Genomic DNA, 57,671 nt, shown 5'->3' with positions numbered 1-57,671 from the left:
GAAATCTAAGTTGCATTAGGATGCTTACAAATAGCCCAGTAGGTCATTATTATTCGCATATGGTTCTTAATTTGTTCAAAATCATATTCTTTCTTAAAGAAACCCTGCACCGTAAATTCCATATAAGCTTCGTTGACCAATTTCTGACTTGCGGAGGTAGAATAAAACACAAAAGGAATACTCTTTCTTCGCATTTCAAGATTGCTATCTATTTGCCTTTTAAATTCCATACCACTTTGTAAGGGCAGATTAATATCACATATAATAATAAACGGACTATCTGTGGTAGTATCAAGATATTGACGGGCATCTATACAATTCTTAAACCATATAATTTTATTAGGTAGATTTAATTCAGTCAAGACTTCTTCAAGAATATCCTTGTCATCAGAATCGTCCTCTATTAGTATAATAGGGCGTGCTTTCATTGTTGTGGTAGTTTTTTTAATATAACCATCTGACAAGAAAATGGTTTATAACTATTGTTAATTGTGCGGTCTTTAGGGTGATTCCAATATTTTAGGAATACCCCTATCACACCTTACAGTTTGGCTAAATATTTAATCCACAATAGATTTATCTGCCCCAATACCAAGCATTCTTAGCACGCAAAACCTACTTTCCCCACTGTTGCACAACAATTCCCAACTGCTTATCCATTAAAGCAAATTCTCTGGCACCCCATGGACGAAGCGTAATTTTACTCAGATTGGGGTGCAATAAATGCGGATGCGATGCAGAAACTTTGGCATATACTTCTTCAATATTATCTGTTACGAGTCTTAATTCGGGATTATGCTCTTTTGCTAATGCTTCATCCTGAAAGATATTTATATGTAAATTTCCTTTCGATACTACGCAAAATGGCCTGTATGACTTGATTTCGTCATATTCAATCCTGAATTCAAGACAATCAACAAACGTTTTAAGTGCCTCTTGTATATCAATGTAGAAAATATTGGGTACCAGCCTGATAAAATTCATAACTATTCAGCGTAAGGTTATAGTTTAATTAACTGTACAAACGTAAAAATAAAATCCATATCATTCTTTGTTCCCGTTCGAAATTGATTTTAATCAAGTGTCAGATAATAAGTAATCATTAAAATATTGCGTTTAATCAATTTCAGTCTTAACAATCGTGGTATTCTTCTGATATACTTTAAAAAAAACGCTAACTTGCATACTAAATTCAGCTTTCTTAAAGTTTATAACGAAAACCTATATTCTTTGCCTCATGCTACAACCAATTTTGCTTCAAGTTACAGATTCAACTTCAACTGCAGCAAATGCCCAATCGATTAATTATCTAAGCCTGTTATTGAAAGGTGGCGTTGTTGTTTATCCCTTATTATTTTTACTGTTTTTGTCCATATTTTTCATTGTAGAGCGTTACCTGTTTATCAAGGGTGCTTCTAACATTGATTTTGGCTTTCTGAGAACATTAAAAGACAATATCTTACGTGGCGACTTACGTACGGCCATTACCCTTTGTAAAAGTACCAACCTGCCGATTTCACGTATATTGGAAAAAGGTATCACACGTATTGGCCGACCAGTAAAAGACATTGAAAGTGCGATGGAAATCCAGGCGAATCTGGAAGTTTCTAAAATGGAAAAAAACATGGGTTACCTTGGGCTGATTGCCGGGGTTGCACCTATTCTGGGTTTCATCGGTACCATTTCGGGTATTATCCGTATCTTCTATGATATTGCCACTACCGGAAACTTCACTATCGAAATTATCGCCAATGGTTTGTACGAAAAAATGATTTCATCATTTACAGGTCTTATTGTAGGCGTTATTGCCTATGCCGGTTATCATGGCATCAATATGTTGATTGATAAGTTCGGGATTCATCTGCAAGCTACTGTGATGGACTTCCTGGATACTCTGAACGAACCAGCCAGATAATTTTTCACTCATCTGATTTTTTATAGGAATGAAATTAAAAAGACAGAGAAGATTCGAAGCCGAAATATCAACAGCCTCATTGAACGACATCATGTTTTTCCTGTTGTTATTCTTCCTGATTATATCTACTTTGGGGAACCCCAACGTAATCAAGTTGCTTTTACCTAAATCATCTAAATCAACACACGATGTAAGCAAGCAACCTATTTCGTTGACAATTACCAAAGACAAGGTTTATTATATTAATAGCACGCCCGTGCCATTTCCTCAATTAGAGGAAAGGCTGATAGCAGCTACTGCAAATATGGAAGAACCAACGGTAGTATTAAGAGCAGAAAGCTCGCTTACTGTACAGGATTTAGTAGATGCGATGTCGTTAGGAGCAAAACTCAAGATACGGATGGTATTAGCCACTGAACTTTCTAAATAAAAGCCGTAACGCTTAAATAGATTTTGTATAGCCGATAAAATTATCGGCTATTTTTTTATCTATACGCCCTAAAATCTTGAATCCTTATTAAATTGCAACTTTTCTCAGTAATTATACTGTTAAAAACAAACTTGCTGTTTTTAATGTCTTAAACTCTGATTTAATGATTACACTGAATCTACTTTATAGTAATTATCTATGTTCAGTGAAATTACAGTTCAAGACACAACAACTTATATAATGAATTTTAAAGAAAATATAGCTAACGAACCAATTTTCGACATAATTGCCCGTTCGGCCACTGAACTGGGGTTGGAGGCGTATGTCATTGGCGGATATGTACGTGACCTGATACTGAAAAGACCTAATAAAGATATTGATGTAGTTTGTCTGGGTAGTGGCATTGGTTTAGCAGAAAGAGTGGCCAGTAAATTAGGTGATAAGGTACATGTGAGTTTTTTTAAAAACTTTGGTACAGCCCAGATTAAAATAGATGATTTGGAGGTAGAGTTTGTAGGAGCCAGAAAAGAGTCTTACCGCCTGGAGTCTCGTAAACCTTTGGTAGAAGATGGGACTTTAGAAGACGACCAGCAAAGACGTGATTTCACGATTAATGCCTTGGGTATTTCGCTAAATATCAACGATTTTGGTCAGCTTATTGACCCTTTTGATGGGGTAGCTGATATTCAGAAGAAAATTATCCGAACACCATTGAGTCCGGAAATTACTTTTTCTGACGACCCACTACGTATGATGCGAGCCATCCGTTTTGCTTCGCAATTAGGTTTTGATATTGAAGGAACAACTTTCGATGCCATTGCGGCTATGAAAGACCGTATTAGTATTGTATCGCAGGAACGGATTACCGAAGAACTGAATAAGATTGTGCTATCCAGAACACCATCTTATGGGTTCAAACTCTTGTTTTATACAGGTCTGCTACAAATCATTTTCCCTGAATTCTGCGAGTTACAGGGAGTTGAAACGCAGGATGGCAAAGGGCATAAAGATAATTTTTATCATACCTTGCAGGTATTAGACAATGTGGCAGTCAAATCAAACGACTTATGGCTACGCTGGGCGGCAATTCTGCACGATATTGCCAAACCTGCCACCAAACGTTTTCACCCAAAGGCAGGATGGACTTTTCATGGGCATGAAGAATTAGGGGCAAAAATGACACCGGGTATTTTCAGGAAGTTGAAATTGCCGTTAGACGCCAAGATGAAGATGGTAAAGAATCTGGTAAGACTGCATTTACGCCCGATTGCTCTCGCTAAAGAAGGTGTAACAGATTCAGCGCTCCGCAGAGTATTATTTGAAGCAGGTAATGATATTGAATATCTGATGATTTTGTGCAGGGCAGATATTACCTCCAAAGATATGAACAAAGTAAAGCGCTATTTAAGCAACTTTGATAAAGTGGAAGAAATGCTGATAGAACTGGAGGCTAAAGACAAACTTCGTAATTTTCAGCCTGTTATTACAGGAGAAATTATTATGGAAGTATTTGCTTTGAAACCATCCCGTGAAGTAGGTGATATAAAGGTAGCTATCAGAGAGGCTATTCTTGATGGCATCATCCCGAATGACTTCGATATAGCTTATGATTTTATGCTTGCAGAGGGAGAAAAGCTAAATTTTAAACCAGTAAAGAGTAAAGAACAAATAAAGGAATTTGCACATTCACTTGAACCTAAATCTTAATTTTTTATGAATAATGACGAAAACGCCAAGTTTAAAAGAACTTTAGGAGGAATATTAACAGGAATAGGCTTAATATTATTACTTTTTGCCTGTGCCGCTTTTATGTCGAGCAATAATAGACTTATGGGATTTGATGTAGAAGGAGCCCGAAAAATTGCTCCGGCTATATTGGGTTTTATTCTGATGGTATCAGGCATAAGTCTGATTAACCGTGCTTAGGTTTATTTTGGCCGATAAAATAAATGCCTTGAAGTTTAGCTCTCAAGGCATTTTGTTTTTAATTATTTCTTTAAAATCTCTACACCTATATTACACTGCAAGCATTTTTTCTGGCTACAGAAATTGTTATATAATTCAATACTTGCCTGCGCATCAAAAGCAGATTTTATGGTTAACCCAAGATTTTTCCACATATCAATAATATGATTACTTTCCGGTGGCAAAGACTCTAAAAATGCAATGGCTCTATCCATATAGGATTGATTATCCATTTTCTGAGAATAGCAAGCCAGTAAAGGTATAACTGTATTGATTAAAAGATTATCTACCGAATCTTTCCCTATTCCTTTGCTTTTCCGTTCTGCCTTTTTGTCAAAATGATAATGCTCCTGCCAGTACTCTGATTGTTGAATCTGAAGTGCCCTGCGTAAATCTTCGATAGATTCAGTTTGGGTAAACAAGGAGAAAAAACTTTTTTGTAGGGTAATTAACTTTGCCAGTTGGGCAATTCTGATAGTCGGGAAATTGGCCGGACGTGTACGAAGCAGTTTCCACTCGTGCACATTCAACATCTGGGCTTTCAATGAAAACTTAACTGCAAAGAAATTATATTCCTGTGCTAATTTCTTTGAATATTCGTCTACTTCTTCCAATAATCCCGATTGTCCGAAAAGAATGGCTTCAATCTGCGTAAGATTATCCCGATGCTTTTGCAGGATTTTCAAAGGTAGATTTTTAGCCAGCCGAAGAAAAGCTTCAGAATTAATTTTAAAGCCAAAGTTTTTAGCCAGTAGCTGATAGGTAGTTTCCTCCCAGTCTCCATTATTTTCCCCTAATAATTCCTCTACAATTTTCGATTTCTGTATCAGTCTTTTCGCCAATACTTTATCTAAAGTAGCAATTCTGGCTAAAGCTGAAACAGTCCTGAATTGTGAAGCACAAGGAATTACAGTTTTATTGGCAAGAAGAGTCTGAAATTTGTTCAATAATACTCCATCTGTAATTGGTCTCAACTCCAGCGTCGGAATTTCGCTGCCATCTTCCCGTAAAATAGGCTTATCATGGTGCCATACTACATGCAGAATTACATTATTATAAGCACCATCAAATTGGTGATTATGGTTATTCCAGTCTGACGATTTAATATGAATCTCGATATTGCCTGCCCATTCTATTTCTCCAATCTGTAGCCTTGCTTGCGAAAAATCAGGACCTGCATCGGTATTAAGAATACCGGTTTTCAGAACCTTGATAGGCTCCTGATTTGTTGTTTGTAGCAATGTTTTATTAAATTGTTGAAATTGCCACAGGTAGTGAATAAAAGCTTCTGTCATAGTGCTATAAGCCTATCAACTTAAAATTATACAATTGCTGAAAGGTACTTTTCCATTTCCTGCTGTACTTTTTTTGCTTCTTCTTCAGCTCTTTCAGCAAAATCTTCTCCACTGGAAGCATAAATAATTGCTCTTGATGAGTTTACTAAAAGCCCGCATTTTTTATTCATTCCATAACGTGATACTTCTTCAAGGCTACCCCCTTGCGCGCCCACTCCTGGCACTAATAGAAAATGGTCTGGAACTATTTCACGAATCTCAGCTAATTTATCGGCTTGTGTAGCACCTACTACATACATCAAAGATTCGCTACTTCCCCACTCCTGCGACTTTGTAAGTACCTGTTGATATAATTTTTTTGGCTCGCCTTCAACTTCAATTTTCAAGTGCTGAAAATCATTGCTTCCTACATTAGAGGTAAGTGCCAGCAATATAACCCATTTATTCTCAAAAGCTAAAAAGGGCTGTACAGAATCTCTACCCATATAAGGGGCTACTGTAACAGCGTCAAAATCGAAGCCTGAAGAATTTTTATCAAAAAATGTACGTGCGTATAGTTCTGAGGTATTCCCTATGTCTCCTCTTTTGGCATCAGCAATTGTAAAACATTCTTTTGGGATATATTTCATTGTCTTTTGCAGGCTTTCCCAACCCTTTACTCCCATTGCTTCATAAAACGCAATATTTGGTTTGTAAGCAACGGCATATGGGGCAGTAGCATCAATAATCTGTCGATTAAATTCAAAAACCGGATCTTTGGCTTGCAAAAGGTGTGGTGGTATTTTTTTTATGTCTGTATCAAGTCCTACACATAGGTAAGATTTTTTCAATAAAATTTGTTCAAAAAGCGCTTGTTTGGTCATAAATTAAAAAATTTTAGCAAATTTCTTCAATTCTATTGATTTAATTGAAAAAGTCCCTGGAAATTATTTCAGAAGTGTTACTTTTGCATTAAATAATTGTAGATCGAAACCTGATAGTCAGTATTATCTTTTTGCAATGGAAAAAGCAGATAAATATTTCCTGCTAATCTAAAAATCGAATATAAAGAATAATGGAGTTTAGACAAACATCTATCGAGGGTTTAATAGAAATTTTTCCTCGTATTTTTGGCGATGAAAGAGGATATTTTTTAGAATCTTATCACAAAAAAGCCTTCGCTGATAATGGCATTCCTTTTGATTTTGTACAAGATAATCAGTCTCTATCTTCTTCGGGTGTATTGCGGGGCTTACACTTTCAGACAGACCCACATGCACAAGGAAAACTGGTAAGAGTTATTATGGGAAAAGCGCTAGATGTAGCGGTAGATTTACGCCCGGGTTCTCCTACTTTCGGCAAACATGAAAAGTTTCTTTTAGATGCTACAACTCAGAACATGGTTTATATTCCTGCCGGATTTGCCCACGGTTTCCTTGCTTTAGAACAGTGCTTGTTTACGTATAAATGTACAAACTTTTACGATAAATCTTCGGAAGGAGGAATTATTTGGAATGACCCTGAACTTGCCATTGACTGGGGTATTGAACAGCCAAATATCTCACAAAAAGATTTAGAATTGCCGAGATTCAGAGATATTTTTTAAGATGAACAACGCATCCATGTTGTCATAAATAATACCAATTTTATCATCTTTTAAATATTTTTTTTTAACCTATTGATATTAAGCATTTGCTACCGCTTAGTATATTTCTACAAATAAAGGGGTGCTTTGGCACGGTGTTGGTTTACATTTGTAATCATGGAGAAATCCATTTTGAATGAATCCTGAATTAAGCCACAAAACAACAAAATTCAATGTTTGAAACATTGTTCAAAAAACCTCTATTAGGAAAAAATAGTGCTTTTACCCAACACCCACTAACTGTCGATGTACACGCTCATATTCTACCCCACTTAGATGATGGAGCTTCTAACATTGACCAAAGTATTACCATTATAAGAGCACTTCAAGCCTTAGGATACAAAAAAATTATTGCTACGCCTCATGTAATGAGTGGTTTTTATAACAACTCATATGAAGATATTCTTCAATCCCTACACCTTTTGAGAAGTATTCTGAAAAGAAATAACATTCATGTTGAAATAGATGCTTCGGCAGAATATTATTTGGAAGATAATTTATTCAGATTAATTGAACTTGGTGAAATATTATCATTCGGGAATCAGAAAAAATATCTATTATTTGAAGCCTCTTTTATTAGCAAACCCTCTTATCTCATTGAATCTGCCCATCGTATCCAACAGGCAGGATATATTCCGGTATTGGCGCATCCCGAACGTTATATTTCTTTAAACAATATTGATACACTTACCAGATTATTATTCAATGGTGTTCTCTTTCAGGTAAATATCGGTTCATTGACAGGCTATTATTCTAAACAGGCACAGGAAATAGCTGAAACTTTGGTAAAGAAAAATATGGTAGCTTTTTTTGGTACCAATTGCCATAACGAAAGTCAGTTGAAAAGTATCAAATCTGCCTTTGAGTTACCTTATTTTCAGCATGCAGCTAAAGAAAATGTGCTGAATAACTCATTGATGGAGACCGAAACCCAGTATTGGTCATCAAAAATGTACGCCAAAATTTGATAGTTTAGTGAGTTCTGGCTATAAAGAAGATTATTATTATAGAAAGAAAACACTTTAACTTAAAGCCCTTTACTGTTAATAGCACCAGTATTTTTATTTGCCTATTAAAATCGCATTGCCGACTTAGCATCACCATATCATTTGTGTATGCTATATATCAAATTTTAGTGATTTCAAAACTACATCACTGCCATCAAAAACGGCATAGCTATCATACCATATCCAATCGCCAAGATTGATATATCTGGCGGTTGGTGAAAGTACAATATCTACTTTGGTATGCCTGTGTCCGAATATATAATAGTCGTGGTGTTCTTTAGATTCCACTTCTTTTGAGTAACCAACCAAAAACTCTTTATCATCGCCCAGATATTTTTCTTCCTCTTTCTTTTTCCTCCAGCTGAATTTAGTCCATAGTCCTCCCAGATACATTCCCAAATTCGGGTGCATTACTCTGTTAAATAAAAATCGGGGAAGTTTACCTTCAAAAATTACCTGAAGCAGCTTATAGGCATAATCTCCTTTGCCAAGCCCGTCTCCATGACCTATATAAAATTTCTTATTATTAAAAACATAGCTTTTGGGCCTACGTATGGTCTCAATGTTTAATTCTGTTTCAAAATAATCAGTCATCCACATATCTCTGTTGCCTAAAAAAACTACAATTTCGATACCTGAATCTGATAATTCCCCTAACTTACCCATAAACCTTACAAAGCCTTTCGGCACTACTCTTTTGTACTCAAACCAAAAATCAAACAAGTCGCCAACCAGAAAAATAATTTCGGCATCTTTTTTAATCGTATCCAGCCATGCTACAATTCGTTTTTCTCTATTCAGGCTGTCGGCATGTGTAGGAGCTCCCAAATGAAAATCAGAAGCAAAATATATCTTTTTCCCGGGTAATAAGTTTCTATTCAAGCGTCTACAATTGAAGTTCAGAAGTTGGATATTTATTATATTTCTGCAAAAATACATATTTTATCAGGCTTAAATAAAATTTGATTTTGTTAAAGGGCTTCTTTCCTTATATTTACATCAAAATAGCGTAGACCAAACTTTAACAAAATATATGCCTTCAATGAAACGAGTATTGATAGCCGAAGATAGTTCCGTAATTCAGAACTTAGCAAAGAAAATCCTGGAGTTTCAGAATTTTGAAATAACAGCCGTAAAAAATGGAGAGCAAGTAATGCAACTACTTGAAAAAGAAGACTTTGACATTCTGCTTCTTGATATAAATATGCCAATTATGGACGGCATGGAGTGCATCAAAGCTATTCGTGAGTTGGGTGATAAGAAAAAAGCGAATGTTCCGGCAGTGGCTATCACCGGAAATGCGAAAAACTATTCTGAAGACGACTTCAAAAATGCAGGATTCAACGATGCTTTAATGAAGCCTTTGAATTTTGATAAACTGGTAACAGTTGTAAAGAGCTTAACAGAATAGTTGTAAAGAATATTTAATTATCCGGTAGGAATCTGCAAAGATTACCTACCGCAATCTTCAGCATGCAAGTAACTTTTCTCGGAACAGGTACCTCAGCGGGTGTTCCCGTGCTTACGTGCAGATGCGAAGTCTGTAATTCTTTAGATTTCAGAGACAAGCGTCTGAGAGTATCTGTTTGGATTGAAGTGAATGGCAAAAGTTTTATTATAGATACCGGCCCCGATTTCAGACAGCAGGCTTTGCGTGAAAGAATTTCGCAACTTGATGCCATTATTTACACCCACGAACACAAAGACCATACTGCCGGCCTTGATGATGTTCGCCCGTTCAATTACCTCAACGGTATCAGACACCTCAATATTTATGGCCATCCAAGAGTATTAAACCAATTAAAGCGAGAGTTTGCCTACGCCTTTGAGGATATAAAATATCCGGGTGTACCCCTACTAAACCTGAAAGAAATCTCTTCTGAAGAATCAGGAAGTATCAATATTGAGGGAATAGAATTTATCACTATTGAGGTACTTCACCATCGCTTACCTGTGTTGGGATTTCGTATCGGTGGCTTCACCTATATAACTGATGTCAATTTCATTTCTGAAAAAGAAATGGAGAAAATTTATGGTACACAAGTACTCGTTTTAGGTGCTTTACAACATGAACCGCATATCTCTCATTTTAATTTAAGTCAGGCCATTGAGGTTGCGCAGAAAATAAATGCCCCTCTTACCTATTTTACCCATATCAGCCATAAAATGGGACTACATACAGAAGTGGACAAAATGCTGCCTGACAATATCCAGCTGGCTTATGATGGTTTAAAAATCAGCTTACCGAACCCTTGATAAGCAATTGTTGTTTTTATCAGTATGGCAGATCAAAACGAGCTTCCCCCCAAATATTATCTCGAATACTTCAATTACCTGCTGGATTTTGTTCAGGAGAAATATCGGCATATTCTTAATGAAAACGAGTGGCGTTTCTTACGCAAATATTATTGCCTCAGTGAAGATGCCCAATGCCTCTTTATCCGCTTCAGCAATCGTAAAGGGTTGTTTTTTAAGGTGAATAAACTGGCTTATGCCGAATTGACTGATATTCCGTCTTTGTTGAATGAATTGCTCGACAGAGAGTTTATTGAACCTGTAAATGCCGGAAAACATGAAACATTCAGCAAGGAATTATTAGGCGTATTCGGGAAAGACGAATTAGCCAACCGTTTTACTAAAATAATTGCTGCTACCGAAGAAAAAGTACCCAATGCCGAAAGAATATCTTATAAAAAACTTAAAAAAGATGAACTGGTAGAAACCCTGCTGAAATCCTTTAGTTTTGAGGAAATTGTGGAGGCAATTCAGGATTTAGAACCAGTAGTTAAGGTTTGTTTCGAGTTTGAAGTAACCTTTATGAAGTTTCTTTTCTTTGGTAACCGTTACCTCGACATGACTGAATTTGTTGTTAGAGATTTAGGACTGGTACAATACGAAAGTCATGACGATGATAAACTGGTAGCCCGGTTTACCACACGAAAAGATGCTGAAGACAAATGGTTAATTACCGACCAGAACGACCTTTTTTCTCAACTGAAAGATACAGGTACTCCTCTTGAAATCTATGACTGGTTCATGAATTTTACTGACTCGGTAAATGATTTAAGCGAAGTAGCCAAACCTGCGTACGAAAGGCTTATCCTGAAAGTGGGGACATTCTTAGAGAAGAACAAACTTTATGATGAAGCACTCAATACTTTCCGCCTGACAGAGCAGGTGCCATCACGAGAAAGACAGGTACGTACCTTACAAAAATTAGGATTCATTGACGAAGCCCTTTCGCTTTGCCAATTGATGATTGAATTTCCGAAAAACGCTGATGAAAGGTTTTATGCCACAGATTTTATGAACCAGATAAGCAGCAAAAAACGGGTGCATAAAAAAAGTACTACTTCTTGGTTGCACCAGTCTGATTCCATTACTATTTCGGAAGAATTTCGTCATCAGGTAGAAATGGGGGTAGCTAATTATTATATCAGAGAAGGAAAAATGGCTGTTTTTTCTGAAAATCATACCTGGAGAGCCATTTTTGGGTTGATATTCTGGGATATTGTATTCGACCCAAGTCTTGTAGCTTTTCATCATCCTTTTCAACGTCGCCCTTCCGATTTATATCTGCCTGATTTTTACGAAAAACGACAGGATTTAATCATCAGTCATCTGGCAAGTTTTGATAATATCCAAACACTTCTGGTATATATGGGTGAGCGATATGAATCGAAATTTGGTATTGCCAATCCGTTTGTACCTTGGTTGGAAGAAATGTGGATTATCGTCAGAAAAGCAGTAGAGGTAATTAATTTTGAATCATTAAAAAAGATTCTGCACGAAATGTCGAAGAACCTTGTCGAAAATCTTCGGGGTTTTCCTGACCTTTTTATGTGGGATGAGGGCAACAATGAATACTGCTTTGTAGAAGTAAAATCTCCTACTGATAACCTCTCTAATCAACAATTATTCTGGTTGCAGTTTTTTAAAGAAGTCGGAGTAAATTCAAAGGTATTAAGAGTATTTTGGGAGAAGCCACTTGAGGAAGTGAGTAGTTTTAGTGAATGAGTGATTGTCTGGAACTGTGATTTACCTGATTGAACTGATTTTTTTGATTATAGAAGGTTGGGGTCATAATAATTAATTTCTTCCAACCCATTTTCAGTGAAGTCAAAAAATTAGCGGACGCCGCACGAGTAAATCACAGTTCAAGACGATTAATAGTTACTCCCACTTCCACCACCACCAAAATCACCGCCGCCGAATTTCATTTTCCCGCCTGTTCCCTGATGCGGTAATGCCTGGCTCACCATAAACGCCTCAAAATCACGGTATTTACTGGCCTGCGATTGCTTATAAGTTAAACCCCACTTAGGTGTGCGCAGAAACCATATCCCCCATACCGAAAACCCTACAAGAGCCGCACCACCTAAGGTTAAAGCCCATTCAAGTGGCATGATAGAGAAATAGTAGCGATAAGTAAATATTGAAAAAGCAAAGGCCAGTATGCCTACCATTACCATTTTTCTATCCTTATTTTTCAACCCAAAAAATAAATAGGCAAATGGGATAGTAAGCGTAAACAGGTAAAATAAAGGAGCAAAGGCTATCTGTGTGGAGTCAATAAGGCCATTCAATAGCGCATTCCCTTCTCTTACTACCATATAATTTCCGCCCAGATAAAAAGCTATCAGGCTTCCTGTCTCAATACATATCTGAGCATCAGTAAAATATGCCGAATTGTCTTTCTTTTTCCACCACCTTGTAAAGAAAAAACTGATAGCCGACACCCCCATAATCACAAAAGGCACAATCAACTTCCCGATTGGCCACTCTATGGTAAGAGTAAACCAGAAACAAATCCATACTACAAAAATAGCAATGGCAACAAAAGGGTCACCGTATCGTAGCAAAAAAGGAATAAACACCAGGAGAGATAAAAAATAATAGGCATATAATGACCATCGAAAATCGGTAATGGCAAAAATCGTAGTCAGAAATGACCCTATGGCCACATACATCAGGGCATTGTCGGTACCCGAACGATACAGTTTCCTGCTTTTAATGAAATACTCTAAAACAAATACCAACCCTACACCATTGCCTAAACAAACAGCCGCCAAACCTATACTCGACTCCATGAGCGAGGAAAAAAGCATGACTGATAAAAAGCCAAAAGTGGAAGAAATGGCTACATTAGTAAAAATAAACAAACCAAATTCAATAAATATATTAGGCTGATAGAACTCTACCGGAAACATTTTTTTTGCCTCTGCAAATTGTTCTGCGCTTAATACTTTTTCTTGGTACCATTCCTTAATCATATCCTGATTATCAATATTATCAACCCAGGTTTCATTATATGCCTTTTTCATTTCTTTAGTCCGATAATTTGTTTGATATTAATCAGGAAAAACACTACACCTACTGCCGACCCCATAAAGTAAAGCATATATAAGGTAAAATCAAGCCCATTGGTATATTCCCAATGAAAAATCCAGTAGGTCAGTGCTATGTATCCATAAATAACCCCCATCAACAGATAAAGATATGATTGCGTGCGGCGGGCATACCATATACTGCCATAGCTTAGTATCGCCATTACCAGTAAATACACGAGTTTCATATCAAACTGAAACAATCCGGCGAGGGTTGCTACAAAGGCAATATTAAATCCGAAAATAAAATAAGTAAAAGAGAAATGTTTCTTCCATTGCTTATACTCGCTGATACCTCCCATCACAATTAATACAATCCCCAATAAGATAGAAATATGGGTAATATCAGCAGTAGAAAAGTTTCTTTGCTGCCATAATCTGATAGGGGCAATGTTTACACCTACCCATGAGGCAAAAGCCGTAACGGCCATTGAGAGCACTCCTCTGTGATCGAAACGATAAGCCAAAAAGAAAAACAGTACTGCGGGCAGAAAAGTAGCCAGCCCGTAGCGGGTACCAAAAACATTATATTGGTATTGCAGATACCCCTCCAGGGTCAGAAACATGACGCAGGCACCCAAGAGTGCAAAATCATCTAATTTTTCCGTTTCAATTACTTCCTCCCAAGTAAATGGCTTGCGGTGTTTAAAGGCATAATACAAACAACCCAGAAAAGCCAGTAAAATTAACCCAATCAGCACATTATGTCCTATAGAATCAATGTTTTCGTAAATAACTACCCCTAAACCTGCGCCTAAAAGCGTAATGCCTACATATAAAAGGGTGCGCAATTCCCAATGAACAGAGAAAGGCTTGTTTTGTTCATAGGTTTTAATCTTAGCCGATTGGTCTTCGGGGATGATTGCGTTTTCTACTAAAGTTTTTAAAAGCTGCTGATACTCCATAAATATTGTCGGTTAGTTACTTTCATTAGTCGTATGTATTTAGTCTCGTATGTTTAAAGTGATTGAGATGATTTCACTGATTTACAATACTTTGTTTAGAGTTATTGTATATATTTTGAAGATATTCTCAGTGAAATCATCTCAATCAGTTAAATCATAGTTCAGACATATTTCAATCGTCAATCACTAAATTCTTATATATCCTCTATTCTAAACAAATGGAATGGCAGAATATAGGGGTCAAGTTCTACATAATTATATTCGCCACGCCAGCTAAAAGTAGCACCGGTTATCAGGTCATGCACCCGATACGTTTCCCAGTCATTTTTATGAATCTTCCACAGAGGCATTTTTACTGTTCCACTTTGCTTATTGTACCCATCCAGATTGACTACACATAAAATCCGGTTTCCGTCAGAAGCAGTTTTCAGATAGGCTAAAAGCTGGTCGTTATGAATTTCACAAAAATCAATGTTATTAGTCGAATGAAAAGCAGTATTCTCTTTTCTGATTCTGTTAACCTGCGTAATAATATAGGTCAGTTTATTTCTATGCTCCCAATTCCACCATTTGATTTCATACTTTTCCGAAAACCCATATTCTTCTTTATTAGGAAATGGCTCATGATACAGATACTCATACGTAGGCCCGAAAATGCCATAATTACTCACCAATGTAGCCGCCATAAAATAACGGCTTAAAAATAAGGGTTCATGCTTGCTCTGCAACATATAAGGATTAATATCGTGCGTATTAGGCCAGAAATTCGGCCTGAAATAATACTTCATTTCTCCTTTGGTGAGTTCTTCCATGTACTGAACAATCTCTCCTTTATAAGTGCGCCATACATAATAGGTATAAGACTGCGTATAACCTAATTTAGCCAGTTGCTGCATTACCTTTGGTTTCGTAAACGCTTCTGACAAGAAAATCATATCAGGGTAATCTATTTTGGTCTCGGCAATTACCCATTCCCAAAAACCAAATGCTTTGGTATGCGGATTATCAACCCTGATAATCCTTACCCCCCACTCAGCCCAGGTATAAATCAGATTTTTAAGTTCCTGCCAGAGATTTTTCCAATCTGCTGTTTCAAAATTAACAGGATAAATATCCTGATATTTTTTAGGTGGATTTTCGGCATACTTAATGGTACCATCGGGCAGTATTTTAAACCAATCCGGATGTTTTTTTACCCACGGATGGTCTGGCGAGCATTGAATGGCTAAGTCCATAGCAATTTCCATGTCATAAGCCTTACAGGCTTCTATCAGATGTTTGAAATCATCGAGTGAGCCCAGTTCTGAGTGAATTGCCTCATGCCCTCCTTCGGCCGAACCAATGCCGTAAGGCACTCCCGGCTCACCTTCTTCGCTTGTTACCGAGTTATTCTTACCTTTTCTATGGGTGATACCAATCGGATGAATAGGTGGCAGATACAGCACATCAAATCCCATTTCGGCAATACGTGGCAGCAGATTTTCTACATCTCTGAATGTACCATGCTTTCCATGTTCTCTTGAAGCCGAACGTGGAAACATGGAATACCATGCCGAAAATCCGGCTTTTTTTCTGTCAACATAGATTTTCAATTCTTTATACCTGAAAGCATCCTGCCGCTCAGGGTATTTTGTTGACCAGTCAAGCATCTGTTGGCTCATAGCAATCTGTATGGCTTCCCCGTAGCTTGCTTCACCTGGGCCATAAGACCCTTTCATGGCTTTTGCCGCCTGCTGAATCGCTTTCTTCTCATCTCCTTTGGCTTTTTGGGCCATGTCATTCAAAAACAATTCACCTTGCATCAGCTCTACTTTCAGATGTTGCCCATCACGCACTTTGGCATCTACTTCGTGCATCCAGGTAGCAATGTGGTCGGCCCACGCTTCTATGGTATAGCTATAAAACCCTTGTTTTTCTACCGAAAAATGTCCAATCCAGCGATTATTATCAAACAACTGCATGAGGGTTTCGCTCCATTCCTTGTCGGCTTCATGTTTATAAAGGAGTCGGGCTGATAGTTTATCGTGGCCATCAATCAATATATCTGCCTCTACAGTAATGCTTTCGCCTACTATGGCTTTAATCGCATATCGGCCACCGTCAATTTCAGGAGTTACACGTTCTACTACTGCACGGCATTGTCCATTAGCTGGAAAAGGAAAATGATTTTTCATAAATTATTGATAAACGAAAGCATCAGAAGCATATCTGTTGCTGATAAAGATGGGTTTGACACCCTCAAAGGTTAAAGAATTTGCTCAAATTTCTTCTTTTTTTAATCAAAAAAAAAGTTTAGCACGAAATTTGAAATTTAAAAATGCAGTACTATCAATTACAATAAAATGAAAAAGAGTATCATATCCACAATTACAATGCTTTGTTTGCTCAACTTTGCCTTTGCTAATGATGAATTAAATCCGAATGGCAATGGTGGTAAAAACAAAGGACGTGCTAAAGATAACGGAAGTTCAAAAGAGATGCTTGCGAATTTTGTTTATGTAAAACAAAAGAGCGATTTAGATGGGTTTGGTTTGCAACTGGCTTCATTCTCTAATTTAGATAATGCCAAGGCATTTGCCAGAAATGTAATTAAGCAAGGCGATGCAGAAAAGAAGCAAGTGTTTATTTATGGAATGAACATAGACGGCAAAACATTTTATAAAGTATATTTTGGTATCACCAAAACCGATGACTCAATTCGTGGTAAGCAAAAATATTTTCTTGAAAACGGGCAGTATGCTTTTGTAAGAGAGTTTAAATAATCTTCTCAAATACGACGTATTTATCCGGTTTATACTTAATACCTCATTATCAACGAGTTAGCAGCAGAAAGAAAAAAATATCTTTCTGCTGCTTTGTTTTAAGGCTTTTTATTTATTATTTAAGGCTACAATTGGCACATTATTTGCCAATAATTATTCAAAACCACTGATGGTAACGTGCTAAAATAATCGCCGGAGGTGTCCTACCCATAAACAACCGTTATAATGAAATTACGTGCCCCTTTAACTTTAAAAGGAATTTTATTCCTATGCTTTGCAGCGAGCCAGGTGCTTGCGCAAACCTCTGCTAATTTTACTGATGCCCTTAGTAAATCCGCTAAAAAGGAATCAGGAAGCAATACCACAAAAATAAGAATTACTAATCTGGACACAGATAAGTCTGTAGTTGTTTCTGTTGCTGACCCCACCAAAGGAAAAGGAAGCAATAAAGTGGCTTATTTGTCTGACAAGGTTGACCTGAAAGCGAACAAAGGCAAAGTAAAGATTGAGAAAGTAGAAGATGATGAAGTAGAAGTACTTTGGGCTACGGCCGAAGTAACTGCTCCGGTGCGGACCAATGTTCCTTTAAAGAAACCAAGCCAGGACAAACAGATTAAACTTGAAACTACAAAAATTGAGAATTTCGACGTAAATCATGTGTACGACCTGAATGGCAAAATGCAGGAACCTAATGGCTTTGGCTTACAATTAGGTGCATTTGGTCAGCTACAAGCGGCTAAAGATTTTGCAGGTCAGTTAGTACAAAAAGGAGAGATAGAAAATGATAAGATTTTTATACAAGTAAGTAAAGCAGCAGATAAGCCTATGGTTTATCGGGTTATCTATGGTGTTTATAGTTCAGAAGTAAATGCCAGAAATACACAAAAGCAAATCGAGACTTTAGGTTATCCGGCTTTTGTGAAAGGATTCAATTAAATTTGTCAGGATTTTTTTTAAAATGGTGTCATTCATGTTGTGAATGATTAGCAGCCGCCGCACGGTAAAGCAAAAAACTCCCCTCAACCGAAGGGAGTTTTTTTATATGTACATGGATTGTTAATTATGGCAATCTATTCATCAGGCTCCTTCAAACTGACGTAAGAAGCGCACATCGTTCTCAAAAAACAGGCGTAAGTCGTTAATACCATAGCGAAGCATCGTAATACGCTCTACTCCCATACCAAAAGCAAAGCCTGTGTATTCTTCAGGGTCAATGCCACTGTTCAGCAATACATTCGGGTCAACCATTCCTGAGCCTGCAATTTCTACCCAACCGCTATGCTTGCAGATATTACAACCTGAGCCGCCACAAATAAAACAAGTAACGTCAATTTCGGCACTTGGCTCAGTAAATGGGAAATAACTTGGCCGAAGACGAATCTTTGTATCTTTTCCGAACATTTCTTTCGCAAAATGATACAAAGTGTCTTTCAGGTTTTTAAAACTCACATTTTTGTCCACATACAAACCCTCTATCTGATGAAACTGACAATGCGCTCTGGCCGAAATAGCCTCGTTGCGATACACCCTGCCTATCATGATTGAGCGGATAGGCGGCTTTTTACGCTCCATTAAGCGGACCTGCACGTTAGAGGTATGCGTGCGAAGCAATACATCGTCTTTTTGTACAGCCTTTTTCTCCACAAAAAAAGTATCCTGCATTTCACGCGCAGGGTGATTTTCAGGAAAATTCAAGGCCGTGAAATTATACCAGTCTGTTTCAACCTCAGGGCCATCTTCATGACTAAAACCCATACGGGCAAATACTTCCAGTACCTTCTGGCGGGTCAATGTCAAAGGGTGTACTGTTCCTGCAAAATTAGGTGCAACCGGAAGCGTCAAATCAAACTTACGACTATTGGCCGAGTCGTCAGAAGCATTTTCTACTTCTTCCGAAAAATCTTTAAACTTCTGCTCTGTAAAATTTTTCAACTTGTTCAACTCCTGTCCTACTGCCCGTTTCTGCTCATTGGCAACTGTTTTAAATTGCTCGAACAAGTCATTGAGAATACCTTTACGACTGATATATTTAAGGCGGAAGTTTTCCAGATCTTCCTTAGTGCCTACTGTAGCCGTGGTTACTTCATCTATTACTTCCTTAATTCTGTCTAACACTTTATCTGCCGTTTAATAAAAAATTTTACAAATATATACATATTGTTAGAATATGGTATATTTTTACATAAGAACTCATCGTTCTACTAACAGAATTACCCGAAACATGCCTGCGTAGATTTACGCAAATCCTTAGGGGTAATTACTGAATTTAACCTATTATTAAACTCATAAACTATTCATTTTCAGCACTTTAAGTAAAATCACATGTTTCATCAAGTTGCATAATTTTTATTTAGCAACTATGTTTGAGCCAGAAAACTCAAGCAAAAACTATATGAATAGCATTGATTTTATACAGCAAAAAGTAAAGACTGCATTCGGTCAGCCGAAACAATTAAAAACCAATCAGCAAATCAAGGTACACTTTTCGAACCGATGGATAAAAATTCCTTTGAAAAGTATTGTACGTTTACAAGGAGAGTGCAACTATACGTATGTTTACACCGAAAACAGGGAGTATATAGCCGCAAGAACTCTTAAAAACTTTGAAAAGCTACTGGCCGAAGAAAGCTTCATCAGGGTTCAAAAATCTCATATTGTAAATATGATGTTTGTTCAGGGTGTAGATATTCAGAAAAATGCCGGAGAAATCAGAATTGAAGGAGGTAGGCATCTGGAAGTTTCAAGAAGAAGGTTGAAAGAAGTAATAAATAAACTTGTTTTTTTTCACAGCTGCTGAGAGACTTTTCACGTTGGGTTACGTCTCAATAGAAGCTAAGGAAAAAAACTAACGGTATTATAATTCATAATACTTTTTAGTGGTTAGGTGATGAATAAAGCAACTACTCTTTGGGTGGTTGCTTTTTATTTTTGGGGGTACCTGAACGCAGCGGCCGACACCCGGTTGAAGGCAAAAGTATAAGCCATTCAAGGGTCTTAAACCGTGTAGAAAAGCACAGGAAAAAATTTCCACATTTCAACAATTAAAACATACTTCTTTCCCTTTTAATCGCCCTCGCATAAGTGGTATATCATTTTTTAGTAATTAAAAGATGTCATTTTGACACATCACCGTTTGATAAAAAAAAGTCAAAATTAAACCAAAAATTTTAGCGAATATTCGCTTTGTGGCGTACCTTTGTTATCACAAATTTTATCAACAATAACTATAAAAAGTACTGTTATGAAAACCGCAACTATGCAATCAAAAGGAATTCTGACTATTCAGGAAGCAGTGGATCTGAAAGATGTTTTACGTTTGATTGGTATGAAAGAACTGACCAATAATGTTTTTAGCTTACCAAACAAAAAGAAAAAAGCAAACGAAGTTTCTGCATGATAATTGCAGGTCATTAAAAAATCAGGTTTTTAAATATAAAGAAAGGGTACAAACCAGCAATGATGTTGATTTGTACCCTTTTGCTAATTTTAGCAGGTTATATGCCCTATTTTCACAAAATGGCAATCTTTTTGACGCATTTTGGTTAAAATCTAAAAACCAAGGAAACAATATGAAAAAAAACCTTACTTCTGCCCCATCGACACTCACGCATGAATCTGCATTGAGTATCAGAAATGTACTAAAACTGATAGGAATGAAAGAGGTAACAAACAATGTGTTTAGCCTACCTGCAAAAAATAAATAGATTTTATTGTCGAATGTCAATTGCAGATTGTCGAATGGTTTGAGACTGCAATACAGATTATCGAATTAGTTTTTTCTATTCGACAATCTGCATCGCAACGGCGAACCGTTCGACGTTCGACAATTCTTTAATAGGCTCTCACCAGTTTTCCTTCCATAAAGTTCACAAAAGCCTGATTCACTACACGATTACCACCACGTGTTGGATAATTTCCAGTAAAGTACCAGTCTCCCAAATGATTCGGACAAGCTTTATGCAGATTCTCTACAGTCTGATACACCATATTCACTTCCGCATTCATCCCTTCCGGTGTTACAATCTCAGCTATTTTGTCTGACACCTCCTCATCTGTAAACTTACTATATAACTGCTTCACAAAATTCTCGTCATACGCATTGTTAGTCTGCAAGGCGCCTACGCTCTGGGCATATACTTCCTGCTTCATATATTCAATGCCATTTTGTTTCAGCAAGTCTAACATGGCTCTGAAAGCCACAAACTCTTTCATTTTCGACATATCGATACCATAACAATCAGGATAACGAATCTGTGGTGCCGACGATACGATGATTATTTTCTTAGGACCCAGACGGTCAAGCATTTTCAGGATACTTTTTTCCAGCGTAGTACCACGTACAATCGAGTCATCAATCACCACCACTGTATCTATCCCTTTTCTGATTACCTCGTAGGTCATTTCATACACGTGCGATACCATTTCATCACGTTCATCGTCGTTAGTAATGAAAGTACGCAGTTTTACGTCTTTCGATACGAGTTTTTCGATTCTTGGGCGGAACGATAGTACCCGCTTGATTTCGTCCTGCGAAAGATTTCCTTCTGTAATGCGTTTCAGACGCCAGTCGGCCAGGTATTCTTCCAGACCTTCTACCATCCCGAAGAAAGCCATTTCGGCTGTGTTCGGAATGTACGAGAAAACTGTATTCTCTAAATCATAATCTATTTTCTCTAATATCTGAGGAATCAGCAAACGGCCTAACTGCTTGCGTTCATCATAGATTTGCGGGTCTGACCCACGTGAGAAATAGATACGCTCAAAGCTACATGAACGCTTCTCTAATGGTTTCATAATCTGAAACTCATTATACTCGCCATGTTTATCAATTATCAGGGCATTGCCCGGTTGAATCTCTTTTATCTCTTCATAATTGGCATTGAAAGCTGCTTTGATAGCTGGTTTTTCAGAGGCCACAATTACTACTTCATCATTTGCCCAATAATAAGCCGGACGAATACCTGCAGGGTCTCTTACCACAAACGACGCCCCAAAACCTGTAATACCTGCCATAGCATACCCCCCGTCAAAATCACGACAGGCACGGTAAAGTACTCTTGGTAAATCCATGTTATCTTCTATAATATCAGATAGTGCCGGATTCTCATAAATGCCTTTGAAACGGTCGAATACACGTTGGTTTTCTTCATCTAAAAAATGGCCGATTTTCTCCATTACGGTTACTGTATCGCCTTTGTCTTTCGGATGCTGACCCAGTTTTACCAGTTTCTTAAAAAGCTCTTCGGCATTGGTCATATTAAAGTTACCTGCCATCAGCATATTTCTACTGCGCCAGTTACTCTGGCGTAGCATCGGGTGGCAGTTTTCTATCTCATTCTTTCCATGTGTTCCATATCGCAAGTGTCCTAACCACACTTCGCCCGAATACGCTACGTTTTCCTGCAACCATTTGGCATCTTTAAACTTATCAGGATTGTTTCTTAATACTTCCCGATACTTTTCATTAATCTTATTAAAAATATCGGTAACCGGACGATTTTCAACTGAGCGATAGCGGCTGATATATCGGCTACCCGGTGGTACATCCAGTTTCACATTCCCTACACCCGCTCCGTCCTGACCACGGTTCGACTGTTTTTCCATCAGAACATACAGCCGCTTAATGCCATAAAGGGGTGTGCCGTATTTATCAATATAGTATTGGAGGGGTTTACGAAGACGAACAAGGGCAATGCCACATTCGTGTTTTATTTCGTCGCTCATTATGAAGGTTTGGAAATTGTGTTATACAAAGTTGATAAGAATATCATTGGAGTACAAAGATTTTCTTACAAATTTTAGAAAATACTTTTACTACCTTTCGGGTTATTAAATTCTTAAAAAATTGATAACGGTTTTAATACATTCTTAACGTAAAATACTGTAATAACTTATAGTTGGCTTAGGTTTTTATAACACAATTTTAAGGCAATAAATTCAGCTTTCAAAAATTGTAATAGTGCAAAAACTATAGGGTATTTCACTAAAATTCTTTAAGAAGAACATTAGAAATATTAAATAATCTGTGTATCTACATTTATCTGGAATAATATTCGGTTTTTCAAAGAAAAATCTAATTTTTGATTATTCAGTAATTATTTTTTATACCTTTATTACAAAAAACTTTTAGCTGAGTATTTCTCTTAAATAGTGCTGTGATATGAGAAAACTACCAATTATTACTACTCTACAATTTACAATACTGTTTATATTGCCATTTGCTTTGTTGCAAAGCAATATAACCTTTGCACAAGAGAAACCATTTATCCTCAAAACCAATCTTCCTAATTATTTTTTATTTGGCGGGGCAAATATTGCTTTTGAAAAATCCATAACAACTACCCAATCTTATTTAATCGATATTGGCTATGGAGATTACCGTTATCGGGATTTTGATGATGAAAGAGATAAATTTTATCAGATAACTTTTCAGTTCAGAAGATACTATACTGATAAAAGTTTGAGTGGCTTTTTTGTAAGTCCATACGTCAGATATCGCATAAAAGACATATATCAGACTTATAAAGAATTTTTGTTTGTGCCAATAAGTGATGGAAAAGACTTTATGGCTCATAGTATAAATTTGGGAGGTTCAATAGGATATCAACATTTTGTATTCAAGAAAATCTCCCTTGAATTAAATCTGGGTGCTGGCGCAGGAGTTAATATATTTTCAACCGGGAGAACCTATCCTTCATTAATTCGGGTAGATGGTTTAGCGGCACTCTCGGCAGGATACAAATTTTAATGTTTTTTCTCACAAACAAAATAGCCACTATCCTGATAAAAATAGTGGCTTTTTTCAAATAAACTGTTTCCTACAAACTCATTAAATCTTTAAACTTAATAGCCTGACGGCGGGAGATTTCTATTTTTTCAGGGTTTGATGTTTTTTCGGCGTGTTTGAGTGTTACCAACAAACCACCTGAGAACCAAGGCTCTATTTTATCAATCCATGCTAAATTAATGATGTGTTTACGATTAGCTCTGAAATAGATTTTAGGGTCAAGGCGTTCTTCCAGACTATTCAACGATTTCAGAATCATAGGTTTCTGGTCATCAAAATGCAAACGCACATAGTTACCCATCGACTCAAACAAACGTACTTTACCTAATTTCACAAACCAGCACTTTTCACCATCTTTTACAAATACCTGATCGCTTTCGCCCAAGAGTTTAACACCCTCTTTGCGTTCTATCTCATGCAATTGCTCATCTTCTACACGCTGAATAGCTTCTGCCAGCCTTTGCGTATCTATTGGCTTCAACAGGTAGTCAAGGGCATTAAATTCAAAGGCTTTCAGGGCATATTCGTCATAGGCAGTTGTAAAAATCACCTCCGGTACTTTTCCCTCAATGGCTTCTAATAGTTCAAAACCATTTTTACCCGGCATCTGAATATCTAAAAACAGTAAATCCGGTTGTAATTCATCAATCTGATTCAGGGCTTCTTCGGCATTTGCTGCCTCTCCTACTATATTTATTTTAGGAAAGTTTTCTAACAAGCGGCGCAATTCATTACGTGCTAAACGTTCATCATCTATAATAAGTGCTTTCATCGTAAATTTTGACCGGGTCGCCGGTGCGATGAGTATTTAATTGGTGAATAAAATTAGTTGGCAGTTACGGCAGGCGTAGCACTTTTAATCTCAGATACACTACGTACCTCAGTACTGCTCAATGGAATCGTGATTTCGGCACAAACTGTCAGGCTATCTTCCTGATAAATTTTAAACGATGCCTCGCTTCCATAAAGCAAATCTAAGCGTTGAGCCGTATTTTTCAAACCAAAACCTCCTGATTCCGATTTCGACTCAGTACCTTGTAATTGACCCGTATTCCGTATTTTAATGTATAATTTATGGTCTGCTACACTCGTATTGATTTCAACAAATCCCCAGTTAATGGCTTTCTGTACCCCGTGCTTAATGGCATTCTCGACTAATGTTTGTAACATCATAGGCGGCACCTGTATATTCTGGGTTTCGGGGGCAATATCCCATTTCATTTGCAGACGTTCTTCATAGCGCACTTTCTCTAAGGCTAAATAATCTTCAATGGTACGTAATTCTTCTTTTAGGGCAACTGTCTTACGTCTATCGGCCAAAAGAGAGCTTCTTAAAATATTAGATAATTGAGTAATGCCTTGTTGGGCTCTTGAGGGGTCTTCGAGCACCAGGGCTCTGATACTGTTCAGGGCATTGAACATAAAGTGCGGATTCATTTGTGCCCTTAAAACTTTAGCTTCGGTTTCTTTGATTGACGATTTTAGCTTTATTTCTTCAATTTCCCGCTGGCGTCTTTCTTCCGAATAGTTATAGAACATATAAATAAGTGCCCATACCAATATCGGTTTTGCCAGATTTATAAAATATTCAATAACCAGTACAGGTTTTTCGTTCAGGAGTTCGCCTACATATTTGGCATCTAATGGCACATTGAGGGCTACCAGAATAAGTGTCATCAAAAACACACTCAATCCCACCCTGAGTGCCAACTGTGGCAAGTGAAGCGTACCCCAGTTAAATTTTTTAACCACCAGCCTGAAAAGATGCGTCAGAATAATAGATAACACAATATTAGCCAGTGCATTAGATACCATATCATTATCGTATCCATACTGCAAGCTGTACTGAAATATTTCATTACCATTATATAAAGACCAACCTAAAATCTGGAAAAACCAGTATAATTTGTTTTTATTCATTAGAAATATGGCTCTGTTTTAAAAGAATCATTCGAACTTTTAAACTGAATAGCTTTTCATATATCCTAAAAATAAAGCAAAAAGTAGCGATGTGTTTTTTTTCTACATCAATGGAAATATGCTGCTATAAACGGAAATATGTCTATTCAGCTAAAACCATCAGGTGTGCTATATCATTACTTACTTCTACTGTAAAAGCTTTGGTATTGTAATCGTAGATAAGTTTATACAAACAAAGATTGCTGTGCTCAAAATCGTCCATAGTAGCAAGCGGAAGATTAAGCAGGTGTGTCAGTAAAATTCTGATGGCACGGCCGTGCATAGCCACTAAAACCAGTTCTTCTTCCGGACGTGACAATATTACCTCAAAAGCAATTTTTTGTCTGGCAACCACATCTTCCGGTGATTCGCCACCCACAGCAGCCGGGATATTGGTCTCACCTTTTTTCCATCGTTGCAACACATCTAAATAAAACTCGTCTTCCTGATAGTTCGGAGCTTTGCCTTCTTTTTCACCCCAGCATATCTCATTCAATCCTTCAAGGCTCTCATAAACAATACCCAAATCAATAAAATGCTGTACACTCTGAACCGTCCGGCGAAGTTTTGAAGTATAGATTTTATGGAAAGCCAAATGCTGATAGGCTTCAAAAAAAGCACGTGCCTGCGAAAGCCCTAATTCGTTAAGGTCAGAATCTACGCCACTTCCCTGTACGATTCCCATGCGGTTATATTCAGTCTCTCCGTGGCGAATCAGATAAATAGTTTTTGTTGACAAAACGGTAATTTTTAGATTAATCAAATAAAATATTGAATTTTCTAAAACAAAACTTAGCTTTAGACTTCAATATGAGTTTATTTAAATATTATTATTCTGACCGCGCGGCGGCCGCCGAAAAGGATAGATTTTTCAGATAGACAAGATATATTTTGTAGATGTAGCCGTCGGACCGCCGAAGCGGCAGCTACATCGAAAAAATATAACGCAGTATAGCAGAAAAAGATACCTTTGTAGGTCGTATAATAATGTTTAAACGAACTCTAATAAAAGGTCTCCAAATTTACGAAAATTTTGACTGGATTATTGCACTTTTTCAGGATTTTTTAAGGAGGCGCTTACGTATATAACTCTTGATACCATGTTTAAAAAACATCTTGATTTTGAAAAATTAAAAGGATTCGGCACAAATTCAATGAGCGACCACCTCGGAATAGAATTTGTAGAAATCGGAGAAGACTACATCACCGCTAAAATGCCGGTTAACGAACGCACTACTCAACCCTTTGGTATTTTGCACGGAGGAGCATCAGTAGCACTGGCAGAAACATTGGGCAGTATAGCCTCATTTCTGACTTTAGATGACCCTACCAAACAACAAGCAGTAGGTCTTGAAATTAATGCCAATCATATTCGTTCTGTTAGTAGCGGCAACTGGGTATATGCCAAAGCCATTCCTTTGCATTTAGGGAGAACCACCCATATATGGGACATAAAAATTACCAACGAAGAGCAAAAACTGGTATGTGTGGTGCGGTTTACAGTAGCTATTATAGGTGGGCGATAAACTTACCTATGGCTTGATTTTTGCGTATATTACTTCAATTTCCCACTTTATATAACATTTATTCTTAATACTCATCACGTATTTATGAAATTACGATTATCAGTTCTATTGAGTTTGATTACTTCTTCACTATTGGCCCAAGTACCTGCAGATACGGTAGTGGTTTCTAAAGATTCGGTAAAAGTAACTCCCTTTGTGATTAACGACGAAAAACCGGAGAAAAAACGTAAGAAAAAACCTCAACGAGACACCACTCAGAATTATGCCGCAGAGTATAATCGTGATAACCTGGGATTTCAATGGGGTATCAGAGGAGGGATAAACCTGAATAGTTTTACTACCAAAGATATAACAGTTACGAGGGTAGGTGCCAATGGCAATCCACAAGTTCCTTTTGTGAATGACAATATTATCTCTAATAGTGCCATGGTACTGGGCTATTTTGGAGGCTTTTTTGTACGTACCACCCGTGGGTCTTTTTATTTGCAACCGGAGGTATTTTATAACCAGAAAAGTGGCAAATTCGACATTCTGCAGGCTGATGGGAGGGTTAAACGTGTAAATGCTTCTTATTCAGTAGTTGATGTGCCTGTGCTTTTAGGAATACGTTTCAGACAGGGACGTATTTTTGCAGGGCCGATGCTTGAGTTTCCTATTAATTTCAACAACGAATTATTGAATGTAGTAAAAACCTATAAAATTAAAGATGAGCAAGGCAATGTAATAGATTTTAAGAAAGACCTCTTTAAAAGGCCTTCGCTGGGCGTAAGTGCCGGAATAGGTTTTGAATTTAATCATTTCTTCATTGAGGGGCGCTTTGAAATTACCAATCCTATCTATTATAACATCAGTTATAACAATGATACTTCCAAAAATTTACAGGTTTCTACCCGCGCGTTGGTACTGGCTATTGGGTTTATTAAGTAAAATTAAAGTAAAAGGTTTGGTATGAGGAAAGGGCTATCCGTGGGAAACATTTATTCCGGCCGCTAACCCTATCAACTTTAATGAAATCGGCTTATGAGATTGATTACAAAATGCCTAATATTCCTAATCAGTATCTGAATAGGTAAGCGTAGTTTCAGTGCAGATATAATAAAAATTCCCTCCACATCATGATTTGTTCTTATAAGAACTTCCATTCTATGGAGGGAAATTATATTTTCAGGAAATAGCAAGCGTTTTTTACACTTCCTCTTCTACTTTCTTTTCGCTCTTACCGCTTTTTTTCTCTTTGCCTTTATCCTGTTCTTTTTCTTTGATATGATTATCGCTGTCACTATCCATAAACTCCTGATAGTTGGTTAGTTTTTCAAAAGGTCTTTTACCAATCAGATCTACTAAGTCAGACTGATAAATGATTTCTTTCTTCAATAATTCCTGTGCGATTTTCTCTAATTCTTCACGTTTCGAAACCAACAATTCTCTTGTACGGGTATAAGCCGATGCAATCAGTTTCTTTACTTCTTCGTCAATGATCTTGGCTGTTTCTTCTGAATAAGGTTTTGTGAATGAATATTCTCCTTGTCCTTTAGAATCGTAGAAAGATACATTACCGATTTTATCGTTCATACCATATACAGTTGTCATACCATACGCACTTTTGGTTACCCTTTCAAGGTCACTTAGCGCACCTGTCGAGATTTTACCAAACACTACATCTTCTGCCGCACGACCACCCAAGGTCATACACATTTCATCAAACAGTTGCTCGGTGCGGTATAGATACTGTTCTTTCGGCAGATACTGTGCGTATCCTAAGGCCGCAATACCACGAGGTACAATACTTACTTTCACTAATGGGTTTGCATGCTCAAGGAACCAACCTGCTACAGCATGGCCTGCTTCGTGGTAAGCAACAATTTCTTTTTCTTCCGGCGAAATCAGTTTATTTTTCTTTTCCAATCCACCAATCTCACGGTCAATGGCATCGTGGAAGTCAGTCATATCAATGGCGGTTTTACCACGTCTGGCTGCTAAAAGAGCTGCTTCATTACAAACGTTGGCAATTTCTGCTCCGGCAAAACCAGGAGTTTGTGCAGCTAATTTTTTAATATCTATCGAATCAGCTAATTTCAACGGTCTCATGTGAACTTTAAAGATAGCTTCACGACCAACTAAATCTGGTGTATCAACACTAATCTGACGGTCGAAACGACCCGGACGCATCAAAGCTGAGTCTAATACATCGGGGCGGTTAGTGGCGGCAAGAATAATGATACCTGCATCAGAACCAAATCCATCCATTTCAACTAACAACGAGTTCAATGTATTTTCACGTTCGTCGTTTGCTCCGGGCATAGCACCACGTCCACGAGAACGACCCACGGCATCAATCTCATCAATAAAGATGATACAAGGTGCTTTTTCTTTGGCTTGTTTAAATAGGTCACGCACACGTGCCGCTCCTACCCCTACAAACATTTCAACGAAGTCAGAACCTGATAATGAGAAGAAAGGTACACTTGCTTCTCCGGCTACTGCTTTAGCCAAGAGGGTTTTACCTGTACCCGGAGGGCCTACCAATAAAGCACCTTTCGGAATTTTACCCCCCAGTTCGGTATATTTTTTAGGCGTTTTCAAGAAATCAACAATCTCCTGCAATTCTTCTTTGGCTTCTTCCAGTCCTGCCACATCAGTAAAAGTGATTTTCACTTTGCTGTCGGCATCAAATAAAGCTGCTCTTGATTTACCAATGTTGAAGATAGCACCACCGGGGCCTCCGCCACCTGCCATACGACTCATTAAGAAATACATCAGACCTAAAACCACGATGAAAGGCAATAATTGCCATACCATAGTCATAATATCCTGACGTTCAATACTTTCGGGATAAAGTGTATTTTTGTAATTGGGGTCAATCTGAGGTGATTTCAGAAATTCGGTATAATCACGCATAAAAGACTCTACCGATACTACATCTAATTTCAGATGTGGGCCTTCGATAATAAAACGGTTATTCCCTAATTCTTTTCTATATTCAGGTTTTTGGAGCGCTTCACGAGTAAGGCTGATTTCAACTGTTTTGTTTCCTTCCACAACGGCTACTTTTTGTACATCTTTCTGCAAAATCATTTGCTCAAGATCTTTATACTTTATTGTAGCAAGGGTTGCCTGCCTCGAATAAAGTAAAAAGCCTACAATACCAATAATAATAGCCGCTACAATCCACCCCTGCAAACCTCCTCCACCACTGTTCTGTGGTTTTCTTCTTGGAGAGTCGTTACTGTTTTCTGCCATGTTTTTATTTTTCAAAGTTTAACGCAATTATTATTAATACAGAAAACCTTTACATAAAATTGCTTAAACTGTAAAGGTTCACGATGTTACAACATCAATCTATCAGTATTTGTTTAAGGGGTTCCGGTTCCATACTTTCAGCTATTTCAGTCAGTTCTGCGTCGCCCCACAATGATTCCAGGTCGTAAAATTTACGACGGTCTTTTCTGAAAACGTGCGCAACCACATCTACATAGTCTAACAAAATCCATTCTCTGTTTTGTTTTCCCTCCTGATGCCAAGGGTGTAATCCTGAAGCTTTGTGTATTTCTTCGTCTATTGAAGTAGCAATTGCATCAATTTGTGTATCAGTATTTCCTGAACAGATAACAAAAAAATCAGTAATTGCATTTTTTACATTTCTCAAATCCATTACCACTATATTGGCCGCTTTTTTTTCTAACATGCCATGCACTACTAAGCGACTTAATTCTTCACCTGAAAGTTCTTTTTTCTTTTTTATCATCTTTTAATTTTGCATGAAATATGCCGCTTTTGAAGTTCTCTGATAGATATAATTTCGGCATAGTTCAGAATATAGTACTGGTTATTAACTAAATATAAGCATTAATTCCTATAATATAATCGTATTTTATAGTCCAAACGCTAAATTAATAAAAAATTGCACAATTTTCAGCCCAAAACATTATTTCTTGGCAAAAATCTCATTTATCTGCCAAGTTGTCATTCTACTAACGACGTTGCCGCCGAAAAAATTCAAAAAGAATCAATTTTTGATGGCACAATTGTCATAACTTCTGACCAAACTGCCGGACGTGGACAAAGAGGTAATAACTGGGAGGCACTCCCGGGTCAAAACATTACCATGTCTGTCATTCTGAAACCTGATTTCCTTACTGCCACCTCGCAATTCAGGCTGAATATTGCCATTTCTTTAGGTGTACACGAATTTCTGAGCAAATACGTTGCAGAAAATTTACGTATCAAATGGCCGAACGATGTGTATATAGGCAACCGTAAAATGGGTGGTATTCTGATTGAGAATACAATTGCAGGCAGCCGATTAAATTATTCAATTGTAGGTATTGGCTTGAATATCAATCAGTTAAACTTCAGTAACGATAAAGCTATTTCATTAAGATTAGCCACCTGTCAAGACGAATTTGATTTGGAAAAACTAATAGAAGAATTATGCGTTTGCCTTGAAAAATATTACTTACAACTGAAAAACGGGCATATCGACAAGCAAAAAGAACAGTACCTGAACATGCTCTATCGTTATCAGGAAACCCATGTATTCAGCAAAAATGGCAGTTCATTTTTAGGTAAGATTGTAGATATAGCTGATAGTGGGCAATTAATGCTTGAAGTTGAGGGGGGAATACAGTATTTTGGATTTAAGGAGGTGGCGTTTGAGATTGTCTGAACTTTAACCTATTTGTCTGAACTGTGGTTTAGCTGATTGAATTGATTTTTATGATAAGAAAAATGATTCGATTCTGATTGGTACGATAAAATTGAATTTCAATAATCAATCAATTAAGAATCAGTGTAATCACACAAATCCGTTAAATCACAGTTCAGACAAAACTCATTCAAAATAAGGCTTTAATCTATTAGTAATCTCATCTGGGCAGATGGTAATGCGGTTAGTGGCCATTTTTACAAATACCAAAGTGGTTTCGCCCAGATTCAGCAGCACATTTTCTTCGTTATAGATTTCGTAATAGAACACAATGCGGGCACGGGGCATTTCTTTGATAATAACCCTGATGGTTACTAAATCGTCATACTTGGCAGGCTGAATATATCTTGATTTACATTCATATACAGGCATCATTACGCCCATTTCTTCTAAAGTCCGGTAGCGTAAACCCAATGAGCGCAATGCCTCTACCCTGCCGATTTCATACAAACGAGGATAATTGCCATAATACATATAGCCCATCTGGTCGATGTCGGCATAACGAATGCGGTACTGCCAGTCAAACTGATACATTAGTGAATTTTAGCTTTATTGAGTGCTTCCTGATAAATACGTGCATTATTCAGGTGATCGCTGTAACTTTCGGCAAAGTTATGATACCCCGAAAAATCTTCTTTAGCACAGAAATAAATGTATTTATGACGTTCGTAGTTCAATACAGCGTCTAATGCTACAGGCTCCGGTAAAGCTATCGGGCCGGGTGGCAAACCTGCATTGCGGTAAGTATTATAAGGAGAATTAATGGCTAAATGTTTTTCCATAATGCGTCTGATACTGAAATCGCCTACAGCAAATTTCACGGTCGGGTCTGCCTGTAAAGGCATACCAATAGCCAGACGATTAATATAAGACCCTGCCACACGAGGCATTTCGTCTTTCTTATTGGTTTCAGACTGCACAATCGATGCCATTACAGCCACTTCTACAGGAGTCATGTTTATTGACTTTGCCTGTTGCAGTTTTTCTGCTGTCCAGTACTTTTTATACTCATCGTGCATTCTGTCTAAAAACTTATCAGGCGTGGTGGTCCAGCGTACAAAATAAGTATTAGGCAAGAACATACACATAATGGTTGTAGTATCGAAACCATACTTGGCACATACTTCTTTATCTTTCAGTTTTTCCAGCAACTCTTCGTTGCTGAACTCAAATCGGCTACCGATTTTCTTGATTAAATCTGATTTCAGACGGATGTTATTAAAAGTCAACCTTACATCGTCCTGCTGGCCTCTTTTTAACTTAGAAAGAATCTCTTTATTACCCGAATTAGGTTTGATTTCATAACGACCCGGTTTTACGTTTTCAGGATATTTTGTCCATTTAGATAAAAACTGAAACGAGATTTCGTCATGAATCATATTGTATTTATGCAATGAGTCCACTACGTTTTTGTAAGTACCTCCGGTAGGAATATACAACACAAATGTTTTTTCACCTTTTACATTCAGGTTGGCACTGCTTGACACCTGCCAGAAATAAAATGAGAGTGTAGCAACAATGGTTGTTACAATTACAAGTGTGTAGGCAATAAGTTTTCTGTTTTTAAGCATAGCACTATTTCAAATTTTGTATAATACTTTCTATCGTAAGTCTGGTTTGTTCGCCCGACTGCATATTTTTCAGCGTAAGCTCTCCTGTTGCCATTTCTTCAGAACCAACTACGCAAACATACGGAATTTTTTTACGGTCGGCATACTCAAATTGTTTTCTTAACTTGGCGTGGTCAGGATAAATCTCGGCATTGATACCTGCATCACGTAGTTTTTTTAGCAATGGCAAAGAGTAAGTTTCAGCTTCTGCATCAAAGTTGGTGAGTAATACCTGAGTGGTTACACCCTGATTGTCAGCAAACAGCCCTAACTCTTCCATTACATCATAAATACGGTCAACTCCTAAAGAGATTCCTACACCCGATAGCCCGGGCAAACCGAATGTTCCGGTCAGGTTGTCATAACGCCCACCCCCAGAAATACTTCCCATTTGCACATTGTTGGCCTTTACCTCAAAAATAGCTCCTGTATAATAACTTAATCCACGAGCTAAGGTAATATCTAACTGAATTTTTGGACTCTGTAAACCAAAAGCATCAATCAGGTTCCATACTTTTTCTATTTCTTCTACTCCTTTTAAGCCTGTTTCAGAATTTTTCAACCATGCTTTCAATCCGCTTAATACTTCGGCAGTATCACCTTGTAAATTAAATATAGGTTGTAATTGCGCAATTACTTCTGCCGAAAATCCTCTTTCACGCAATTCATCTTCTACCTTTTCTTTACCTATTTTATCAAGTTTATCAATTGCTACGGTCAAAGGCACTTCACTGCCTTTCATCCCGATAGTTTCGGCAATACCTGATAGAATCTTGCGGTTATTGATTTTTACTGTAAACTCGGTAATACCCAGATTCTGGAATATTTCGTGTAGCATCAATACAATTTCAGCCTCACAAATCAACGAATCAGTACCTACAACGTCAGCATCACATTGATAAAACTCACGGTAGCGTCCTCTCTGCGGACGGTCGGCACGCCAAACAGGTTGTATCTGATAACGTTTAAACGGTATGGCAAGTTCGTTGCGGTTCATTACCACATAGCGGGCAAAGGGCACAGTTAAATCATAACGTAACCCTTTTTCTGAAATTTTATGCGTCAGTTTTTTAGCACCTTCATCAAAATCTTCAGGAGTTACTTCTTTCAAGAAATCACCTGAGTTCAGTACCTTAAACAGCAACTGGTCTCCTTCATCTCCATATTTGCCCATTAATACATTCAAGGTTTCAAGCGTTGGGGTTTCTAAAGGCTGAAATCCGAATTTCTGAAAGGTATGTTTGATGGTATAAAATATAAAGTTTCGTTTTACCATCACCGATGGCCCAAAATCACGTGTTCCTTTAACTAAACTGGGTTTACTCATTTGTCTTTTATCGCTATGTAAATAATTCTGCCACAAAATTAGCGTAAAAAACTTATTGTTAATTGTTAAATGTGAATTGAATTTCTTAACTTTGCACCCTGATTTTGAATCACAGCCTGTACAGGCAAATGTAGAATATAAACTTTTAATACCTCTCGGCCCTTTTTGTAGGGTTTTTGAGAACAAAATACCTAAAAAAATGGCAGTAACAAGGTTAAAACGTAAAGCAAAAAGAAATCAAGCGATTGCAAAAAACAGAATAGCTGAAATCAAACGTTTATCTTTAAAAACAGATATCCAAGCGGTTGATGTTGAAGCATTGAAAGCAGAATTCGCAAAATAGTCTATACAGATTCTTGCTAAGAAATAAAAAGAGACGCCTTAAAGCGCCTCTTTTTTTATTTCTTTCTTCTCATATCATATTAAGCCCAATATTTCGCTTACTCATACTGCTATCTCTTTTAATATATAATATCGGCATTTTAGGACTGCAATAAATAGTGCCGTTCTGTTGCGTTGCCCGATACACAGTTGTATCTTCATAACAGGCCAGTACGGCCGAGTCACAATGAATATGCTCTATACATTGTAAGAAATTAAGATAGGTTTGCTCTTGCTCTACAATAAAACTAAAAGTAATGGTAGCATCAAAAAAATCCTGATATTCCTCAATCAGTTTTCTTTCTTCTCTCAGTTCGTGTTTGTCTCTGGCAAACAACACAAAATTAAGGAACATACCATAATGAGACACAAATTCATGAAAGGCATTAAAAAAATCAAAACACGACTTTTGCACTTTCTCTACCAATATGCTCACATTGCTCGGAAATGCTAATTCAATGGTGGGTGGTATGGCAATGATCGCTGCAGAAAGATTCATCAGAATGGCTTGTGCATTTTTTCCCATCTCCCACGAACCTCTTGTATTAGTTGAGCCTATGACGATGATACCAAAATTTTCTTTGGCATGCAAAAGCTGCAATTCGTCTATCAGATTGTTATGAGCCATGTGGACTTTAATAGTACTCTTACCCGCTTTATTGCGATAATTACAAGCCTGATCTAAAATTTTGCTAATAAACTCATAGGCCTGTTTTTCTGTAGTTTCTCCATCAAGACAATGAAAAATGGTATATTCACAGGTAATATCTCTGGTAAACAGGAATAAATAAGAGATAATCTTTTCAGAACATTCACCTAAGTCAATGGCAACAAGCGTTTTTCTTGGTTGACTATAAAGTGATTCAGATTGAGGTAAATTCATTAGTAGGAAACTTCACGTAATCTGCCTGACAAAACCTTATCCGCCAGATTTTAGAGCTTTTTTGATGCAAACCTAAGCATAATTACTCAAAATAAAAGTTTTGGGCACAAAAATACCCAAAACTTGTTAAATTTCTTCAATAAATTGTTAAAATAGCACAATAACAACCAAATATTATTCTGCCTTGGGCGGTTCTATCTTTGTAATAGTCAACACTTTTTTATTTTTTCTGTCTCTATCTCGGTCTTTCAGAATATTTTTAATCAGTTTGCGGTTCTCGATTTTCATCTTGAAAATAATGGCTTGCCCAAATAAAGCTAAACCAGAATTGACCATAATAAGACTATACGTACCCAACAAAAACCATCTCATAAAGGGCTCTTTCGAGTGCTTCAGATTCCCTGCTTCGCTTAAAACGCTCAGGCCATACCCTACCAGCATCATACCAATAGTAGCTGATAAGAACCACTTTACACGCAAAGGCATATTTTTAATTAACCTTCTTCCGGGAGGCTTTCGTTTTTTTATTTCCATTAATTTATCGAATCTTTATGTATATTGGTGTAAAACAAAGACAAAAATAATTAATTTTGGGCTTAAATTACAACGATATATACTCATAAGTTAAAGCATGGGCAAAATTATTAGTTTCTTACTTCGTTTTATTCCAAGAAAATACCTGCAATTATTTAGCCATATTCCCCTTAAAGTCTATACTTTAATTTTAAAAGGAAATACCGTTGAGTGTCCGGTTTGTGAGGTTAAATTAGATAAATTTTTACCTTATGGCCGGTTAGCATCAAGAAAAAATGCCCTTTGCCCCAATTGTCTGGCATTGGAGCGCCATCGGCTGATGGCACTTTACCTGCGTGAAAAAACAAATTTCCATACAGCACCTCATCTGAAAGTATTACACGTTGCCCCCGAATATTGTTTTATCGACCGTTTTGAAGCCATGAAAAACCTTGACTACATTACGGCTGATATTGAATCGCCTCTGGCAAAGGTAAAAATGGATATTCATCAGGTTCCGTTTGAAGCCAACACTTTTGATGTGGTATTCTGTAACCACGTGATGGAACACGTAGAAGATTACCACAAGGCCATGTCAGAATTACACAGGGTACTAAAACCCGGCGGCTGGGGCATTATTCAATCGCCGCAGGACTGGACAAAAGCACATACTTTTGAAGACCCTACCATAACCGACCCCCGTGAACGTGAACGTGTTTTCTGGCAGAACGACCATTTGCGTCTGTTTGGCCGTGATTATGGCAGAGAACTTGAAAAAGCAGGATTTAAAGTAAAAGAAGATGATTTTGTAATAAAAATGCCAAAAGAACTGGTAGAAAGATACGCCCTTCCGGCAGGTGAGATTATTTATTTTTGTGAGAAGTAACCCCACACCCCAACCCCTCTCCCCAACAGTGGGGAGAGGGGCTTTCTTGTTCCCTCCCCGCTGTTGGGGAGGGTTAGGGTGGGGTTATTAATAAAGCCCATTTCGACTATTAAAAAACCCATTGTAACTCAACCCCTATGAAATTCAAAGATAAAACAGTAATCATAACAGGCGGAAATTCAGGTATTGGCAAAGCGGCTGCCATTTTATTTGCTCGTGAGGGCGCTAAAATAATGGTTGCTGACCTGTCTGATGCGATAGATGCTGAATTAGCTGAAGCCGTAGCGCAGGCAGGAAGTGAGGTGAGTTTTGTAAAAGTAAACGTAACAAAGCCTGAGGAGATTGAAAAAATGATTGAGCAGACCTTGAGTCTATGGGGCAGATTTGATATACTGGTAAATTCGGCAGGCATACTCGGGCCACGTATCCGCACCGAAAAATATCCGGAAGAAGATTTCGATAAAATCATTGATGTGAATGTGAAAGGCTTGTGGTATTGTATGAAATTGGCATTACGGTATTTTATGGAGCAGCGCAGTGGAACCATTGTCAATATTGCTTCAGTAGCAGGACATCTGGGTATGGTAGGTCATATTGCCTATGCGGCCAGTAAGCATGCCGTAGTAGGTATGACCAAAACTGCGGCTATTGAGTTTGCCAAGCATGGTATCAGAATCAATGCCGTTTGTCCTGGTTTTACGCAGACACCGATGTTAGAAGGCGCAGATACCGATGCGGCTTATTTAGAAGCGTTGCAATATGCTACCCCGATGAAACGCTTTGGTAAGCCCGAAGAAATTGCCAGTGCTATCTTGTATTTAGCTGCCGAAGAAGCCTCTTTCATCACAGGACAGAGTGTAATTGTTGATGGCGGGCTGATTTTACAGTAGTGTATTTTACCAGATATACCCTATCCTATATAATTGAACCTATGCAAAACGTTTTTGACTTAACAGGCAAAGTAGCCCTTATTACCGGAGCAAGTAAAGGAATCGGAGAGGCGATTGCCCGGATATTTGCTGAATACGGTGCTAAAGTAGTAATTAGTAGCAGAAAACAGACTGACCTTGATGAGTTGGCCAATGATATAAAAGCAGCAGGTGGCGAATGTACAGGCATAGCCGCCCATGCAGGCGAAATTGCCCAATTGAAATTATTGGTTGAAAAAACTGTTGAGATTTATGGAGGTATTGATATTTTAGTGAATAATGCAGCTACCAATCCGGTATATGGACCATCTTTAGATTGCTCTGAAAGTGCCTTTGATAAAATTATGCAGGTAAATGTAAAAGCACCTTTTGAGTTGGCCAAGATGGTACACCCGATTATGAAAACCCGTGGTGGTGGCAGTATCATTAATATCAGCAGCATTGCAGGCCATACGCCAGACCCCGGTCTGGGTATTTATAGTGTAAGCAAAGCCTCATTAAATATGCTCACTAAGGTACTGGCAAAAGAGTGGGGCGAAGACGGTATCAGAGTAAATGCCATTTGTCCGGGACTGATTAAAACCAAATTCAGTCAGGCATTGTGGGATAATGAAAAAACACTGGCGCACTTTACCAAACGCCTGCCTATTGCACGCATGGGTACTGTAGAAGAAATTTCGCCAATGGCCTTATACCTGGCTTCGTCGGCTTCTGCTTACACCACCGGAGGATTGTTTTCGATTGATGGCGGAACGATTATCTGATAGTAGAACATCCTTTGAGATTAACCCTTTTTAGTTTTGGAAAAGACCAGTGCTTGTATCATCATACCTATTTATCAGGAGCAATTAAACCCTTATGAAGCCATATCGCTTGCGCAGGGGGTTCAGGTTTTAGGCCATTATCCTATGATTTTAGTCAAGCCTGCTTCGCTGAATGTAGGCCATCTGTTAGAAAAATATCCTCAACTGCAAATCCGGAATTTTGATGACGCTTATTTTAAAAGCACCTTGACTTATAATAAATTATTGCTGTCAACGGAATTTTATGAGTGTTTTCTGGCTTATGAATATATGCTGATTTATCAGTTAGATGCTTTTGTATTTAAAGACGAGTTGGCTTACTGGTGTAGCAAGGGTTATGATTATATAGGTGCCCCCTGGCGGATTGAAATAGATTTTGATAGCCGATGGAAAGAATGGATATGGAATCTGAAAAAGAAAATAGCTATCTGGTTTGATTTAAAAGAAGAACGTTACGGCAAATACGGCCCGAAAGAGATTATCATGAAACGGGGTGTAGGCAATGGTGGATTCTCTTTAAGAAAAACCAGAAAACTGTTAAGTCTGATTCCTGAAAATCAGAAGAAAATAGAAAAATATTTAGAACTGGCCAAAACTCATCCTGCCTATAATGAAGATATGTTCTGGTGTATTGAGTTGAATCGGTATTTTCCGAAATTAAACATCCCCGACTGGCGAACAGCCCTTAAATTTGCCGTTGAACACATGCCCGAAAAGGCCTATATACTCAACAATGGCTTGCCTTTCGGTTGCCATGCCTGGGATATTTACGAAACCGAATTCTGGAAAAAGCACATTCGTGCGTTTGGGTATGAGATTTAAAGAAATTGTATATGAGAAAATATTGCGGAACGCCACGGGAAACCATTCCATTTACAGTGATGGATTTTTTTGTGGATATATATGCGAAACTTTTTTTTAAAAGACGTGCGAGAAACATAAATGTTACTTCTCCTGAACGAATTCTGATAGCTTCTTTGGGCCATTTAGGCGATGCCCTTACGGTTACCTATCTGTTTCCACTGATTAAGAAAAAATACCCCGATGTAAAAATTGACCTCTTAGCACCTACCTGGTGCGAGGCCGTGAACAAATACAACCCATATATAGACCGTACTATCTATATTAATCATTACCAGACCAACCGGAAGAAAATTTCTCGCTGGGAGAAAATCAAAGAACATTACCGCACTTTCAGAGAAGCCCTTCCGCTACTGCAGCAATATTCTTACGACTATTATATTGACATTCGCTACAGCGATGCGGTGGCACATTTTGTATTGCCTTATATCAAAGTGGGCAAGGCATTCGGTTTTGCACGTCGTGGTTTAGGGGGATTGTTAGATAAAGAATTTGATGTACCCACCGAAGAATTTCACCATTTTGATATGTATTTTATGCTCCTGCACGAAATAGGTATTGAGGGTAAACTGACCGATGTAGAGCCGTATTTTAACATTTCTTCAGGTGCTACTTTCGAAAAAATTAAAACCAAAATAACGCTACCCCGAGGTGCTTATCTGATGGTATTTCCTGAATCGGGTGGTGAGCATAAACAATTATCTCCAGCCTTCTGGGCATCGGTTCTGACCGAGATTTTAGAAAAAACCGGCTATTATATCCTGCTCTGCGGGCAAACGGGTCTTTCAAAAAAAATATGGGATTTAATAGATATACCTACCGCCAACAGAGTAATTGATTCTTCGGGTAAAATAAACATTCACGAAATCGCACTTCTGTCACAGAAAGCGAGTTTTGCCCTTACACTCGATTCTTTCCCCGAACATCTGTGTTGCATCTTTTCTAAAACCGTTTCCGTCTATAAAGGTACAGGTTATCCGTTTTTTCCATTGGCTAATTTCCCGGTGTACCTTATACACAACCATAAGCCAAGTGTAGGTTTGCCTTTCGACCGTGACAATGTTGAATTGGTTTATCGGGAAAATTTAGAAACTCCTGAAATCAAAGAATTAATTTTAAACAGAGTAAGCCCTGTAACAGTAGATGAATAAAGTTGTTTTAGATGGCGCTGTATTAGGTCTGGGATTTTTTCATGAACAATCCCGTACAGGTGTTTATCGGGTTGCCGAAAACCTGCTCAGAGGGTTGACGGAAAGCAATGCCGTAGAATTGGCATTGGGAAGTACCGAACACCTGCCTGAAACCATAGCCTATCTGAAAAAATTTTATCCTACTGCCTCTTTTCCGCTTGTAAATCAGGCAAAGGATTTAAGGTTTGCCCACTTCGAAAACAATATTATTTCGACTTTTGCTTACAGGTCAACACCGCAGAAAATTGTCAGGGAGATTTTTACCCGCTTGCGTGCCAGATTCAAACCTGCTTATGATTTCGATAGTTGTACTTTAGGAGCTTATGACATTTATCATTCACCTTTTCTGCCTGTTCCGCAAATATTAAAAGGGCTATCAAGACCTGTCAAGGTAATTACCATTCATGATTTGATTCCGCATTTATTTCCGTCTTATTTCGGCGAATGGAATGTAAACATGATGAAAAAAATAATGGATAGCATCGATGACAACACCTACCCTATCTGTGTGTCAGAAGCTACTAAAAACGATTTGTGTGAGGTAACAGGTATTTCGCCCGACAGGGTATTTGTAGCACCATTAGCCGCATCTGAAGACAAATTCTATCAGGTTCGGGACAATGAAGAAATAGAACGCATATTACAGAAATACAACATCAATATTCATAAAAGCTATCTTTTATCAATAGCCACCCTTGAACCCAGAAAAAACATTGAGCGTACCATCAGAGCCTTTCTGAAACTTATTCAGCAAGAGAAAACAGAAGATTTGAATCTGGTACTCGTAGGTACTAAAGGCTGGGATTTTGCCACTATCTTTGATGAAATAAAGGCCAATCCATTACTGAAAGAAAAAATTATTGTAACAGGTTTTGTGGCTGACGAAGACCTGGCAGCCCTATATTCTGCTGCGCTCGCTTTTGTATATCCTTCTTTATACGAGGGCTTTGGCTTACCTCCTTTAGAGGCCATGCAGTGCGGTACACCTGTCATTACCTCAAATAAAAGCTCGCTTCCTGAAGTGGTAGGAAATGCCGGGATACTAATTGATCCCACCGATGAAAACGCCATTTCCGAAGCCATGCTAAAACTCTACACCGATAAAAATTTGCGTCTTATTCTTGGCAAAAAAGCCATTGCGCAGGCACAAAAATTCTCCTGGAAAAAATTTACTGAACAGCATATTCAGATATATCAGCAAATTTCTTAAATTCGTAACTTGTATAGACAAGTAATTATTCAACCAAATTAATAAGCTATGTTCTTCTCTAAGAAAGCCACTGCTCTCTGTTCAGTTAGCGTTGCCTTAGTGTTGGTTACAGCCTTTGTACCAAACCCTGACGAAGATAAAAATAAACTCTACGTACCCGACGACCTCGAAGCCATTTTGTGGGCAGAAACACCGATGATTCATAATCCGACTAATATGGATGTGGACTACAAAGGGCGTATCTGGATTACCGAGGCCGTTGATTACAGGAATTTCAATACAAAGCCCGGCGAAAGGGTAAACAATGAACAGAAAGGCGACCGTGTAGTAATATTGGAAGATATCGACGGAGACGGTAAAGCAGATAAATCAAAGGTTTTTGTACAGGATAAAGACCTCGTGGCACCATTAGGCATTGCCGTAATCGGCAAAAAGGTTATTGTATCGGCAGCACCTAACCTGATTGTATTTACCGACGAAAACGGTGACGATATACCCGATAAAAAAGAAATTCTGCTCAAAGGTTTCGGAGGCATTGACCACGACCATTCTTTACATTCGGTAACAGCCGGACCCGACGGCAACTGGCATTTCAATACCGGTAATGCAGGCCCGCACCATGTAACCGATAAAGGCGGCTGGACCTTGCGTTCAGGTAGCTCCTATTATGGCGGCACGCCCTATAACAAGTCAAATCAGGGCAATCAGAAATCAGATGATGGTAGAGTGTGGGTTGGCGGATTGGCTTTGAGAATGGATACTGAGGGTAAAAACCTGAAAGTAATGGGGCATAATTTCAGAAACAGCTATGAAGTAGGGCTTGATTCTTATGGTAATATGTGGCAGAATGATAACGACGACCAGGTGATTACCTGCCGGGTAAGCTATCTGATGGAAGGCGGCAATGCAGGATATTTCAGTGCAGATGGCACCCGTTTCTGGCAGGCTGACCGAAGACCCGGACAGGAAATGTTTACGGCTCACTGGCATCAGGACGACCCGGGTGTGCAACCTGCCATTGATAACTCAGGTGCTGGTTCACCCACAGGTATTGCGTTTTATGAGGGAGATGCTTTAGGCGAAAAATACAGAGGTACATTACTGAGTTGCGAAGCCGGAAGAAATGTCATTTTTTCTTACCAGCCTACCTTGCAGGGTGGTGGTTTTAAAATGCAACGCCAAAATATGATTAGTTCTTTTCCAAAAACTGACGACCATTATATATGGCATGATGCAAGCGAAGATGTACGCAAATGGTTTCGTCCCAGCGATGTGGTAGCAGGCACCGATGGAGCCATTTACATAGCAGACTGGTATGACCCTGTGGTGGGCGGACACGCCATGCACGATAAAAAAGCCTATGGCCGTATTTTCAGAGTTACACCCAAAGGCAAAAAACTAAGACCTCCGGTAATAGATGTATCAACTGTGCAAGGGCAGATAGAAACACTCAAAAATCCGGCTATTAATGTGCGGAACTTAGGTTTTGAGGCACTCCGCAAAAGTGGCAACGTATCTGAAGTAAAAAAACTATTGAAAGATAAAAACCCTTATGTACAGGCAAGAGCCGTGTGGCTATTGTCTAAAATGGGCGAAGAAGGCATAAAAGAAGTAGAAAAAGTACTGGATAATGAAGACGCCAATTTAAAAATCACGGCTTTTAGAGCCTTACGACAGGTACGAACTGATATTTTACCAATTGCTGAAAAATTATCAACAGATAAAAATGTGGCTGTCAGACGTGATGTAGCCATTGCTTTGCGTGATTTACCTTTAGCTTCTATTCAAGGCATTATTAATAATCTGATAAAAAATTATGATGGTACCGACCGTTTTGAAATAGAAGCCATCGGGCAGGCATTAGATGAGAAAGAAAGTGCTTATTTTCAGGCTACCAGACCTACCCTACCCAAAGACCCGGTTATCTGGAATGAGGCTACTGCCAGCCTTGTGTGGCGTTTGCACCCTGTAGAAGCAATCAATGACTTGAAGCTCAGGGCAACTGCAAAAACGCTTACTGAAGCACAAAGAAAACAAGCCATTACAGCATTAGCCTTTATTAAAGATAAACGTGCCGTAACGGCCATGTTAGCTTTAACGAAGAATCCGCTGAAAGATGTCTCGGAGCAAGCATTCTGGTGGGTGAATTTCAGAAAGACCAACGAATGGGCAGATTTAATGGATTGGGAAAAGGCGGCCAATACACAGATGTCGGCACAGCAGAAACAGATGATTGCTTTAGAAAAACAGATGCTTAACAAAACTTTGCCGCAAGCCACTAGAGAAAAAGCAGCAGAAAAAATGGCGAACGATGTAACAGGTGGTAAAATGCTATTAAGTCTGGCAGGCGAAAACCGCTTACCTAAAGAAGTGCGGAACGTAGTAGCAGAAAATATTTTCAATAACCCTGATAAGTCTATCCGCATGATGGCGAGTGATTACTTCTTGCGCCCAAGCGGTAAAGAATTATCGGTTAATTTAGCCCTTGAAATGCCATCAGATATGAAGAAAGGCTATAAGGTTTTTAGAAAAAATTGTGCTACCTGCCACAAATTTGACAAAGAAGGTGCTGAAATAGGACCGGAATTAACCCAAATCGGAAAGAAATTTGATAAAGCAGGTTTACTTGATGCCATCGTAAATCCATCTGCCAGTATGGCATTCGGTTATGAACCAATGATTATCACAACTAAAGATAAAAACACCTATTATGGTTTTCTGGTAGGTGATGGAGAAACGCTTACCTTAAAAGATATAGCAGGGCAACTCACCAGCATCAAAAAGACTAATATTGCCAGCCGCAAACAATTGAAAAACAGCCTGATGCCTGAACCTTCTTCTATGGGTCTGAAAGAAAAAGATTTATCTGATTTGGCAGGATATTTATTGAAACTGCCATTGGAGGAGTAAAACAAAGCCCGCATGTATTGCGGACTTTGTTATTTTTACTGCTTATGCCAGAGTAGCATCAACAGTTATTTTGGTATTCAACAATTTAGAAATCGGGCAATTCTTTTCAGCATCAGCTACTAATTCATCAAATTTTTCTTTTGAAATTTCAGGAACTTTGGCAGTCAATGTTAAGTGAGATAAGGTAATTTCACCGTTTTCAAAAGTAATATCGCATTTAGTCTCCAGGTTTTCAGGAGTAAAACCTGCACCTGACAGATTAAAGCTCAATTTCATGGTGAAACAACCAGCGTGTGCTGCGGCTATCAACTCTTCGGGATTAGTACCTACGCCTTCTGCAAAACGAGAATTAAAAGAATATTGTGTCTGATTCAAGACTGTACTCTGAGTAGTCAGGTGTCCGCTACCTTCTTTACCTGTTCCTTGCCAAACGGCTGTTGCGTTTCTTTTCATTTTGTTGAATTTTTAGATGTACAAAATTTGCGTTGCAAAAGTAAGACTTTTACAACACGGGTATAAAAAAATCAATAAACTTATTGCTAATTATTTTGGTTTGGCCAATAAAACAAGTTTAGCACTATTTGTTGTATATGACAAAAAAAACGTATTTTTGTTTAACTATGGCTTTCTATTGCACTTTTCGAAATGCCTCTCAAACTAAAACTGGTTTACATACTCTGTTGTTTAATAGACATAGTAGCATTTACATTTCATCAAAAATGGCTCGTTCCTTTCGGTGCCTTACCGGTGTTGTGCTTAATCGTAATTTATGTACTCAAACGCAAAGGAGAATATAAACTTAAAGATTATACCTATACATTGGCACTTCTATTCTCAGCCATTGCCGATTTTGTTTTTGAGTTCAGAACACTGTTTGCTAAAGTAATAGCCATGATTCTTTATGTATTTACTTTCTCATTTTATATAGCAACTGTGCGCAAAGAGGTTGTTTTCACTGCCTCGTCGAAAGAATTAGCAAAAGTAGCATTGCATTTATTACTCATCATGTCGCCCTTTTTTCTGGTTTTCACCAAAATACCTACCGACTACTTTTTCTCTTCTATTTTGTATATGGTATTTCTATCACTCTTATACATAAATGCCTTATTTCGTAAAACCAATCAAAGTAGCTACAGATGGTTTTTTGCAGGTATTATCGCCTTTATTTTACTAACCATCACCGATATTTACTTTGGGTTTGTAATAACTGCACCACACGGCGACCTTATTAATAAATTACTGTATCAATTTGCGCAATACGCCATTTTTATAGGGATTATCAAAGCAAATAATCATTACTCCACTTCTTTCGCAAAAAACGTGAATTGACTACTTTGGGGAATATTTTACGCAAACCTTCCATTATACTTCTATATTCACATTTCCTATTCACCTTCCTTAACCTTAGGCTAAAAAAATATTGTAGCTTACGCTAACTCAACGAGAGTTAATCAGAAGTTTGGTACGATTTTTTAGCTATCGATTAAAACCATTATTTTTGTTTAATCATTGTCCCAAGTTCTACTTTCTGAAATGCCACTTAAACTAAAACTGATTTACGTACTCTGCTGTTTAATAGATATAGTAGCTTACATATATCATCGTGAATGGCTTGGCTTTGCCAGTGCATTTCCGGTTCTCTGCCTGCTTACGTTTTATTTTCTGCAACGTAAAGGCGATTATAAATTAAAAGATTACACCTATTCTTTTGGGCTCCTATTAGCTGCCGTGGCTGATATAACTTTTGAATTCAGAACCAACAATGCGAAAGCCATATCCATGATTTTCTTTATGCTGAGTTTTTCTTTTTACATTGCAACTGTAAGAAAAGAGACTGTTTTTACAGCATCTTCTAAAGAATTCAGTAAGATATTTTTGAATTTATTGTTGATTATTGCTCCATTTTTTATTGTTTTTTCAGAAATGCCCGCAGGATTCTTCTTCTCTTCTATCATCTACATGGTCTTTCTTTCGCTATTTTATATTACAGCATTGCTTAGAAAAACCAATAAGAGCAGTTATCAGTGGCTGATAGCAGGCGCATTGGCGTTTGCTTTGCTAACCGTTTGTGAGGCTTACTTTACGTTTATCATTAAAGTGCCTTACGATGGGGTTATTACTAAGGTAATTTACGGCTTTGCGCAGTATGTAACTTTTATGGGTATCATCACCACTTTTAAAAACTTTTATCCCGCCAGCGAAAAATGAGGATTATAGATAAACCCTATTACGTTTCCCCATAAATCTTTTACTGCACTTACAATAATGCCGCCGCCTACTTCGGTAGGTTCTTCAAAAGAAGTAGCACCACTGTCTAATACTTTCCGGTAAACCTCTTCTACATTTTCTACACCCCAGTAAGTAATTACCCCATCTGCTTTGCCCTCAGTTTTAGGATCCGGCTGTAAGCCCAGTTCGTAGCCGCCTACATTAAAACCTACATAAAAAGGTTCGTCAAAGTAAGGTTCAATACCAAATACTTCTCTATACCATGCTTTGGCTTTGTCAATATCGCTTACCCTGTAAATAGTTGTTCTAAGACCTAAGAGTGGAGATTTCATTTTTTTGATTGATTATGTGAATGAATATGTTGTGTAAAAATGAACCTGTTTAAACTTTTTGTTTAGTAACGAGAATGAGATATTTTTTAATCAGATGAGATTATTTATTGAGTGCGTAGCAGAGCTACGGACTCAATAAATAAGCGAAATATGATTGAAAAATAGCCATTCGTAGTCAAAAGAAATAAGTTTAAACAGGTTCAATAATATTTCATCTCAGCAAATTTACTTGCCAGATAGTTAATTTTTTGTAAATCTGTCAGCAATATACGAACCTATTGATTCACTTCTTCTACATATTTTAGAATGGCGTCAATATCTTCGTCTTTCAATTGAGGAAAGGTGGACATCGGGGTTCTGTTGAATTTTTGAAATAACTCAACCGCATATTTATCTCCACTGGCAATGAGTTTAGGCGAGTTTCTTATCCATTCTCTCAGCCATGTTATTTTTTGCCGCTCCTGTATCCCTTTCAGACCCGGTCCAACCACTACTTCGTCTGATGTGGTATGGCATTGACCACAATATTCTGTAAACAAGGCTTTCCCTTTAGTGGCTGTTTCAGATAAGGAAAGGGGTTTGTTTTCTATATAATCTATTACTTGAGCATCAGATAATTTTTGAGGTGGTTTATCCTGATTGAAATAATAAAAGGCGGTTGATGCGAAAATTACCCACGAAAAGCCATAGAGTATTGCTAAAGTTTTGAATAGTTCTAAAACTTTGACGATTGTTTTTTGTACATCCATATTGAAGCGTTTTTAGTCAAATGGATAACATCGGTTTCTGGAATTTAGTGCTGGGTATTGATAAAATAAAGACAAATTTAGGCTTCATTTTTGCTTTATAACTCATTACATTAGATATTTGCAAAAATACCCTCTTAATCTGAATGTCTGCCGAACAAGTTATACTTATTAACCTATTGTTATACTTAGTTGGATTTTCGTTTTTATTATTCAAGCGAAATACGTTAAGTGAACAATCTGTCGGTCTTCTTTCAGTAACGCTCAATGTAATAGGTGTGCTTTTCTCAATGGGTATCCGCCTGAGCGATATTATGGGTGATGTGATTCACTACGATTGGTTTTATATAGGCGATACACTCTTCAGTATTGATATTATCTTCAACGAGCTTACCTTTCTGATGTACTTCCTGGTGCAGTTTATTGCCTTGTGGGTACAGGTTTTTTCATTAAAATACATGGCCGGCGACCCGAGCTTCGGGCGGTATTTTGCCTATATCAACCTGTTTATTTTAGCAATGGTGGGCATTGTGGTATCGGGTAACCTGCTTATGGTTTATATGTTCTGGGAGTTGGTGGGTGTTTGCTCTTACCTGCTGATTGGCTTCTGGTATGAAAAACAATCGGCTACCAATGCAGCAAAAAAAGCCTTTCTGGTAAATCGTGTGGGCGATATTGGTTTTCTGATAGGCATTTTTCTGATTTACCGCTATTTCGGCACTTTTGATATTACGGTAATTATCGAAAAAGCCAGACTGATTCCGGTTGCGGCTTTCAATACTCCTGTGTTAACAACCATTGGTTTGCTTATTTTCTGTGGATGTATTGCCAAATCGGCACAATTACCCTTACAAATATGGCTACCTGATGCCATGGAAGGCCCGACTCCGGTTTCGGCCTTAATTCATGCCGCAACAATGGTGGCCGCAGGTATTTTTCTGATGGCAAGAATCTTTCCTATTCTTACGCCTGATGCCCTGATAGTCATGGCTATTGTGGGTACTTGTACTGCTTTTTTTGGTGCCTGTTCGGCGCTTAATCAATACGATATTAAAAAACTACTGGCCTATTCTACCATTTCTCAGTTAGGGTTGATGGTAATCAGCTTGGGCATAGGGGCTGTGAATGCCGCTCTTTTTCATTTGGTAACGCATGCGTTTTTTAAGGCAGGTTTATTCCTGTCGGCAGGGGCAGTTATTCACTATACCCATCATCAGCAGGATATGCGCCACATGGGAAATCTGCGCAAACAGATACCTATTATATTTTACTCCTATACTATCTGTGCAGCAGCGCTGGCAGGTATTCCTTTGTTTTCGGGTTTCCTGTCTAAAGATGCTATTATTGTGGCTGCTTTTGAGTGGGCGGCCAATCAATCTTCACAAATCTATTTTATTGTTCCTGCTGCATGTCTCATTGTCTCAGGTATGAGTGCTTACTATATGATGCGCCAGATTTACCTGGTTTTTCTGGAAAGAGAAGACAATCCGCTTGAGCTTATTTCGTCGGGTGCAGTAAGTTTTTATAAAAACGTTGCCAGGCGTATTGAGGGAATTGTAAAGGTTGAGGACAATGATAATGAAGACGATAAACTGACTGTTGAGGCATTTTACGAAGCTATTTCGGTAATAGGACCTATGGAATTATCGGTTATGGTAATGGCCTTGGCCTCTGTAGGTTTTGTTTTTTCTATAAACCCTTTTTACGCCGAAAGTAGCTGGTTCTTTGAGATTTTCCCACATGAATCTAAAAATTATCATTGGATAGCCTATGTAGCTATTCTGGTTTCGCTCAATGGTGTTTTGTTAGGCTATATTTATACCAAAGAAGAAAGCAACCGGTTAGATAAATACAAAACCCGCCCTGATAGCTTTATCGCTCGTCTGGTGTTCCATAACTTCTATCTGAGCGAGTTGTATCAGGCAGTATTTGTGAATCCGATGGTATGGGTCAGCCCGATTATCTATAAATTTGACACCATAATTATTGATGGATTTGTGAACCTGATGGCTAAAATATTTATGGGTATTTCGGTACTTGTCAAATGGATTGAGGAAAATATTGTAGATGCAATCATTAATTTTCTGGCCAATCTGACCCTTAAATCGGGGCATTATACCCGACAAATCCAGAATGGGAAAGCGCAGACTTACCTCATTACCATTTTTGTTTGTCTGGTTTTAATCATTGTCTTGTTAATTATATAACCTAAAATAAATTCTCTTTCCGGGAATCATGGCATGAATAATATTTTACTTTCAACACTCATTTTTCTTCCGATTATTGCGGCAGCGCTGGTGTTGTTGTTACCTAATGCTTACAAAGACTCGTTCAAATGGATTTCTATACTGGTAAGCATTATCAACCTTTTAAACATTTTTACACTCTACAATACTTTCGACCGTAAACTGACCTCGTTTCAGTTTCTTGAACAATACGAATGGATCCGGATGGGTTTAGGTAGCCTCGGGATTCTGTCTATTGATTATATTCTTGGGGTAGATGGTATCAATATGCCTATGGTACTGCTGTCGGGCATTATATTTCTGGTAGGTGCGGTAGCCTCATTCAATATCGAACATCGGCCAAAAGCCTATCATTCATTATATCTGCTTTTATCAGGCACGGTAATAGGTTGTTTTGTAGCACTCGATTTCTTTCTGTTTTTTATCTTCTTTGAGTTTATGCTATTGCCCATGTATTTCTTGATAGGAATCTGGGGAGGCGAACGCAGAGAATATTCGGCCATCAAGTTCTTCATTTATACATTTGTCGGCTCTATTTTTATTCTGATTGTCATGATTGGGCTGGCCATGTCTGTCAATGATACTTTCTTCTCTCAGGAGCTAAGTACGACTGTGCATACATTCGATTTCAGGTTTTTAGGCGACTTCAAAAATTACATTTCAGGTTCGTTGCTTTCGCCTGATAGCAATCAGCTCATTTTTGGTCTTTCGGCACGTGTATTTGCCTTTATATTGCTGCTTATCGGGTTTGGCATTAAACTACCCACCGTACCCTTGCATACATGGCTACCCGATGCCCACGTAGAAGCTCCTACACCTGTATCAGTTATTCTGGCAGGTATCTTATTAAAAATCGGTGCCTATGGGTTTATCAGAATTGCCTACGGCTTCTTTCCTGACATAGCTTATAATTGTAGTTATATTGTAGCCGGAGCAGGGGTATTATCAATTATTTATGGCGCATTTAATGCCCTGGCACAGGACGATTTAAAGAAAATGATAGCGTATTCGTCTGTTTCTCACATGGGCTTTGTTTTATTGGGTCTTTCGTCTCTAACAGCCGAGGGTGTCAATGGAGCTATTTATCAGATGTTCGGACACGGAATTTTATCTGCCCTCCTATTCCTGATTGCAGGTGTTATTTATGATAGAACTCATAATCGTTTAATCGAAAATTTCAGAGGACTTTCCTCTAAAATGCCGCTTTATACGGTAGCTGTTACCATTGCTTTTTTTGGTGCTTTAGGCTTGCCGTCTTTACCGGGTTTTGTGGGTGAGTTTTTTACCTTGATGGGTGGTTTTGCTTCTCCGGTTTTACCCGATTGGGTACCTATGCTCGCAACGCTGGGATTGGTATTATCAGCAGGCTATTTTCTCTGGACATTACAGAAAATGTTCTTCGGAAAATTCTGGACCAATCATAACCACGAACACCACATGAAAGACCTCGACATCAGAGAAATGGTGATGCTTTACGGGTTATCGGCATTGGCTGTCATATTTGGTATTTTTCCCAATCTGATTTTTGATTTAAGCGGCGAAACAGTTAAGCTATTTTTAGAAAAATTTTAAAATAACAGGCATCTGATGCTTAAATAATAACTAAGCATAGTACAACCAGCTATTATTAGTTAATAAAACAGGTAATGCTCGAAAAACTTTCACATATTTTATTCAGTACAAGGCTGTTGTTGCCGGAATTGGTCTTTGCAGGGGTATTTCTACTTATTGTTACCATTGTCGCTTTTTCAAAAAAATCGCATCAGCGTTATAACCTGTACAATACCCTTACCCTGAGCATACTCATTACCATAGGCTTTGTATTTTATGTATTTCTGAGTTTTTTAGAGCAGTATTTCGATTCGGGCGTAGTCTTGTTTCATAACCTGATTTACCTTGATAAACTAAGCATTTTCTTCAAAATTATTATCACGGTTTCGGCAATCGCCGTAATTCTGCACTTATGGATTATCGGATATAAAGTAGTTGGAGAGTTCTATGCTATTTTTCTGGCATTAATCTTAGGGCTTTTTATTTTAAGCATGACTACCCACATGCTCATGCTCTATGTAGCCATAGAAATGGTTTCTATCTGCTCTTATATTCTGGTAGTTATCAATAAATCTAAATCTAATGCCGAAGCAGGTATCAAGTACCTATTGACAGGTGCCACAAGTTCGGCAGTTATGCTGTATGGTATTTCTTTGCTCTATGGTATGACAGGCACACTGAATTTTGGTAGTCAGGAATTTGCCACTTTTCTGGGGCAGAATCCTTCATGGGTGGCAAATGTGGCAGCTTTTATGACTATTGGAGGTTTATTATTCAAACTCTCGGCTGCGCCTTTTCATAGCTGGACACCCGATGTCTATGAAGCCACTCCTACCCCTATTGTTGCTTTTCTATCAATAGCTCCAAAAGTAGGCGTTATCATTGTGATGATTCGTTTCCTGAGTGGGTTGAGCATTGATTTCAGGTTGATTCTGTCTATTGTTATTATAGGGTCTTTACTGATAGGCAATCTTTCTGCGTTGTGGCAGACGAATACTAAACGTATGTTAGGCTATTCTACCATTGCACATGCGGGTTTTATGCTGGTAGGGCTTTTAGCACTTAATGAATTCGGGGTGCAATCGGCTATTTTTTATGTAGCTACTTATATGTTTATTACTCTGTCGGCCTTTCTTTTAGTTGACCTGCTGGCACTTAAAACCGAAAGCTATGAATTAGCAAGTCTGAAAGGCTTAGGACAAGAAAACATTCTCTTAGGTTTATCGGCAGTAGTAATCATGATTGCGCTTGTGGGCTTTCCTCCTACGGTAGGTTTCACAGGAAAACTCTTGATATTTACTGCCCTATGGCAATCGTATCAGGATTCAGGTAATATGCTTTTATTGGTTGTATTAATCATCAGTCTGCTCAATACAGCCATTTCGGTCTTCTACTACCTGCGAATCCCGTTCTTCATGATTTTTAAAGACCCTATGGGAAGTGCCAAGCGATATGGCTTAGACCTGATGAAAAAGCTATTCTTATTTGTTTTTATCTTTTTGCTGGTCTATCTGTTCATAAAGCCTGACCTTATTATGGATATGATTGAAAAGTTATAAGCTAAATCATTTCAATTTTGTCAGTCGCATAATCAGTGAATCTTTCTCATACATTCCCCACATCACCATTGTGCTGTCTTTTATCTGATATTGAAGATTAAGCGAATCAACCTTATTATTGGGACGCTGAAGTGTAATTTTAGCCAGATGCTTAGACTCATCTATCTGGTATTGACCTTGAAGGTCTTTAGTTTCGTTAAACTGATAAGGATTATATTTAATTAACAACCCATAACGCCACTCAAAATAGATTTTCGACCATACTGAATCCATCGTAGCTATAGAAGGGTTAACTTTCCGGTTGTGCATCGTAATTTCATCTATTTTCCATACGCCGTTGATGGCTGTCTTTGGCTGAAAACCACTTTTGAGAAGATAGATATGCAGAAAAGCCCCGCCTATAATTATAACTCTTATCAGATTCAGAAAAACCGTTTTTTTATTGAAATAAAAGTATTCTTTATAAGATAAAAAGGCATAGACCAGTTTATCTATATCCAGGAACATCAAAAAAATCAGGATAAAAGTATAATGCAATGAATTATAATAAGCCAGAGGCGATATGTGATAGAAATGGTCTATAAAATCTATATTTATCAGAATCGGCAAAAGAATAAACGTGGCTAAAAGCCGTGTTTTGCGAAAAATCAAGAGTATCGAACCTACCACCTGCATAGTACCAAGCACAAATGCAAAGGTTTGTGAATAACCAAAGTAGGTCCAGGTAAGCCAAAAACCGTTTAGTTCGCCCACAGGACTTTCTAAAATAAAATTAGGCACCTGAAACTGTGTTTTTAATAGCTTGGCGGCTCCGTAAGTTGCTATTTTATGAGCCACATAATAGGTAATAATCGGTTGAAACCACTGATGTAAATCTGTTTTCTTAATAAATTTATGCCATACAAAAGCCCCACCCGCACTCAATGCTAAAAGCACTCCGCAAACAATCCAGATAAGATGAGCATTGGTAACTACTTGCATTTGTAATCCGGTAAAAAAATCGAAATACTGCGTAAGACCAATGATAACCAGTAGCATAAAAAAGACCTCGAAGAACTTGAGGAAATAGGACCTGTTAGATTTCATGTGGGGATATAAAGTTGATTGACGTGGGAAAATTAAAGTAAAACCTTTAAAATTTCAAATTTCGACCAAATATTTGATTGAGTGAGGGGTGATACCATAGGCTTATCTGCAAAAAACAAACGGGCTGTAAACAACAGATTATTGTCTAAAAAACCTCCAGAATCCATCTTATTTAAAGTCAATTTTAGTCTTACAGGCACTAATTTTTAATTATATTGCACTGTATTTGCCAAATACGATACTCGATTTTATGACCAGCTAACATCTATCAACTATGAAAAAACAACTCTTATTACTCCTCCTGCTTGTCTCATTCCTTAGCCAGGCACAGCAAACCGTTGATTCCCGCCAGAAAGAAATCGTTTTTACCAATGTTTCGGTGATTCCGATGACCTCAGAAACTGTATTGGATAACCAGACAGTAGTTGTTAAAAATGGGGTGATAACTGCCTTGGGTTCAAAAGTTAAATATGATAAAAATGCCCTGGTAATTGATGCCAAAGGCAAATACCTGATGCCGGGTTTGGCAGAAATGCACGCACATTTGCCGCCAACAGATGATATGAAGCAGATAAATGATGTGTTGTTGCTCTTTGCTTCCAATGGTGTTACCACTATCAGGGGTATGTTAGGCCACCCGCTTCATCTGGAGGTGCGTAGCAAAATTCAATCGGGTGAGATTTTAGGGCCACGCTTATACACCTCAGGGCCATCTTTTAGCGGAGCAAGTATAAAAACACCTGAAGAAGGCATTGAAAAAGTAAAAAGCCAAAAAAAAGTAGGTTATGATTTCATGAAAATGCACCCGGGTATTACCAAAAATAATTTCGAGGCTATTGTAAAAACCGCCAAAGAAGAAAATATGCCTTTTGCCGGACACGTCTCTTTTGGCGTAGGAGTCTGGCGTTCGGCCGAAGCAGGGTATGCCACTATCGACCATCTGGATGGTATTATAGAAGCCATGATGCCTCGTCTGGATACTTTGACAGAAGCCGAAGCAGGTTTGTTTGGCTTATATGTAGGACATAATGCCGATGTATCAAGATTAGATAAAATACTGAAAACTATTAAAGACAATAGTGTATGGATAGTACCAACCCAGACCCTTGCCGAGCATTGGCAGTCGCCTGACCGAACTACCGAGGCTATATTAACATGGCCTGAAATGAAATACATGGATAAATCAACACTTGATGGCTGGGCAAGAGCCAAAAACAGTACGATGAAAAATCCGCAATATAAACCTGAATCGGTACTAAAATTTATTGATGTCAGACGCCGCATTATCCGTGAATGTCAGCGGCAGGGAGTTGGCTTATTATTAGGCTCTGATGCCCCACAGGTATTTAGTGTACCGGGCTTCTCACTGAAACATGAATTGAAATACCTGGTAGATTCAGGCTTAACTCCTTATCAGGCTTTACAAACAGGTACTGTCAATATTGGCAAATTCTTTAAAAACGATAATTTAGGCGTTATCAAAAATGGAGCTATAGCCGATTTGGTATTGCTTGATGCCAATCCTTTGAAAGATGTTACTGCCGTTGGTTCGGTGCAGGGCGTTATGCTTAACGGACGCTGGCTGGCCAAAAGTGAGATTGATACGATGCTAACGAAACTGGTAAAAAACTAATGAAGATATTCTTGCTTTTAACAGGACTCTTATGCTTTCAGCAGTTGGCATTTTCTCAGAACAAAGTATTAGAAATAGTAACTATTGAAATAAAAGAAGGTACGAATAAAGACTTTGAAGATGCTATTACCAAAGCTAAAGCTGTAATAAGTAAGGCAAAAGGTTTTATTTCGTACGAAGCCAAGCACTGTATAGAACAGGAAAACAAATACGTTTTTCTGATTTACTGGGAATCGGTAGAAGCCCACATGAAAGGTTTCCGGGAATCTGATTTGTATAAAGAGTACAGGTCATTTTTAGCACCTTTTTTCAAAACTCCTCCGGTAGTACAACATTTTAATTGAGCCCGATAGAATATAAGGATTGGTTTTAAGCAATCGCACTACTTAAAACCAATCGCTTAAAATTGTTGTTATTTTGGATTAATCATCGTATCTTAATAATAATTTTAAAAGATAAACTGAGATTATGGATAATCGTACATATAGGGTTGTCATTAGTAAAGATAGCGAGGGAGGT

The 57,671-nt window shown here is 38.0% G+C and carries 58 protein-coding genes (1 of these 58 only partly in view); 34 read left to right on the top strand and 24 right to left on the bottom strand.

The window, feature by feature from the left end; genetic code table 11:
- Window positions 1-5: 5 nt before the first annotated feature.
- Together EWM59_RS14800 and EWM59_RS14795 are read right to left on the bottom strand one after the other, a co-directional pair.
- The gene (locus EWM59_RS14800; protein WP_130021882.1) at window positions 6-428 is read right to left on the bottom strand and encodes a response regulator; all 423 of its coding nucleotides are present in this window, start codon (window positions 426-428) and stop codon (window positions 6-8) included.
- A 187-nt stretch (window positions 429-615) separates the two neighbouring features.
- Window positions 616-984 carry a VOC family protein gene (locus EWM59_RS14795; protein WP_130021880.1) on the bottom strand — a complete coding sequence of 123 codons (369 nt, stop codon included), beginning with the start codon at window positions 982-984 and terminating at the stop codon, window positions 616-618.
- Window positions 985-1,237: 253 nt separating this feature from the next.
- Between EWM59_RS14795 and EWM59_RS14790 the strand changes: the two genes are divergently transcribed.
- The 4 genes from EWM59_RS14790 (at window position 1,238) to EWM59_RS14775 (ending at window position 4,271) form a co-directional block, all read left to right on the top strand.
- Entirely contained in the window at window positions 1,238-1,915 is a 678-nt protein-coding gene (locus EWM59_RS14790; protein WP_130021878.1) for a MotA/TolQ/ExbB proton channel family protein, read from the top strand.
- Window positions 1,916-1,943: 28 nt separating this feature from the next.
- The gene (locus EWM59_RS14785) at window positions 1,944-2,345 is read left to right on the top strand and encodes an ExbD/TolR family protein (protein WP_130021876.1); all 402 of its coding nucleotides are present in this window, start codon (window positions 1,944-1,946) and stop codon (window positions 2,343-2,345) included.
- 240 nt (window positions 2,346-2,585) lie between these two features.
- Window positions 2,586-4,052 carry a CCA tRNA nucleotidyltransferase gene (locus tag EWM59_RS14780; protein ID WP_130021874.1) on the top strand — a complete coding sequence of 489 codons (1,467 nt, stop codon included), beginning with the start codon at window positions 2,586-2,588 and terminating at the stop codon, window positions 4,050-4,052.
- Window positions 4,053-4,058: 6 nt separating this feature from the next.
- Entirely contained in the window at window positions 4,059-4,271 is a 213-nt protein-coding gene (locus tag EWM59_RS14775; RefSeq protein ID WP_130021872.1) for a hypothetical protein, read from the top strand.
- Between the two features lie 62 nt (window positions 4,272-4,333).
- Here EWM59_RS14775 and EWM59_RS14770 read toward each other — a convergent pair whose 3' ends face one another.
- Entirely contained in the window at window positions 4,334-5,605 is a 1,272-nt protein-coding gene (locus EWM59_RS14770) for a DUF2851 family protein (protein ID WP_130021870.1), read from the bottom strand.
- A gap of 26 nt (window positions 5,606-5,631) precedes the next feature.
- Window positions 5,632-6,468, bottom strand: coding sequence for an orotidine-5'-phosphate decarboxylase (gene pyrF / locus EWM59_RS14765; RefSeq protein ID WP_130021868.1), 837 nt, complete (start codon window positions 6,466-6,468; stop codon window positions 5,632-5,634).
- Between the two features lie 191 nt (window positions 6,469-6,659).
- On the opposite strand from pyrF, the gene rfbC reads away from it, so the two are divergent.
- On the top strand, window positions 6,660-7,190 hold the full coding sequence (rfbC, locus tag EWM59_RS14760; RefSeq protein WP_130021866.1) for a dTDP-4-dehydrorhamnose 3,5-epimerase: 531 nt from the start codon (window positions 6,660-6,662) through the stop codon (window positions 7,188-7,190).
- Between the two features lie 212 nt (window positions 7,191-7,402).
- Window positions 7,403-8,197 (top strand): tyrosine-protein phosphatase, encoded by a 795-nt coding sequence (locus tag EWM59_RS14755; RefSeq protein ID WP_130021864.1) that lies wholly within the window; start codon window positions 7,403-7,405, stop codon window positions 8,195-8,197.
- A gap of 150 nt (window positions 8,198-8,347) precedes the next feature.
- On the opposite strand, the gene EWM59_RS14750 is transcribed toward EWM59_RS14755, so the two are convergent.
- Window positions 8,348-9,118 (bottom strand): UDP-2,3-diacylglucosamine diphosphatase, encoded by a 771-nt coding sequence (locus tag EWM59_RS14750; RefSeq protein WP_229239365.1) that lies wholly within the window; start codon window positions 9,116-9,118, stop codon window positions 8,348-8,350.
- Between the two features lie 151 nt (window positions 9,119-9,269).
- Between EWM59_RS14750 and EWM59_RS14745 the strand changes: the two genes are divergently transcribed.
- The 3 genes from EWM59_RS14745 to EWM59_RS14735 all read left to right on the top strand — a co-directional run bounded on the left by EWM59_RS14745 (window position 9,270) and on the right by EWM59_RS14735 (window position 12,253).
- Window positions 9,270-9,647, top strand: a complete 378-nt coding sequence (locus EWM59_RS14745) for a response regulator (protein WP_130021860.1) — start codon at window positions 9,270-9,272, stop codon at window positions 9,645-9,647.
- 62 nt (window positions 9,648-9,709) lie between these two features.
- Window positions 9,710-10,492, top strand: a complete 783-nt coding sequence (locus EWM59_RS14740; RefSeq protein WP_130021858.1) for an MBL fold metallo-hydrolase — start codon at window positions 9,710-9,712, stop codon at window positions 10,490-10,492.
- Window positions 10,493-10,516: 24 nt separating this feature from the next.
- Window positions 10,517-12,253, top strand: a complete 1,737-nt coding sequence (locus EWM59_RS14735; protein ID WP_130021856.1) for a VRR-NUC domain-containing protein — start codon at window positions 10,517-10,519, stop codon at window positions 12,251-12,253.
- A 149-nt stretch (window positions 12,254-12,402) separates the two neighbouring features.
- On the opposite strand, the gene EWM59_RS14730 is transcribed toward EWM59_RS14735, so the two are convergent.
- The 3 genes from EWM59_RS14730 to EWM59_RS14720 all read right to left on the bottom strand — a co-directional run bounded on the left by EWM59_RS14730 (window position 12,403) and on the right by EWM59_RS14720 (window position 16,702).
- The gene (locus tag EWM59_RS14730) at window positions 12,403-13,560 is read right to left on the bottom strand and encodes a hypothetical protein (RefSeq protein WP_130021854.1); all 1,158 of its coding nucleotides are present in this window, start codon (window positions 13,558-13,560) and stop codon (window positions 12,403-12,405) included.
- On the bottom strand, window positions 13,557-14,528 hold the full coding sequence (locus EWM59_RS14725; RefSeq protein WP_130021852.1) for a DUF2157 domain-containing protein: 972 nt from the start codon (window positions 14,526-14,528) through the stop codon (window positions 13,557-13,559). Before EWM59_RS14725 ends, EWM59_RS14730 begins: the two co-directional genes overlap by 4 nt.
- A 194-nt stretch (window positions 14,529-14,722) precedes the next feature.
- A complete protein-coding gene (locus tag EWM59_RS14720) occupies window positions 14,723-16,702 on the bottom strand; it encodes an alpha-1,4-glucan--maltose-1-phosphate maltosyltransferase (protein ID WP_130021850.1) in 1,980 nt (659 codons plus the stop codon).
- A 168-nt stretch (window positions 16,703-16,870) separates the two neighbouring features.
- Here EWM59_RS14720 and EWM59_RS14715 point away from each other — a divergent pair, with 168 nt between their 5' ends.
- A complete protein-coding gene (locus EWM59_RS14715; RefSeq protein ID WP_130021849.1) occupies window positions 16,871-17,290 on the top strand; it encodes an SPOR domain-containing protein in 420 nt (139 codons plus the stop codon).
- A gap of 225 nt (window positions 17,291-17,515) precedes the next feature.
- Window positions 17,516-18,226, top strand: coding sequence for an SPOR domain-containing protein (locus tag EWM59_RS14710; protein WP_130021847.1), 711 nt, complete (start codon window positions 17,516-17,518; stop codon window positions 18,224-18,226).
- Window positions 18,227-18,367: 141 nt separating this feature from the next.
- On the opposite strand, the gene pheS is transcribed toward EWM59_RS14710, so the two are convergent.
- Complete coding sequence (gene pheS / locus EWM59_RS14705) at window positions 18,368-19,405, bottom strand: phenylalanine--tRNA ligase subunit alpha (RefSeq protein WP_130021845.1); 1,038 nt, start codon at window positions 19,403-19,405, stop codon at window positions 18,368-18,370.
- Window positions 19,406-19,649: 244 nt separating this feature from the next.
- Between pheS and EWM59_RS14700 the strand changes: the two genes are divergently transcribed.
- The 3 genes from EWM59_RS14700 to EWM59_RS28585 all read left to right on the top strand — a co-directional run bounded on the left by EWM59_RS14700 (window position 19,650) and on the right by EWM59_RS28585 (window position 20,994).
- Window positions 19,650-20,087 carry a LytR/AlgR family response regulator transcription factor gene (locus EWM59_RS14700; protein WP_130021843.1) on the top strand — a complete coding sequence of 146 codons (438 nt, stop codon included), beginning with the start codon at window positions 19,650-19,652 and terminating at the stop codon, window positions 20,085-20,087.
- 444 nt (window positions 20,088-20,531) lie between these two features.
- Complete coding sequence (locus tag EWM59_RS27640) at window positions 20,532-20,687, top strand: hypothetical protein (RefSeq protein ID WP_165372186.1); 156 nt, start codon at window positions 20,532-20,534, stop codon at window positions 20,685-20,687.
- A gap of 172 nt (window positions 20,688-20,859) precedes the next feature.
- Window positions 20,860-20,994, top strand: coding sequence for a hypothetical protein (locus tag EWM59_RS28585; RefSeq protein ID WP_262709279.1), 135 nt, complete (start codon window positions 20,860-20,862; stop codon window positions 20,992-20,994).
- Between the two features lie 127 nt (window positions 20,995-21,121).
- Here the strand turns inward: EWM59_RS28585 and EWM59_RS14695 are convergent, their stop codons facing one another.
- Window positions 21,122-23,014: an amidophosphoribosyltransferase gene (locus EWM59_RS14695; RefSeq protein ID WP_130021841.1), complete on the bottom strand. Its 1,893-nt coding sequence runs from the start codon at window positions 23,012-23,014 to the stop codon at window positions 21,122-21,124.
- Between the two features lie 436 nt (window positions 23,015-23,450).
- Here EWM59_RS14695 and EWM59_RS14690 point away from each other — a divergent pair, with 436 nt between their 5' ends.
- Entirely contained in the window at window positions 23,451-24,038 is a 588-nt protein-coding gene (locus tag EWM59_RS14690) for a DUF3575 domain-containing protein (protein WP_130021839.1), read from the top strand.
- A 70-nt stretch (window positions 24,039-24,108) separates the two neighbouring features.
- Here EWM59_RS14690 and EWM59_RS14685 read toward each other — a convergent pair whose 3' ends face one another.
- From EWM59_RS14685 to EWM59_RS14675, 3 genes are all read right to left on the bottom strand, one after another.
- Window positions 24,109-24,849: a LytR/AlgR family response regulator transcription factor gene (locus tag EWM59_RS14685; RefSeq protein ID WP_130021837.1), complete on the bottom strand. Its 741-nt coding sequence runs from the start codon at window positions 24,847-24,849 to the stop codon at window positions 24,109-24,111.
- A 53-nt stretch (window positions 24,850-24,902) separates the two neighbouring features.
- Window positions 24,903-25,997 carry a sensor histidine kinase gene (locus EWM59_RS14680; protein WP_130021835.1) on the bottom strand — a complete coding sequence of 365 codons (1,095 nt, stop codon included), beginning with the start codon at window positions 25,995-25,997 and terminating at the stop codon, window positions 24,903-24,905.
- A 142-nt stretch (window positions 25,998-26,139) separates the two neighbouring features.
- On the bottom strand, window positions 26,140-26,775 hold the full coding sequence (locus tag EWM59_RS14675) for a histidine phosphatase family protein (RefSeq protein ID WP_130021833.1): 636 nt from the start codon (window positions 26,773-26,775) through the stop codon (window positions 26,140-26,142).
- 361 nt (window positions 26,776-27,136) lie between these two features.
- Between EWM59_RS14675 and EWM59_RS14670 the strand changes: the two genes are divergently transcribed.
- Complete coding sequence (locus EWM59_RS14670; protein WP_130021831.1) at window positions 27,137-27,562, top strand: hotdog fold thioesterase; 426 nt, start codon at window positions 27,137-27,139, stop codon at window positions 27,560-27,562.
- An 84-nt stretch (window positions 27,563-27,646) separates the two neighbouring features.
- Window positions 27,647-28,489 (top strand): outer membrane beta-barrel protein, encoded by an 843-nt coding sequence (locus tag EWM59_RS14665; RefSeq protein ID WP_130021829.1) that lies wholly within the window; start codon window positions 27,647-27,649, stop codon window positions 28,487-28,489.
- A 258-nt stretch (window positions 28,490-28,747) separates the two neighbouring features.
- Here the strand turns inward: EWM59_RS14665 and ftsH are convergent, their stop codons facing one another.
- Together ftsH and rsfS are read right to left on the bottom strand one after the other, a co-directional pair.
- Window positions 28,748-30,802: an ATP-dependent zinc metalloprotease FtsH gene (gene ftsH, locus EWM59_RS14660; protein WP_130021827.1), complete on the bottom strand. Its 2,055-nt coding sequence runs from the start codon at window positions 30,800-30,802 to the stop codon at window positions 28,748-28,750.
- Window positions 30,803-30,896: 94 nt separating this feature from the next.
- Window positions 30,897-31,307, bottom strand: coding sequence for a ribosome silencing factor (rsfS, locus tag EWM59_RS14655; RefSeq protein WP_130021826.1), 411 nt, complete (start codon window positions 31,305-31,307; stop codon window positions 30,897-30,899).
- 156 nt (window positions 31,308-31,463) lie between these two features.
- Between rsfS and EWM59_RS14650 the strand changes: the two genes are divergently transcribed.
- Window positions 31,464-32,228: a biotin--[acetyl-CoA-carboxylase] ligase gene (locus EWM59_RS14650; RefSeq protein ID WP_130021824.1), complete on the top strand. Its 765-nt coding sequence runs from the start codon at window positions 31,464-31,466 to the stop codon at window positions 32,226-32,228.
- A gap of 165 nt (window positions 32,229-32,393) precedes the next feature.
- Here EWM59_RS14650 and EWM59_RS14645 read toward each other — a convergent pair whose 3' ends face one another.
- From EWM59_RS14645 to hisS, 3 genes are read right to left on the bottom strand one after another with little or no spacing between them, the layout of a single operon-like run.
- Complete coding sequence (locus EWM59_RS14645; protein WP_130021822.1) at window positions 32,394-32,801, bottom strand: acyl-CoA thioesterase; 408 nt, start codon at window positions 32,799-32,801, stop codon at window positions 32,394-32,396.
- A complete protein-coding gene (mltG, locus tag EWM59_RS14640; RefSeq protein ID WP_130021820.1) occupies window positions 32,801-33,838 on the bottom strand; it encodes an endolytic transglycosylase MltG in 1,038 nt (345 codons plus the stop codon). Before mltG ends, EWM59_RS14645 begins: the two co-directional genes overlap by 1 nt.
- A 4-nt stretch (window positions 33,839-33,842) precedes the next feature.
- The gene (gene hisS, locus EWM59_RS14635; RefSeq protein ID WP_130021818.1) at window positions 33,843-35,204 is read right to left on the bottom strand and encodes a histidine--tRNA ligase; all 1,362 of its coding nucleotides are present in this window, start codon (window positions 35,202-35,204) and stop codon (window positions 33,843-33,845) included.
- Window positions 35,205-35,280: 76 nt separating this feature from the next.
- On the opposite strand from hisS, the gene EWM59_RS14630 reads away from it, so the two are divergent.
- Window positions 35,281-35,547: a hypothetical protein gene (locus EWM59_RS14630; RefSeq protein ID WP_130021816.1), complete on the top strand. Its 267-nt coding sequence runs from the start codon at window positions 35,281-35,283 to the stop codon at window positions 35,545-35,547.
- 69 nt (window positions 35,548-35,616) lie between these two features.
- Here the strand turns inward: EWM59_RS14630 and EWM59_RS14625 are convergent, their stop codons facing one another.
- Together EWM59_RS14625 and EWM59_RS14620 are read right to left on the bottom strand one after the other, a co-directional pair.
- The gene (locus EWM59_RS14625) at window positions 35,617-36,468 is read right to left on the bottom strand and encodes a putative universal stress family protein (protein WP_130021814.1); all 852 of its coding nucleotides are present in this window, start codon (window positions 36,466-36,468) and stop codon (window positions 35,617-35,619) included.
- Window positions 36,469-36,642: 174 nt separating this feature from the next.
- On the bottom strand, window positions 36,643-37,002 hold the full coding sequence (locus EWM59_RS14620) for a hypothetical protein (RefSeq protein WP_130021812.1): 360 nt from the start codon (window positions 37,000-37,002) through the stop codon (window positions 36,643-36,645).
- A 97-nt stretch (window positions 37,003-37,099) separates the two neighbouring features.
- On the opposite strand from EWM59_RS14620, the gene EWM59_RS14615 reads away from it, so the two are divergent.
- From EWM59_RS14615 to EWM59_RS14585, 7 genes are all read left to right on the top strand, one after another.
- On the top strand, window positions 37,100-37,867 hold the full coding sequence (locus tag EWM59_RS14615; protein WP_130021810.1) for a class I SAM-dependent methyltransferase: 768 nt from the start codon (window positions 37,100-37,102) through the stop codon (window positions 37,865-37,867).
- Between the two features lie 137 nt (window positions 37,868-38,004).
- Window positions 38,005-38,757, top strand: a complete 753-nt coding sequence (locus tag EWM59_RS14610) for an SDR family NAD(P)-dependent oxidoreductase (RefSeq protein ID WP_130021808.1) — start codon at window positions 38,005-38,007, stop codon at window positions 38,755-38,757.
- Window positions 38,758-38,798: 41 nt separating this feature from the next.
- The gene (locus EWM59_RS14605; protein ID WP_130021806.1) at window positions 38,799-39,560 is read left to right on the top strand and encodes an SDR family NAD(P)-dependent oxidoreductase; all 762 of its coding nucleotides are present in this window, start codon (window positions 38,799-38,801) and stop codon (window positions 39,558-39,560) included.
- Between the two features lie 36 nt (window positions 39,561-39,596).
- Window positions 39,597-40,421 carry a DUF5672 family protein gene (locus tag EWM59_RS14600; RefSeq protein ID WP_130021804.1) on the top strand — a complete coding sequence of 275 codons (825 nt, stop codon included), beginning with the start codon at window positions 39,597-39,599 and terminating at the stop codon, window positions 40,419-40,421.
- A gap of 11 nt (window positions 40,422-40,432) precedes the next feature.
- A complete protein-coding gene (locus tag EWM59_RS14595) occupies window positions 40,433-41,611 on the top strand; it encodes a glycosyltransferase family 9 protein (protein WP_130021802.1) in 1,179 nt (392 codons plus the stop codon).
- Window positions 41,604-42,860, top strand: coding sequence for a glycosyltransferase family 4 protein (locus EWM59_RS14590; RefSeq protein WP_130021800.1), 1,257 nt, complete (start codon window positions 41,604-41,606; stop codon window positions 42,858-42,860). Before EWM59_RS14595 ends, EWM59_RS14590 begins: the two co-directional genes overlap by 8 nt.
- A gap of 48 nt (window positions 42,861-42,908) precedes the next feature.
- Window positions 42,909-45,770 carry a PVC-type heme-binding CxxCH protein gene (locus EWM59_RS14585; RefSeq protein ID WP_130021798.1) on the top strand — a complete coding sequence of 954 codons (2,862 nt, stop codon included), beginning with the start codon at window positions 42,909-42,911 and terminating at the stop codon, window positions 45,768-45,770.
- Between the two features lie 42 nt (window positions 45,771-45,812).
- Here EWM59_RS14585 and EWM59_RS14580 read toward each other — a convergent pair whose 3' ends face one another.
- Window positions 45,813-46,223, bottom strand: coding sequence for an OsmC family protein (locus tag EWM59_RS14580; protein WP_130021796.1), 411 nt, complete (start codon window positions 46,221-46,223; stop codon window positions 45,813-45,815).
- A gap of 192 nt (window positions 46,224-46,415) precedes the next feature.
- On the opposite strand from EWM59_RS14580, the gene EWM59_RS14575 reads away from it, so the two are divergent.
- The gene (locus EWM59_RS14575) at window positions 46,416-47,099 is read left to right on the top strand and encodes a hypothetical protein (protein ID WP_130021794.1); all 684 of its coding nucleotides are present in this window, start codon (window positions 46,416-46,418) and stop codon (window positions 47,097-47,099) included.
- A 204-nt stretch (window positions 47,100-47,303) separates the two neighbouring features.
- A complete protein-coding gene (locus tag EWM59_RS14570) occupies window positions 47,304-47,978 on the top strand; it encodes a lysoplasmalogenase family protein (RefSeq protein ID WP_130021792.1) in 675 nt (224 codons plus the stop codon).
- On the opposite strand, the gene EWM59_RS14565 is transcribed toward EWM59_RS14570, so the two are convergent.
- Window positions 47,957-48,331 carry a VOC family protein gene (locus tag EWM59_RS14565; RefSeq protein WP_130021790.1) on the bottom strand — a complete coding sequence of 125 codons (375 nt, stop codon included), beginning with the start codon at window positions 48,329-48,331 and terminating at the stop codon, window positions 47,957-47,959. The genes EWM59_RS14570 and EWM59_RS14565 overlap by 22 nt on opposite strands.
- A gap of 275 nt (window positions 48,332-48,606) precedes the next feature.
- Window positions 48,607-49,080 (bottom strand): c-type cytochrome, encoded by a 474-nt coding sequence (locus EWM59_RS14560; protein WP_130021788.1) that lies wholly within the window; start codon window positions 49,078-49,080, stop codon window positions 48,607-48,609.
- A 143-nt stretch (window positions 49,081-49,223) separates the two neighbouring features.
- Between EWM59_RS14560 and EWM59_RS14555 the strand changes: the two genes are divergently transcribed.
- From EWM59_RS14555 to EWM59_RS14545, 3 genes are all read left to right on the top strand, one after another.
- Window positions 49,224-51,284, top strand: coding sequence for an NADH-quinone oxidoreductase subunit 5 family protein (locus EWM59_RS14555; RefSeq protein WP_130021786.1), 2,061 nt, complete (start codon window positions 49,224-49,226; stop codon window positions 51,282-51,284).
- Window positions 51,285-51,317: 33 nt separating this feature from the next.
- Window positions 51,318-52,895 carry a complex I subunit 4 family protein gene (locus EWM59_RS14550; RefSeq protein ID WP_130021784.1) on the top strand — a complete coding sequence of 526 codons (1,578 nt, stop codon included), beginning with the start codon at window positions 51,318-51,320 and terminating at the stop codon, window positions 52,893-52,895.
- Window positions 52,896-52,969: 74 nt separating this feature from the next.
- Window positions 52,970-54,433, top strand: a complete 1,464-nt coding sequence (locus EWM59_RS14545; protein WP_130021782.1) for an NADH-quinone oxidoreductase subunit N — start codon at window positions 52,970-52,972, stop codon at window positions 54,431-54,433.
- A 6-nt stretch (window positions 54,434-54,439) separates the two neighbouring features.
- On the opposite strand, the gene EWM59_RS14540 is transcribed toward EWM59_RS14545, so the two are convergent.
- Window positions 54,440-55,471, bottom strand: coding sequence for a hypothetical protein (locus tag EWM59_RS14540; RefSeq protein ID WP_165372185.1), 1,032 nt, complete (start codon window positions 55,469-55,471; stop codon window positions 54,440-54,442).
- Window positions 55,472-55,793: 322 nt separating this feature from the next.
- On the opposite strand from EWM59_RS14540, the gene EWM59_RS14535 reads away from it, so the two are divergent.
- The 3 genes from EWM59_RS14535 to EWM59_RS14525 form a co-directional block, all read left to right on the top strand.
- Entirely contained in the window at window positions 55,794-57,152 is a 1,359-nt protein-coding gene (locus EWM59_RS14535) for an amidohydrolase family protein (RefSeq protein WP_130021778.1), read from the top strand.
- Window positions 57,152-57,496 carry an antibiotic biosynthesis monooxygenase family protein gene (locus EWM59_RS14530; protein WP_130021776.1) on the top strand — a complete coding sequence of 115 codons (345 nt, stop codon included), beginning with the start codon at window positions 57,152-57,154 and terminating at the stop codon, window positions 57,494-57,496. Before EWM59_RS14535 ends, EWM59_RS14530 begins: the two co-directional genes overlap by 1 nt.
- A 124-nt stretch (window positions 57,497-57,620) precedes the next feature.
- Window positions 57,621-57,671, top strand: the 5' portion of a protein-coding gene (locus tag EWM59_RS14525) for a type II toxin-antitoxin system HicB family antitoxin (RefSeq protein WP_130021774.1). It continues 216 nt past the right edge of the window; the window shows 51 of its 267 coding nt (coding positions 1-51); its start codon is at window positions 57,621-57,623; its stop codon lies beyond the right edge, outside the window.

The organism is Emticicia agri, from assembly GCF_004168285.1.
GTDB classification, from domain to species: Bacteria; Bacteroidota; Bacteroidia; order Cytophagales; family Spirosomataceae; genus Emticicia; species Emticicia agri.
Note: the sequence above shows the minus strand (reverse complement) of the source record. Positions and strands in the feature narration are given on the sequence as shown.

Excerpts from the sequence above, each read along its gene's own strand:
- EWM59_RS14800 (WP_130021882.1), bottom strand. The coding sequence starts at position 428 with ATGAAAGCACGCCCTATTATACTAATAGAGGACGATTCTGATGACAAG.
- EWM59_RS14795 (WP_130021880.1), bottom strand. The coding sequence starts at position 984 with ATGAATTTTATCAGGCTGGTACCCAATATTTTCTACATTGATATACAA.
- EWM59_RS14790 (WP_130021878.1), top strand. The coding sequence starts at position 1,238 with ATGCTACAACCAATTTTGCTTCAAGTTACAGATTCAACTTCAACTGCA.
- EWM59_RS14785 (WP_130021876.1), top strand. The coding sequence starts at position 1,944 with ATGAAATTAAAAAGACAGAGAAGATTCGAAGCCGAAATATCAACAGCC.
- EWM59_RS14780 (WP_130021874.1), top strand. The coding sequence starts at position 2,586 with ATGAATTTTAAAGAAAATATAGCTAACGAACCAATTTTCGACATAATT.
- EWM59_RS14775 (WP_130021872.1), top strand. The coding sequence starts at position 4,059 with ATGAATAATGACGAAAACGCCAAGTTTAAAAGAACTTTAGGAGGAATA.
- EWM59_RS14770 (WP_130021870.1), bottom strand. The coding sequence starts at position 5,605 with ATGACAGAAGCTTTTATTCACTACCTGTGGCAATTTCAACAATTTAAT.
- pyrF (WP_130021868.1), bottom strand. The coding sequence starts at position 6,468 with ATGACCAAACAAGCGCTTTTTGAACAAATTTTATTGAAAAAATCTTAC.
- rfbC (WP_130021866.1), top strand. The coding sequence starts at position 6,660 with ATGGAGTTTAGACAAACATCTATCGAGGGTTTAATAGAAATTTTTCCT.
- EWM59_RS14755 (WP_130021864.1), top strand. The coding sequence starts at position 7,403 with ATGTTTGAAACATTGTTCAAAAAACCTCTATTAGGAAAAAATAGTGCT.
- EWM59_RS14745 (WP_130021860.1), top strand. The coding sequence starts at position 9,270 with ATGCCTTCAATGAAACGAGTATTGATAGCCGAAGATAGTTCCGTAATT.
- EWM59_RS14740 (WP_130021858.1), top strand. The coding sequence starts at position 9,710 with ATGCAAGTAACTTTTCTCGGAACAGGTACCTCAGCGGGTGTTCCCGTG.
- EWM59_RS14735 (WP_130021856.1), top strand. The coding sequence starts at position 10,517 with ATGGCAGATCAAAACGAGCTTCCCCCCAAATATTATCTCGAATACTTC.
- EWM59_RS14730 (WP_130021854.1), bottom strand. The coding sequence starts at position 13,560 with ATGAAAAAGGCATATAATGAAACCTGGGTTGATAATATTGATAATCAG.
- EWM59_RS14725 (WP_130021852.1), bottom strand. The coding sequence starts at position 14,528 with ATGGAGTATCAGCAGCTTTTAAAAACTTTAGTAGAAAACGCAATCATC.
- EWM59_RS14720 (WP_130021850.1), bottom strand. The coding sequence starts at position 16,702 with ATGAAAAATCATTTTCCTTTTCCAGCTAATGGACAATGCCGTGCAGTA.
- EWM59_RS14715 (WP_130021849.1), top strand. The coding sequence starts at position 16,871 with ATGAAAAAGAGTATCATATCCACAATTACAATGCTTTGTTTGCTCAAC.
- EWM59_RS14710 (WP_130021847.1), top strand. The coding sequence starts at position 17,516 with ATGAAATTACGTGCCCCTTTAACTTTAAAAGGAATTTTATTCCTATGC.
- EWM59_RS14700 (WP_130021843.1), top strand. The coding sequence starts at position 19,650 with ATGTTTGAGCCAGAAAACTCAAGCAAAAACTATATGAATAGCATTGAT.
- EWM59_RS27640 (WP_165372186.1), top strand. The coding sequence starts at position 20,532 with ATGAAAACCGCAACTATGCAATCAAAAGGAATTCTGACTATTCAGGAA.
- EWM59_RS28585 (WP_262709279.1), top strand. The coding sequence starts at position 20,860 with ATGAAAAAAAACCTTACTTCTGCCCCATCGACACTCACGCATGAATCT.
- EWM59_RS14695 (WP_130021841.1), bottom strand. The coding sequence starts at position 23,014 with ATGAGCGACGAAATAAAACACGAATGTGGCATTGCCCTTGTTCGTCTT.
- EWM59_RS14690 (WP_130021839.1), top strand. The coding sequence starts at position 23,451 with ATGAGAAAACTACCAATTATTACTACTCTACAATTTACAATACTGTTT.
- EWM59_RS14685 (WP_130021837.1), bottom strand. The coding sequence starts at position 24,849 with ATGAAAGCACTTATTATAGATGATGAACGTTTAGCACGTAATGAATTG.
- EWM59_RS14680 (WP_130021835.1), bottom strand. The coding sequence starts at position 25,997 with ATGAATAAAAACAAATTATACTGGTTTTTCCAGATTTTAGGTTGGTCT.
- EWM59_RS14670 (WP_130021831.1), top strand. The coding sequence starts at position 27,137 with ATGTTTAAAAAACATCTTGATTTTGAAAAATTAAAAGGATTCGGCACA.
- EWM59_RS14665 (WP_130021829.1), top strand. The coding sequence starts at position 27,647 with ATGAAATTACGATTATCAGTTCTATTGAGTTTGATTACTTCTTCACTA.
- ftsH (WP_130021827.1), bottom strand. The coding sequence starts at position 30,802 with ATGGCAGAAAACAGTAACGACTCTCCAAGAAGAAAACCACAGAACAGT.
- rsfS (WP_130021826.1), bottom strand. The coding sequence starts at position 31,307 with ATGATAAAAAAGAAAAAAGAACTTTCAGGTGAAGAATTAAGTCGCTTA.
- EWM59_RS14645 (WP_130021822.1), bottom strand. The coding sequence starts at position 32,801 with ATGTATCAGTTTGACTGGCAGTACCGCATTCGTTATGCCGACATCGAC.
- mltG (WP_130021820.1), bottom strand. The coding sequence starts at position 33,838 with ATGCTTAAAAACAGAAAACTTATTGCCTACACACTTGTAATTGTAACA.
- hisS (WP_130021818.1), bottom strand. The coding sequence starts at position 35,204 with ATGAGTAAACCCAGTTTAGTTAAAGGAACACGTGATTTTGGGCCATCG.
- EWM59_RS14625 (WP_130021814.1), bottom strand. The coding sequence starts at position 36,468 with ATGAATTTACCTCAATCTGAATCACTTTATAGTCAACCAAGAAAAACG.
- EWM59_RS14620 (WP_130021812.1), bottom strand. The coding sequence starts at position 37,002 with ATGGAAATAAAAAAACGAAAGCCTCCCGGAAGAAGGTTAATTAAAAAT.
- EWM59_RS14615 (WP_130021810.1), top strand. The coding sequence starts at position 37,100 with ATGGGCAAAATTATTAGTTTCTTACTTCGTTTTATTCCAAGAAAATAC.
- EWM59_RS14610 (WP_130021808.1), top strand. The coding sequence starts at position 38,005 with ATGAAATTCAAAGATAAAACAGTAATCATAACAGGCGGAAATTCAGGT.
- EWM59_RS14605 (WP_130021806.1), top strand. The coding sequence starts at position 38,799 with ATGCAAAACGTTTTTGACTTAACAGGCAAAGTAGCCCTTATTACCGGA.
- EWM59_RS14595 (WP_130021802.1), top strand. The coding sequence starts at position 40,433 with ATGAGAAAATATTGCGGAACGCCACGGGAAACCATTCCATTTACAGTG.
- EWM59_RS14590 (WP_130021800.1), top strand. The coding sequence starts at position 41,604 with ATGAATAAAGTTGTTTTAGATGGCGCTGTATTAGGTCTGGGATTTTTT.
- EWM59_RS14585 (WP_130021798.1), top strand. The coding sequence starts at position 42,909 with ATGTTCTTCTCTAAGAAAGCCACTGCTCTCTGTTCAGTTAGCGTTGCC.
- EWM59_RS14580 (WP_130021796.1), bottom strand. The coding sequence starts at position 46,223 with ATGAAAAGAAACGCAACAGCCGTTTGGCAAGGAACAGGTAAAGAAGGT.
- EWM59_RS14575 (WP_130021794.1), top strand. The coding sequence starts at position 46,416 with ATGCCTCTCAAACTAAAACTGGTTTACATACTCTGTTGTTTAATAGAC.
- EWM59_RS14570 (WP_130021792.1), top strand. The coding sequence starts at position 47,304 with ATGCCACTTAAACTAAAACTGATTTACGTACTCTGCTGTTTAATAGAT.
- EWM59_RS14565 (WP_130021790.1), bottom strand. The coding sequence starts at position 48,331 with ATGAAATCTCCACTCTTAGGTCTTAGAACAACTATTTACAGGGTAAGC.
- EWM59_RS14560 (WP_130021788.1), bottom strand. The coding sequence starts at position 49,080 with ATGGATGTACAAAAAACAATCGTCAAAGTTTTAGAACTATTCAAAACT.
- EWM59_RS14555 (WP_130021786.1), top strand. The coding sequence starts at position 49,224 with ATGTCTGCCGAACAAGTTATACTTATTAACCTATTGTTATACTTAGTT.
- EWM59_RS14550 (WP_130021784.1), top strand. The coding sequence starts at position 51,318 with ATGAATAATATTTTACTTTCAACACTCATTTTTCTTCCGATTATTGCG.
- EWM59_RS14545 (WP_130021782.1), top strand. The coding sequence starts at position 52,970 with ATGCTCGAAAAACTTTCACATATTTTATTCAGTACAAGGCTGTTGTTG.
- EWM59_RS14540 (WP_165372185.1), bottom strand. The coding sequence starts at position 55,471 with ATGCTACTGGTTATCATTGGTCTTACGCAGTATTTCGATTTTTTTACC.
- EWM59_RS14535 (WP_130021778.1), top strand. The coding sequence starts at position 55,794 with ATGAAAAAACAACTCTTATTACTCCTCCTGCTTGTCTCATTCCTTAGC.
- EWM59_RS14530 (WP_130021776.1), top strand. The coding sequence starts at position 57,152 with ATGAAGATATTCTTGCTTTTAACAGGACTCTTATGCTTTCAGCAGTTG.